Annotated in this window: 46 protein-coding genes; 26 read left to right on the top strand and 20 right to left on the bottom strand. The window is 69.9% G+C overall.

All coding sequences use genetic code 11. The features are described from left to right. Nucleotides 1–846: 846 nt before the first annotated feature. On the bottom strand, nucleotides 847–1,230 hold the full coding sequence (locus AB0B98_RS30685) for a WhiB family transcriptional regulator (protein WP_091406539.1): 384 nt from the start codon (nucleotides 1,228–1,230) through the stop codon (nucleotides 847–849). A gap of 253 nt (nucleotides 1,231–1,483) precedes the next feature. Between AB0B98_RS30685 and AB0B98_RS30690 the strand changes: the two genes are divergently transcribed. Beyond that, nucleotides 1,484–2,299: a response regulator transcription factor gene (locus AB0B98_RS30690; protein ID WP_357367119.1), complete on the top strand. Its 816-nt coding sequence runs from the start codon at nucleotides 1,484–1,486 to the stop codon at nucleotides 2,297–2,299. A 310-nt stretch (nucleotides 2,300–2,609) separates the two neighbouring features. Here AB0B98_RS30690 and AB0B98_RS30695 read toward each other — a convergent pair whose 3' ends face one another. Then, nucleotides 2,610–3,029, bottom strand: a complete 420-nt coding sequence (locus AB0B98_RS30695) for a DUF5319 domain-containing protein (RefSeq protein ID WP_238667602.1) — start codon at nucleotides 3,027–3,029, stop codon at nucleotides 2,610–2,612. Between the two features lie 186 nt (nucleotides 3,030–3,215). On the opposite strand from AB0B98_RS30695, the gene guaB reads away from it, so the two are divergent. Both guaB and AB0B98_RS30705 read left to right on the top strand, forming a co-directional pair. After that, nucleotides 3,216–4,778 carry an IMP dehydrogenase gene (gene guaB, locus AB0B98_RS30700; protein WP_238667604.1) on the top strand — a complete coding sequence of 521 codons (1,563 nt, stop codon included), beginning with the start codon at nucleotides 3,216–3,218 and terminating at the stop codon, nucleotides 4,776–4,778. Nucleotides 4,779–4,808: 30 nt separating this feature from the next. Continuing rightward, nucleotides 4,809–5,927, top strand: a complete 1,119-nt coding sequence (locus AB0B98_RS30705) for a GuaB3 family IMP dehydrogenase-related protein (RefSeq protein ID WP_238667606.1) — start codon at nucleotides 4,809–4,811, stop codon at nucleotides 5,925–5,927. A 70-nt stretch (nucleotides 5,928–5,997) separates the two neighbouring features. On the opposite strand, the gene AB0B98_RS30710 is transcribed toward AB0B98_RS30705, so the two are convergent. Further along, nucleotides 5,998–7,113 (bottom strand): sugar phosphate isomerase/epimerase, encoded by a 1,116-nt coding sequence (locus AB0B98_RS30710; RefSeq protein WP_357367122.1) that lies wholly within the window; start codon nucleotides 7,111–7,113, stop codon nucleotides 5,998–6,000. Between the two features lie 202 nt (nucleotides 7,114–7,315). On the opposite strand from AB0B98_RS30710, the gene AB0B98_RS30715 reads away from it, so the two are divergent. Continuing rightward, the gene (locus AB0B98_RS30715; protein WP_357367124.1) at nucleotides 7,316–8,719 is read left to right on the top strand and encodes a M1 family metallopeptidase; all 1,404 of its coding nucleotides are present in this window, start codon (nucleotides 7,316–7,318) and stop codon (nucleotides 8,717–8,719) included. Between the two features lie 109 nt (nucleotides 8,720–8,828). Next, entirely contained in the window at nucleotides 8,829–10,286 is a 1,458-nt protein-coding gene (locus AB0B98_RS30720; protein WP_357367126.1) for a M1 family metallopeptidase, read from the top strand. Between the two features lie 7 nt (nucleotides 10,287–10,293). Here AB0B98_RS30720 and AB0B98_RS30725 read toward each other — a convergent pair whose 3' ends face one another. Continuing rightward, nucleotides 10,294–11,412, bottom strand: a complete 1,119-nt coding sequence (locus tag AB0B98_RS30725) for an LCP family protein (protein ID WP_357367128.1) — start codon at nucleotides 11,410–11,412, stop codon at nucleotides 10,294–10,296. A gap of 145 nt (nucleotides 11,413–11,557) precedes the next feature. On the opposite strand from AB0B98_RS30725, the gene AB0B98_RS30730 reads away from it, so the two are divergent. Continuing rightward, nucleotides 11,558–13,252: a GMC family oxidoreductase gene (locus AB0B98_RS30730; RefSeq protein ID WP_357367130.1), complete on the top strand. Its 1,695-nt coding sequence runs from the start codon at nucleotides 11,558–11,560 to the stop codon at nucleotides 13,250–13,252. Nucleotides 13,253–13,262: 10 nt separating this feature from the next. Here the strand turns inward: AB0B98_RS30730 and AB0B98_RS30735 are convergent, their stop codons facing one another. Together AB0B98_RS30735 and AB0B98_RS30740 are read right to left on the bottom strand one after the other, a co-directional pair. Beyond that, nucleotides 13,263–17,846 (bottom strand): caspase family protein, encoded by a 4,584-nt coding sequence (locus AB0B98_RS30735; RefSeq protein WP_357367132.1) that lies wholly within the window; start codon nucleotides 17,844–17,846, stop codon nucleotides 13,263–13,265. 4 nt (nucleotides 17,847–17,850) lie between these two features. Then, entirely contained in the window at nucleotides 17,851–18,129 is a 279-nt protein-coding gene (locus AB0B98_RS30740) for a hypothetical protein (RefSeq protein ID WP_357367134.1), read from the bottom strand. A gap of 128 nt (nucleotides 18,130–18,257) precedes the next feature. Here AB0B98_RS30740 and guaA point away from each other — a divergent pair, with 128 nt between their 5' ends. Then, nucleotides 18,258–19,814, top strand: a complete 1,557-nt coding sequence (gene guaA, locus AB0B98_RS30745) for a glutamine-hydrolyzing GMP synthase (protein ID WP_238667613.1) — start codon at nucleotides 18,258–18,260, stop codon at nucleotides 19,812–19,814. 7 nt (nucleotides 19,815–19,821) lie between these two features. Here guaA and AB0B98_RS30750 read toward each other — a convergent pair whose 3' ends face one another. Continuing rightward, complete coding sequence (locus AB0B98_RS30750; protein ID WP_357367136.1) at nucleotides 19,822–20,190, bottom strand: PspC domain-containing protein; 369 nt, start codon at nucleotides 20,188–20,190, stop codon at nucleotides 19,822–19,824. A 143-nt stretch (nucleotides 20,191–20,333) separates the two neighbouring features. Between AB0B98_RS30750 and AB0B98_RS30755 the strand changes: the two genes are divergently transcribed. The 4 genes from AB0B98_RS30755 to AB0B98_RS30770 all read left to right on the top strand — a co-directional run bounded on the left by AB0B98_RS30755 (nucleotide 20,334) and on the right by AB0B98_RS30770 (nucleotide 24,487). Then, nucleotides 20,334–21,284, top strand: a complete 951-nt coding sequence (locus tag AB0B98_RS30755; RefSeq protein WP_210783350.1) for an NUDIX domain-containing protein — start codon at nucleotides 20,334–20,336, stop codon at nucleotides 21,282–21,284. A gap of 600 nt (nucleotides 21,285–21,884) precedes the next feature. Then, nucleotides 21,885–22,127, top strand: a complete 243-nt coding sequence (locus AB0B98_RS30760) for a hypothetical protein (protein WP_357367138.1) — start codon at nucleotides 21,885–21,887, stop codon at nucleotides 22,125–22,127. Nucleotides 22,128–22,150: 23 nt separating this feature from the next. Beyond that, on the top strand, nucleotides 22,151–23,191 hold the full coding sequence (locus AB0B98_RS30765; RefSeq protein ID WP_357367140.1) for an NUDIX domain-containing protein: 1,041 nt from the start codon (nucleotides 22,151–22,153) through the stop codon (nucleotides 23,189–23,191). Between the two features lie 345 nt (nucleotides 23,192–23,536). After that, the gene (locus AB0B98_RS30770) at nucleotides 23,537–24,487 is read left to right on the top strand and encodes a CDP-alcohol phosphatidyltransferase family protein (RefSeq protein WP_357367142.1); all 951 of its coding nucleotides are present in this window, start codon (nucleotides 23,537–23,539) and stop codon (nucleotides 24,485–24,487) included. A 59-nt stretch (nucleotides 24,488–24,546) separates the two neighbouring features. On the opposite strand, the gene AB0B98_RS30775 is transcribed toward AB0B98_RS30770, so the two are convergent. The 3 genes from AB0B98_RS30775 to AB0B98_RS30785 all read right to left on the bottom strand — a co-directional run bounded on the left by AB0B98_RS30775 (nucleotide 24,547) and on the right by AB0B98_RS30785 (nucleotide 28,428). Continuing rightward, a complete protein-coding gene (locus AB0B98_RS30775; RefSeq protein WP_357367144.1) occupies nucleotides 24,547–25,800 on the bottom strand; it encodes a phosphatidylserine decarboxylase in 1,254 nt (417 codons plus the stop codon). Between the two features lie 169 nt (nucleotides 25,801–25,969). Continuing rightward, a complete protein-coding gene (locus AB0B98_RS30780; RefSeq protein WP_357367164.1) occupies nucleotides 25,970–26,638 on the bottom strand; it encodes a hypothetical protein in 669 nt (222 codons plus the stop codon). Then, nucleotides 26,635–28,428, bottom strand: coding sequence for a PspC domain-containing protein (locus AB0B98_RS30785; protein WP_357367146.1), 1,794 nt, complete (start codon nucleotides 28,426–28,428; stop codon nucleotides 26,635–26,637). The genes AB0B98_RS30780 and AB0B98_RS30785 overlap by 4 nt, the downstream gene beginning before the upstream one ends. A 155-nt stretch (nucleotides 28,429–28,583) precedes the next feature. Here AB0B98_RS30785 and AB0B98_RS30790 point away from each other — a divergent pair, with 155 nt between their 5' ends. From AB0B98_RS30790 to AB0B98_RS30820, 7 genes are all read left to right on the top strand, one after another. After that, a complete protein-coding gene (locus AB0B98_RS30790; RefSeq protein ID WP_112622580.1) occupies nucleotides 28,584–29,849 on the top strand; it encodes an ATP-binding protein in 1,266 nt (421 codons plus the stop codon). A gap of 2 nt (nucleotides 29,850–29,851) precedes the next feature. After that, complete coding sequence (locus tag AB0B98_RS30795) at nucleotides 29,852–30,538, top strand: response regulator transcription factor (protein WP_238668355.1); 687 nt, start codon at nucleotides 29,852–29,854, stop codon at nucleotides 30,536–30,538. A gap of 579 nt (nucleotides 30,539–31,117) precedes the next feature. Next, the gene (locus AB0B98_RS30800) at nucleotides 31,118–32,758 is read left to right on the top strand and encodes an ABC transporter substrate-binding protein (RefSeq protein WP_238668339.1); all 1,641 of its coding nucleotides are present in this window, start codon (nucleotides 31,118–31,120) and stop codon (nucleotides 32,756–32,758) included. A 148-nt stretch (nucleotides 32,759–32,906) separates the two neighbouring features. Then, complete coding sequence (locus AB0B98_RS30805; protein WP_091406376.1) at nucleotides 32,907–33,833, top strand: ABC transporter permease; 927 nt, start codon at nucleotides 32,907–32,909, stop codon at nucleotides 33,831–33,833. Next, nucleotides 33,826–34,794, top strand: coding sequence for an ABC transporter permease (locus AB0B98_RS30810; protein ID WP_238668338.1), 969 nt, complete (start codon nucleotides 33,826–33,828; stop codon nucleotides 34,792–34,794). The genes AB0B98_RS30805 and AB0B98_RS30810 overlap by 8 nt, the downstream gene beginning before the upstream one ends. 26 nt (nucleotides 34,795–34,820) lie before the next feature. Further along, nucleotides 34,821–35,849, top strand: coding sequence for an ABC transporter ATP-binding protein (locus AB0B98_RS30815; RefSeq protein WP_091406372.1), 1,029 nt, complete (start codon nucleotides 34,821–34,823; stop codon nucleotides 35,847–35,849). Further along, nucleotides 35,842–36,855, top strand: a complete 1,014-nt coding sequence (locus AB0B98_RS30820) for a dipeptide ABC transporter ATP-binding protein (protein WP_357367149.1) — start codon at nucleotides 35,842–35,844, stop codon at nucleotides 36,853–36,855. The genes AB0B98_RS30815 and AB0B98_RS30820 overlap by 8 nt, the downstream gene beginning before the upstream one ends. Nucleotides 36,856–37,035: 180 nt before the next feature. On the opposite strand, the gene AB0B98_RS30825 is transcribed toward AB0B98_RS30820, so the two are convergent. Then, nucleotides 37,036–37,425 (bottom strand): chorismate mutase, encoded by a 390-nt coding sequence (locus AB0B98_RS30825; protein ID WP_238668337.1) that lies wholly within the window; start codon nucleotides 37,423–37,425, stop codon nucleotides 37,036–37,038. Between the two features lie 326 nt (nucleotides 37,426–37,751). On the opposite strand from AB0B98_RS30825, the gene pcrA reads away from it, so the two are divergent. Next, nucleotides 37,752–40,157 (top strand): DNA helicase PcrA, encoded by a 2,406-nt coding sequence (gene pcrA, locus AB0B98_RS30830; RefSeq protein WP_357367151.1) that lies wholly within the window; start codon nucleotides 37,752–37,754, stop codon nucleotides 40,155–40,157. 107 nt (nucleotides 40,158–40,264) lie between these two features. Here pcrA and AB0B98_RS30835 read toward each other — a convergent pair whose 3' ends face one another. Both AB0B98_RS30835 and AB0B98_RS30840 read right to left on the bottom strand, forming a co-directional pair. Continuing rightward, a complete protein-coding gene (locus AB0B98_RS30835; RefSeq protein WP_357367153.1) occupies nucleotides 40,265–41,032 on the bottom strand; it encodes a M23 family metallopeptidase in 768 nt (255 codons plus the stop codon). A 272-nt stretch (nucleotides 41,033–41,304) separates the two neighbouring features. Then, entirely contained in the window at nucleotides 41,305–42,012 is a 708-nt protein-coding gene (locus AB0B98_RS30840; RefSeq protein ID WP_238668334.1) for a M23 family metallopeptidase, read from the bottom strand. A gap of 485 nt (nucleotides 42,013–42,497) precedes the next feature. On the opposite strand from AB0B98_RS30840, the gene AB0B98_RS30845 reads away from it, so the two are divergent. From AB0B98_RS30845 to sucD, 3 genes are all read left to right on the top strand, one after another. Beyond that, nucleotides 42,498–42,902 (top strand): cobalamin B12-binding domain-containing protein, encoded by a 405-nt coding sequence (locus AB0B98_RS30845; RefSeq protein WP_030491849.1) that lies wholly within the window; start codon nucleotides 42,498–42,500, stop codon nucleotides 42,900–42,902. Nucleotides 42,903–43,333: 431 nt separating this feature from the next. Then, complete coding sequence (gene sucC / locus AB0B98_RS30850; protein WP_091406357.1) at nucleotides 43,334–44,512, top strand: ADP-forming succinate--CoA ligase subunit beta; 1,179 nt, start codon at nucleotides 43,334–43,336, stop codon at nucleotides 44,510–44,512. 2 nt (nucleotides 44,513–44,514) lie between these two features. Continuing rightward, on the top strand, nucleotides 44,515–45,402 hold the full coding sequence (gene sucD, locus AB0B98_RS30855) for a succinate--CoA ligase subunit alpha (protein ID WP_357367155.1): 888 nt from the start codon (nucleotides 44,515–44,517) through the stop codon (nucleotides 45,400–45,402). A 73-nt stretch (nucleotides 45,403–45,475) separates the two neighbouring features. Here the strand turns inward: sucD and AB0B98_RS30860 are convergent, their stop codons facing one another. Continuing rightward, a complete protein-coding gene (locus AB0B98_RS30860; protein ID WP_196919730.1) occupies nucleotides 45,476–45,742 on the bottom strand; it encodes a DUF4190 domain-containing protein in 267 nt (88 codons plus the stop codon). A gap of 200 nt (nucleotides 45,743–45,942) precedes the next feature. On the opposite strand from AB0B98_RS30860, the gene AB0B98_RS30865 reads away from it, so the two are divergent. Continuing rightward, nucleotides 45,943–47,232: a DUF6350 family protein gene (locus tag AB0B98_RS30865; RefSeq protein WP_357367157.1), complete on the top strand. Its 1,290-nt coding sequence runs from the start codon at nucleotides 45,943–45,945 to the stop codon at nucleotides 47,230–47,232. 96 nt (nucleotides 47,233–47,328) lie between these two features. Here the strand turns inward: AB0B98_RS30865 and AB0B98_RS30870 are convergent, their stop codons facing one another. Beyond that, entirely contained in the window at nucleotides 47,329–47,883 is a 555-nt protein-coding gene (locus AB0B98_RS30870) for a hypothetical protein (RefSeq protein ID WP_357367158.1), read from the bottom strand. Between the two features lie 290 nt (nucleotides 47,884–48,173). On the opposite strand from AB0B98_RS30870, the gene purN reads away from it, so the two are divergent. Then, entirely contained in the window at nucleotides 48,174–48,794 is a 621-nt protein-coding gene (gene purN, locus AB0B98_RS30875) for a phosphoribosylglycinamide formyltransferase (RefSeq protein ID WP_091406347.1), read from the top strand. Further along, nucleotides 48,791–50,362 carry a bifunctional phosphoribosylaminoimidazolecarboxamide formyltransferase/IMP cyclohydrolase gene (gene purH / locus AB0B98_RS30880; RefSeq protein WP_238668328.1) on the top strand — a complete coding sequence of 524 codons (1,572 nt, stop codon included), beginning with the start codon at nucleotides 48,791–48,793 and terminating at the stop codon, nucleotides 50,360–50,362. The genes purN and purH overlap by 4 nt, the downstream gene beginning before the upstream one ends. 130 nt (nucleotides 50,363–50,492) lie before the next feature. On the opposite strand, the gene AB0B98_RS30885 is transcribed toward purH, so the two are convergent. The 5 genes from AB0B98_RS30885 to AB0B98_RS30905 all read right to left on the bottom strand — a co-directional run bounded on the left by AB0B98_RS30885 (nucleotide 50,493) and on the right by AB0B98_RS30905 (nucleotide 56,316). After that, nucleotides 50,493–51,530 (bottom strand): dipeptide ABC transporter ATP-binding protein, encoded by a 1,038-nt coding sequence (locus AB0B98_RS30885; RefSeq protein ID WP_238668327.1) that lies wholly within the window; start codon nucleotides 51,528–51,530, stop codon nucleotides 50,493–50,495. Continuing rightward, nucleotides 51,511–52,542 carry an ABC transporter ATP-binding protein gene (locus AB0B98_RS30890; RefSeq protein WP_238668326.1) on the bottom strand — a complete coding sequence of 344 codons (1,032 nt, stop codon included), beginning with the start codon at nucleotides 52,540–52,542 and terminating at the stop codon, nucleotides 51,511–51,513. Before AB0B98_RS30890 ends, AB0B98_RS30885 begins: the two co-directional genes overlap by 20 nt. A gap of 7 nt (nucleotides 52,543–52,549) precedes the next feature. Beyond that, entirely contained in the window at nucleotides 52,550–53,506 is a 957-nt protein-coding gene (locus AB0B98_RS30895; protein WP_238668325.1) for an ABC transporter permease, read from the bottom strand. 72 nt (nucleotides 53,507–53,578) lie between these two features. Next, complete coding sequence (locus AB0B98_RS30900) at nucleotides 53,579–54,517, bottom strand: ABC transporter permease (protein WP_238658631.1); 939 nt, start codon at nucleotides 54,515–54,517, stop codon at nucleotides 53,579–53,581. Between the two features lie 197 nt (nucleotides 54,518–54,714). Continuing rightward, the gene (locus AB0B98_RS30905; protein WP_238668324.1) at nucleotides 54,715–56,316 is read right to left on the bottom strand and encodes an ABC transporter substrate-binding protein; all 1,602 of its coding nucleotides are present in this window, start codon (nucleotides 56,314–56,316) and stop codon (nucleotides 54,715–54,717) included. Between the two features lie 482 nt (nucleotides 56,317–56,798). On the opposite strand from AB0B98_RS30905, the gene AB0B98_RS30910 reads away from it, so the two are divergent. Continuing rightward, nucleotides 56,799–57,659, top strand: coding sequence for a bifunctional methylenetetrahydrofolate dehydrogenase/methenyltetrahydrofolate cyclohydrolase (locus AB0B98_RS30910; RefSeq protein ID WP_357367162.1), 861 nt, complete (start codon nucleotides 56,799–56,801; stop codon nucleotides 57,657–57,659). The last annotated feature ends 12 nt before the right edge of the window (nucleotides 57,660–57,671 follow it).

A 57,671-nucleotide genomic window follows, 5' to 3' on the forward strand; every position in this document is an offset into this window, starting at 1 on the left:
CCGGCGAAGACACCACCGGCGAACGCGAGACCGGCAACGGACAGCATGCTCTTACGGAAGATCGTGTTCATGAGGGGTAGCTCCTTCGGGGGTAGAACACCCCGACCGCCAGGGGGGCGGCGGCGGGGTGTGAGCACCTCGTCCGGCGCTGCACATACAAAGGGGAAAGTCTGGGGGTGACGCCCATCAGGGCGTCGGGTCGGCGACGTGCCGAGCCGGGGGGCTCGTGGCGCCGCGACCCTGTGTAACGACCGGGGGGCCGGGGTCATTCCGGGGGGTGGCCCACCCGTCGGCACCCTCATCGAGGCGGTGCCCGTCGGTCGGTCGTGGGGACTGTAACGACCGGGCGTTGGCCGGCATTCCAACCTGCGCGACCAGCCCTCAGGGTCGGGCGGCGGGTCGGTGGTACTGCGATCGTCAGGGTATGTAACGACCCTGGCCCCGCCACGATTCCAACCTACGAGTGCGTCCGGTCACCGGACGAAGGCCGCGTACCTCGCAGCAGCCTAAGCCCCGCACCTGGCTCGAATGCCCCATACCCGGCAAAACTCCGCAGCGCGATCTCTCTGCTCGCCCGGGAGACCGGACACTCGGCTTGATCCACTCGGGGTCATTGAAATCGGGGTGTACGGGCGGGCGGGATGCCCCGACATCAAGGAACCCGTGTTGATCAAAGCATTGTCGGTGGCCCTGGGAGACCGCCTGAGCGACACGAACCGCGCCGTCGGCGGTGGTGCGGGCCCTGGCCGTGGGGGAACCGCATGAACGACACGAAACCGCATGAACGACACGAAACCGCGCCCTCGCTGGGAGGGCGCGGTTCGCGGATGTTGGGGACGCGTCGGGTCAGGCGACGTTGCGTTGGGCCGGGACGGTCGACTTGTGCGGGCGGCCCAGACGGGCCTCCAGCCGCGCGACGTCGACCCGGGCGTGCCGACGGTCTGCCAGGTCCTCCCAGCCGACGGCGAGTAGTCGCAGGCGCTCCGACTCGCTGAAGCCGCCCCACACGCCGTAAGGCTCCCGTACCGACAGGGCGTGGGCGGCGCACTCGGCGCGAACCGGGCAGGCGCGGCAGACCGACTTGGCAGCGGACTCGCGACGCAACCGGGAGGAACCACGCTCACCGTCGGGGTGGAAGAACTGGGCGCTGTCGCGCCCCCGGCAGGCACCGAGTCGCTGCCAGTCCCAGAGATCGACGATGGGTCCGGGCAGTCTACGTACGTTCGACATCAGCACCCCTCCTCCCGCGCGGCTCCGCGAGAATCCTTATGGCCGGCATCCGGGCGGCGGGCCGCGCAGGCGCACCGTTCCCGGCCTGGATCTCCCGGTACCCGGGCTGTCGCCAACTCACACGTCTGTGATCGAAAACGTCCGAGAAATTGCGGCTTTTGCCCTATCTGTCGGAAAAGTTCGAAGGATTGCCGGGAACCCCCTCCCCAGCCGACCTCGTCATGGTCTGCTCGTTGGCGGAGAGGAGACCACAGTGCGTACCGTTCTTGTGTGCGTTCGGACACCACTCGCGGCCCAGCACCTTACTTCTGCTGCCGCGCGGCTGGGGTTGTCCGCGATCGTTCGTACCGCCGTCTCTGATCCAGAGGTGATGCTGCGTCTGGCCGAGCGACCGGCCGACGTGGTCCTGGCCGACACGGCCCTCACCCGGCCGGACAGCGCCGGTTTCGTCCGCCGGGTGTTGGCGCGTGCGCCCCAGGCGGCGGTGCTGCTGCTGGGCACCGAGGAGTCCGAGGCCGCGGCGGCCACCATCAGCGCCGGCGCGCGGGGGCTCATCCAGAATGTCGACCATGACCTGACCAGCGCAGTGGCAAAGGCGCTCCTGCTGCTCACCGCGCCTGGCCGAGCCTCCCGGCAGCGGATCACCGATCCGGCCCGCGACGCGGCGGCGGTGGGTGGCTCCGGCCGCTCCGGGCCGTCGCCGCGCGGCTCCGGTGAACCCGGCTGGGCGGCCACAGCAGCCGACGGGCCGGCCGGGGTGGCGTCGGTGCCGGTACAGCGGGGCGACGACGAGGCGGAGGCAGGGACCGGCGAGTCGCCGACCCAGACCGAACCGGGCCGTCCCGCAGCGAACGCCCGACCCAGTCGGGCGTCGATCGGCCTCACCGAGCGTGAGCTTCAGGTGCTGCTCGGCATGGCCGAGGGCAAGAGCAACGCGGAGATCGGCCGGGAGCTGTTCGTCTCGGAGGACACCGTCAAGACGCACGCCCGCCGGTTGTTCCGCAAGCTTGGCGCCCGCGACCGGGCCCACGCGGTGGCAGCGGGTTTCCGCGCCGGTCTGGTGGCCTGACCGACGCACGCCACGCGACGGCAGGGCAGCCCGGGCGCGCGGCAGCCCGGGTACGCCGCGCGACTGCAAGGCGGCCGGGGCGCGCGGCAGCCCGGGTACGCCGCGCGACTAAAGGGCAGGCCGCGCGACTGCAAGGCACCGCTGTGCGACTGCTGGGCCTCCGGGGCGCGCGGTAGCCCGGGTACGCCGAGCGACCGCTGGGCACCGGGGCGCGCGACTGCAAGGTACGCCGCGCGACTACAGGGCAGACAGCGCGGCAGCGGAGCACACGGGGCGCGGGGCAGCGGGGGTGCCCGCCGCCCGGCGGGCGTTACTTGGTGGCGGTCGGGGCGTCCGGCTCGTCCTCGGTGCCCTCGGACAGGGTGTCGTGCACCCCGTCCGCGTACCCCCGGGCGTAGTCCCAGGTCACGTAGTGGTCCGGGTCCGGGTCGTAGGCGGGTTCGTGCACCCGGGGCCGGCCCGAGTTGAGCAGGTGCCGCAGGTTGCCGCGGAGCAGGTCCCAGTCGAAGTAGTGCGGCTCGCGGCAGTCCTCGCATTCGATCACCAACCCGCGGACCCCGATCGGGGCCAGCAGAGCCTGGTAGATCTCCAGGTCAGCGAGGTCTTCCAGCACATCCTGCCGCTCGACGTCGGTCAGCGGATCCGGCGTCGCGTCATCGCCCGGGTCTTCCAGACCCGCTGTCGGATCGGCCGGGTCGCCATTGAACGGGTCGATGGGCTCGTCGTGCACCCCCTCACCGTAGACCCAACGCGGCGCGAACGTCCGCCCCCCGGCCTCCGCGCCGGCCCGGCCTGCCACGGACGGGTCGCCCAGCTCACTGGGTACGATGAGGCGACGTGCCGGCACCGTGGCGCGCTCCGGTGCCCGCCCGCGCCACCTCGCTGAAGCCCATCCGAGCAGCTCAGGGGAGCAATCGTGGAAAATTCGCCCAGCACCGATCTTCCGGCCGGCGTGGAGCACGCCGACCTGGGCGGCCACCTGCCCGAGCTGCCGGCCGGCTCCGCCCGGGTGGTTCCGCTCGGCCTCACCTTCGACGACGTGCTGCTCCAGCCGGGCGAGTCGGACGTGGTGCCCAGCCGGGTCAACACCCGGACCAAGCTCACCCGCAACATCGAGTTGTCCATTCCGCTGTTGTCCAGCGCGATGGACACGGTGACCGAGGCCCGGATGGCGATCGCCATGGCCCGCCAGGGGGGCATCGGCGTCCTGCACCGCAACCTCTCCCTGGAGGACCAGGCCCTCCAGGTCGATCTGGTGAAGCGCTCCGAGTCGGGCATGATCACCAACCCGGTGACCGCCAGCCCGGACGACACCCTGCGCGAGGTCGACGAGCTGTGCGGGCGTTACCGCATCTCCGGCGTTCCGGTGGTGGACGGCGACGGCCAGCTTGTCGGCATCGTCACCAACCGGGACATGCGTTTCGTCTCCGAGCCGGACACCCCGGTTCGGGAGATCATGACCCACACCCCGCTGGTCACCGCGCGGGTCGGGGTGAGCAAGGACGACGCCCTGGCGTTGCTGCGTCAGCACAAGGTCGAGAAGCTGCCGATCGTCGACGACTCGGGTCGGCTGCGTGGCCTGATCACCGTCAAGGACTTCACCAAGAGCGAGCAGTACCCGGATGCCAGCAAGGACGACGCCGGCCGGCTGCGGGTCGCCGCCGCCATCGGTGTGGGCGAGGACGCGTACAAGCGGGCCCGTGCCCTGGTCGACGCGGGCGTCGACGTGCTGATCGTGGACACCGCGCACGGTCACCAGCGGGCCGTGCTGGACATGGTCCGCAGGCTCAAGGCCGATGTGGCTGTCGACGTCATGGGCGGCAACGTGGCCACGTACGCCGGAGCGAAGGCGCTTGTCGACGCCGGTGCCGACGGCGTCAAGGTGGGCGTGGGGCCGGGCGCGATCTGCACCACCCGGATCGTCGCCGGGGTCGGTGTGCCGCAGGTGACCGCGATCATGGAGGCGGCCCGGGCCGCCCGTCCGGCCGGTGTGCCGGTGATCGGCGACGGCGGCATCCAATATTCTGGCGACATCGCCAAGGCCCTGGTGGCCGGCGCCGACACGGTGATGCTCGGCAGCCTGCTGGCCGGCTGCGAGGAGAGCCCCGGCGAGCTGATCTTCGTCAACGGCAAGCAGTTCAAGACGTACCGCGGGATGGGGTCGCTCGGCGCGATGCAGTCCCGGGGCCAGGCGAAGTCGTACAGCAAGGACCGTTACTTCCAGCAGGACGTGCTCAGCGACGACAAGCTGGTCCCCGAGGGCGTGGAGGGTCAGGTGCCCTACCGGGGGCCGCTGTCCCGGGTCGCCCACCAGCTGGTCGGCGGGCTGCGGCTGGCCATGGGGTACGCCGGTGCGGAGAACATCCCCGATCTGCACCGCCGGGGCCAGCTCATCCGGATCACCGCGGCTGGTCTGAAGGAGAGCCACCCGCACGACATCCAGATGACCGTCGAGGCGCCCAACTACCACACCCGCTGATCCAACACCCCCAACCACCTGGAGTCCCCCATGCGTGACGTGGTCGAGATCGGGCTGGGCAAGACCGCGCAGCGCGGCTACCACCTGGACGACATCGCCATCGTGCCGAGCCGCCGCACCCGCGACGTCGACGACGTCTCGACGTCGTGGCAGCTCGACGCGTACCCGTTCGGTATTCCGTGCGTCGGCCACCCCTCCGACGCCACAATGAGCCCGGCCTCGGCGGTGCGGCTCGGTCAGCTCGGCGGCCTTGGCGTGCTCAACGTCGAGGGGCTCTGGACCCGCTACGAGAACCCGACCAAGGTGCTGGACGAGCTGGCCGGCCTCGACGAGGAGGCCCGCGCCACCAAGCGGCTCCAGGAGGTGTACGCCGAGCCGATCCGCCCGGACCTGATCGCGGAGCGGGTGCGCGAGCTGCGCGCCGGTGGCAGCACTGTGGCGGTGCGGGTCTCTCCGCAGCACACCCTCGCGCTGGCGCCGGTGATCCTGGACGCCGGGGTGGACATCCTGGTCATCCAGGGCACCATCGTGTCGGCCGAGCACGTGTCGACCACCGATGAGCCGCTGAACCTCAAGGAGTTCATCGCCGACCTGGACCTGCCGGTGATCGTCGGTGGCTGCACTGACTACAAGACGGCGCTGCACCTGATGCGTACCGGCGCGGCCGGCGTGATCGTGGGTATCGGTGGCGACGAGTGGTCGACCACCGAGTCGGTGCTGGGCATCCGGGTGCCGATGGCCACCGCGATCGCCGACGCCGCGGCGGCCCGCCGTGACTACCTGGATGAGACCGGCGGCCGGTACGTGCACCTGATCGCCGACGGTGACATCCAGACCTCGGGCGACATCGCCAAGGCGCTCGGCTGCGGTGCGGACGCGGTGATGCTCGGTGAGCCGTTGTCGCTCTGCGACGAGGCCCCGGCCGGTGGTGCCTGGTGGCACTCGGCGGCGAGTCACCCGTCGCTGCCCCGGGGTGCGTTCGAGGTCGCCGGTGAGCCGCTCGGGTCGATGGAGCAGTTGCTCTTCGGGCCTGCGGACGAGGCCGACGGCCAGCTCAACCTGTTCGGTGGGCTGCGTCGGGCGATGGCCAAGTGCGGTTACCGCGACCTGAAGGAGTTCCAGAAGGTCGGCCTGGTCCTGGACCGCTGACCGATCGTGAGACGCCGGAAGGCCGGCCCCGCCTGGTGCGGGGCCGGCCTTCGTCGCGTTCAGCGGGGAGTCACTTCTCCATGTAGATGGTCAGGTCGGACATGTTGCGGTAGCTGGTCGCCGCGAAGTCGAGCGACTGGCCCTTGTTGTCCGCGCCGCCGGGGGCGGTGTCCATCTCCCAGTTGGCGTGGTGGAAGTTGCGCTCGCCGATGGTCTGGAAGAACTGCTGGAAGTTGAGGTCGCCGTCGCCGAGCGGGGTCATCTGGTACCCGTTGGGCACGCTGGTGTCCCGGTCGCCGTCCTTGGCGTGGAAGAGCGGGAACCGGGTGGTCCGGTCGGCCACTGTGAGGATCGGGTCGAACAGGTCGGTCACCTCCTGGCCGGCCGGGTTGACGTACTTCTGGTGCTTGTAACGGGCCACGTAGGCCCAGTAGATGTCCAGCTCGAAGAAGACGTACCGCGGGTCGGTGATCTCGAAGAAGTACTCGAGTCGGCGGATGCCGGAGGACCGGGTCTGCCGGCCCTGCGCGTCGCGCGGGCCCCGGTCGATCAGGAAGCTGTACGCGGCGTCGTGGTTGTGCGTGTAGAGCCGCATGCCCCGGGCCTTGGCCTGCCGGCCCAGCTCGTTCCAGATGTCCGCGGCGGCGTCCCACTCGGCCTTGTACGCGCTGCTGGTCGGGTCGCTGCCGGTGCCGATGTTCTTCATGCCGAGTTCCTCGGCGATGTCCAGTTGTTGCTGGAAGGTGGCTGGCTGGATCGTGGCGTGGGTGCCGTTGGCCACCAGACCGTTGTCGTCGAGGATCTTGCGGATCTCGGCGGGGGTGATCTGCCGGCCCAGGATCTCGGTGCTCTGGGTGTAGCCGGCGAACTCGATCTCCTTGTAGCCGATCTCGGCGAGTCGGGCGAGGACGCGCTCGAAGCCGTACGGCACTCCGCTGTCGTCGGGCGCGGCGGTGATCCGGTCGCGGACGCTGTAGAGGATGATGCCGCGGTTGCGGGCCGGGATCAGCGGCTCCACCCGCAGCTTGCTCGCGTTGCCGGGATTGGCGAGCGCGGGGGTGCCGGTGGCGAGGACGGGTAGGCCCGCCGCGCCGATCGCGGCGGCGGCGCCGGCGGAGGCGGCGAGCAGGGATCGGCGGCTGAGCCGGCCGGTGGGGGTGGCGTCGGGGGCGGTGTGGTCTGGCATGGTTCCACCTTTCGCGACGGTGGTCGGAGACCGACACTAACGTCGGTCTAAGTTGAAAGAAAGGTTCGATCGACGGCAGCTTTTGTTGGATTCGACGAAAGTAACTGATGATCGTCGATACCGGCCGCGCGGCCCGCGATCCTGACTACGCTCGTCCTCACCGGAACGCCGCAGGAGGCCGGATGCGGCAGGAGGGGTGGGCATGGTCCTGACCGGACGGAGACTGCGCGTCGCCGCGCTGACCTGCGCGATCGGGCTGGCCGCCACCGCTTGCACCGGCGACGACCACGACGGCTTCCGGCCCGGTGCCGCCGACGTCGGCGACCCGTACGTGCCGGGGCACGGCAACGGCGGTTACGACGTCGGGCACTACGGCCTCGACGTCCGCTACGACCCGTCAACCGACCGGCTGACCGGTCGAGCCGTCATCACGGCCACCGCCACGCAGGACCTGTCCCGGTTCAACCTGGACCTGGTCGGTCTAAAGGTCAGCGCGGTCAGCGTGGGTGACGCGGCGGCCGAGCACCGGCGCGGCGACGGCGAGTTGGTGGTGACCCCCCGCGACGGACTGCCGCGCGGCCGGCAGTTCACAGTGACCGTCGAGTACGCGGGCGTCCCCACTGCTGTCGACGACGGGGTGTTGGGCAGCGGTGGTTTCCTGCACACCGCCGACGGCGCGGTGGCGCTCGGCCAACCCGATTCGGCAGCCACCTGGTTCCCGGTCAACGACCACCCGTCGGACAAGGCCACCTACGACCTGGCGGTGACCGTCCCGGACGGCCTGGCCGCGTTGGGCAACGGCGTACCCGGGCCGAAGAGCAGCGCCGACGGCTGGACCACCTGGCGCTGGTCGGAGCGCGCCCCGATGGCCAGTTACCTGAGCACGCTCGTGATCGGTGACTACCGGGTGGTGACCGGCACGCACGCCGGTCGACCGATGGTCACGGCGGTGGCCGCGAGCCTTCCGGCGACCGGCGGCGCGGCCATCTCGCTGGCCCGCACCGGCGCGATCGTCGACTTCCTGGCCAGCCGCTTCGGCCCGTACCCGTTCGACTCGTACGGGGGGATCGTGATCGCCGACGAGCGGATCGGGTACGCGCTGGAGACCCAGTCCCGGCCGGTCTACGGGCCTGGCTTCTTCGCGGACGACCGGCCGAACCCGAGCGTCGTCGCCCACGAACTGGCGCACCAGTGGTTCGGCGACAGCGTGTCGCTGACCAGGTGGAGCGACATCTGGCTCAACGAGGGCTTCGCCAGCTACGCCGAGTGGTTGTGGGAAGAGCACGACGGCGGCCGGACCGCCCAGCGCAACTTCGAGATCCAGTACGCGGCGACCGACTGGACGCAGCCGTCGGTCGAGCCGGGCCGGGAGCAGATGTTCGGCAGTGCCGTCTACAAGCGCGGGGCGCTCGCCGTGCACGCGTTGCGCCGGACCGTCGGTGACGACCTCTTCTTCCGCATCCTGCGTACCTGGACCACCGAGCGGGCGGCGGGCAACGCGACCACCGCGGACCTCGTCGCGCTGGCCGAGCGGGTCGCCGGGCGGCAACTGCGTCCGCTCTTCGACGCCTGGTTGGTGGGTGGTTCGGCCCCCACACTGCCGTGACCCGGCCCCGCTGCCCGGTCGATATGCTGCCGCCTGCGAACGGCGGTAGGCGCCCGTTCGCGCGGGACGGCGGAGGCCGTGACCGGCCACCGTGCGGAAAGGGTGTGGGATGCGCGGGACGCGGCACAGACTGCGAGTGGCTGTCGGCCTGCTGGTGACCGGTGCGCTCGCACTGTCCGGATGTGACTCGGCGGGCCCGGAGACGGGCCCACCACCGAGCGCGTCCCCCACTCCGGCACGGACGTTCGCGGCGGGCGCCGACGGGGTCGGCGACGCCTACTTCCCGACCTACGGCAACGGCGGCTACGACGTCGGGCGGTACACGGTGAAGGTGCGCTACGACCCGGCCAAGGACCAGTTGACGGGTACGACGACGGTGCGGGCCACCGCGACCACTGACCTGTCGACGTTCAACCTCGACCTGGCCGGCCTGACCGTCAGCGCGGTCACAGTGGACGGCGCGCCGGCGACCCACAGCCGCAAGCGGAACGAGCTGGTGATCAAGCCGGCTTCCGGCCTCATCAACGGCAACGGGTTCGTCGCCGAGATCACCTACGCGGGCAAGCCGAAGCCGCTGAAGAACGAGACGCTCGGTGACGGTGGCTTCCTGCACACCGCCGACGGTGCCATCGCGCTGGGTCAACCCGAGTCGGCCAGCACCTGGTTCCCGGTCAACGACCACCCGTCGGACAAGGCTGCCTACGACTTCGAGGTCACCGTTCCGGACGGCCTGACCGCGATCAGCAACGGCGTTCCCGGCGGGAAGACCAGCACCGGCGGTTGGACCACCTGGAAGTGGTCGGAGAAGTCGCCGATGGCCAGCTACCTGAGCACGCTGGTGATCGGCAAGTTCCGGATCACCACCGCCGAACACAAGGGCCGCCCGGTCTACAACGCGGTCACCACCACGGTGGCCAAGGGGAACGCCGACGCGTCCATCGCGCAGACCGTCGCGGTGGCCGACTACCTGGAGAGTGTGTTCGGGCCGTACCCGTTCGACGCGTACGGCGGGGTGGTGATCTCCGACAGCCGGATCTCCTATGCCCTGGAGACGCAGAGCCGACCGGTCTACGCGGCGAGTTTCTTCCGGCAGGGCGAGAACACCGAGGTCGTCGCCCACGAGTTGGCCCACCAGTGGTTCGGCGACAGTGTCGCGTTGGCCAAGTGGGAGGACATCTGGCTCAACGAGGGCTTCGCGACGTACGCGGAGTGGCTCTGGGCCGAGCACACCGAGGCGTACACCGCCAAGGAGGCGTTCGACAGCCGCTACGCCGAGATGTCCGCGCAGGTGTGGAGGACACCGCCGGGCAAGCCGGGCGTGGACAAGCTGTTCAGCGAGTCGGTCTACCAGCGCGGTGGAATGACACTGCACGCCCTGCGGGTGTCCGTCGGCGACAAGGCGTTCTTCGACATCGTCAAGACGTGGGCGGCGGAGAAGCGCGACGGCACCGCCACCACCGCCGAGTTCGTGGCGCTGGCCGAGCGGATCTCCGGCAAGCAGCTCGACGTGATCTTCGACGCCTGGCTCTACGGCACCGAGAAGCCCGACCTGCCCAAGCGACTCTGATTGGCGGTCAATTCTTCACGACCAGTTTGGGGTGGGCGGTCAGGTACGCGTCGGCGCGGCCGGCGCGGAGTTCGGTGAGGAACTTCCGGCCCTCGCTGGTCAGCTGTTCACCCCGGTAGGCGCTGCCCTTGCCGACACCGGAACCGGGCAGCCCGACCAGCGTGAAACGGTTCTCCGGCAGGCCACCGAGGGCGTACGCGATGTCCACGATCCGGCGCCCACCCACGTAGACCAGCGTGTCGCCCAGCGCGGAAACCACCTGGTCGACGCGCTCCGGTTGGCGGGCCAGCCCCTCGTCCAGGATCTTGCGGGTCATCGCCCGGATCAGTTGCTGCTGGTGGCGCTGCCGGGCGTAGTCACCGCCGGTGATGTAGCGCTGCCGCGCATAGTCGAGCGCCTGCCAGCCGTTGAGGTGCCGGTCGCCCTTCTCGTAGACCTGCTGCGGCCCCTTGTAGCCGCCCGGCGCGCTCTCCCGGTACTTGCCGTCCGGTCGGCGGTGCAGCGACTCGACCCGCTGGTCGACGTAGATGTCCACCCCACCCAGGGCGTTGACCAGCCGATCGAACCCGGTGAAGGTGAGCACCGCCCCCGCGTCGATGCGCAGACCGGTGTAACCGCTGACGGTGCTGCGCAGCAGCTCGTACCCCTGGGCGGTGCTGGGTTGTTTGGGTTTGCCCGGCACCCGGCTGCCGAAGCTCATCGCGTGCGTGAGTTTGGTCTTGCCACCCTTGTAGCCGGCCTTCGGGAACGCCGGGATGTCCACCACCAGGTCGCGGGGGAGCGAGAAGAGGTACGCCCGATCCAACCCCTTGGGTACGTGCAGCACCAGCACGGCGTCCGAGTGCGGCTCCCACCCGGGCACGCTGACCCGGGTGTCCACGCCGACAAGCAGCAGGTTGAGCGGGCCGGTGATGTCCGCGCCCGGCGGTGGGCCGCTGGGGCTCGGCGTCGGCGTGCCGATCGGCGACGGGGTCGGTGAGCCGGCCACCGGAGCGCCGCCCGGCTTGTCGTCGCCGGTCAACCGGGTGATCACTACCGTGCCGGCCGCGATCAGCGCGACGACGGCGAGGGCCGCCAACCCCAGCAGCAGCCACCGTCGGCGCGGCGCCATCGACCCGAGAACCATGTTGGATTCCTTCCACCCGTCTGGTGAACAACGTTCCGACGGGTGCTCCGGGTTGCGGCCGGGAGGCGCCGGGTCGGTCGGCCGGAGCATGATCGCGCGAAAAGTGCCGCTGGCGCGAGCGCTACTCGCGAGTAATGATGCCTCCATGCGGTACGACGTGGCAGTCATCGGGTCCGGCTTCGGTGGCAGCGTCACCGCGCTCCGACTGGCCGAAAAGGGCTACTCGGTGGCGGTGCTGGAAGCCGGCCGCCGCTTCGCCGACGACGAGTTCCCGCAGACGTCCTGGCGGGTCCGCCGGTTCCTCTGGGCACCGAAGCTGGGCTGCTACGGCATCCAACGGCTCACCCTGCTCCGCCCGGCCGACAGACGATCCGGCGGCGGGGTGCTGGTGCTCTCCGGCGCCGGGGTGGGCGGCGGTTCGCTGGTCTACGCCAACACCCTCTACGAACCGCTGCCGGCGTTCTTCAGCGACCCACAGTGGCGCGACATCACCGACTGGCGCGACGAGTTGGCCCACCACTACGACCAGGCGAAACGGATGCTCGGCGTCACCACGTACCCGGTGCACACCGGCGCGGACCGCGCCATGCGCGCGGTGGCCGACCGGATGGGGGTGGGGCACACCTTCCACGCCACCCCGGTGGGCGTGCACATCGGCCGGCCCGGCCAGCGGATCGCCGACCCGTACTTCGGCGGCGCCGGCCCGGACCGCACCGGCTGCCTGCACTGCGGCTCGTGTATGACCGGCTGCCGGCACGGCGCGAAGAACACACTGGTGAAGAACTACCTCTGGCTCGCCGAACAGCTCGGGGTCACGGTCCGTCAGCTGACCACTGTGACCGCCGTCCGTCCCGCCGACGGCGGCGGGTACGAGGTGCACACCGAACGCACCGGCGCCTGGCTGCGCAAGGGACGGCAGGTCATCCACGCCGACCAGGTGGTCTTCGCCGCCGGGGCGCTCGGCACCCAGCGGCTGCTGCACGGAATGCGGGCCGACGGTGCGCTACCCGGGCTCTCGCCCCGCCTCGGCGAGCTGACCCGGACCAACTCGGAGGCGATCCTCGGCGCCTCGGTGCCCCGTCGACGGGCCCGGGCCGAGCGGTTGGACTACACCGAGGGGGTGGCCATCACCAGCTCGTTCCACCCGGACCCGCAGACCCACATCGAGCCGGTCCGCTACGGGCGGGGCTCCAACGTGATGGGGCTGCTCCAGTCGCTGCTTGTCGACGGCGGCCCACACCGGGTACGCCGCTGGCTGGGCAGCATCGTGCGGCAGCCCCGGTTGGCCGCGCGGATGCTGTCGGTACGCGGCTGGTCGGAACGGACGGTGATCGCCCTGGTCATGCAGTCCGTGGACAACTCGCTGACCACCCGGTGGCGGCGTGGCCCACTCGGCAGCAGGTTGGTCACCGGGCCGGGCCACGGCACGCCGAGCCCCACCTGGATCCCGGCCGGCAACACCGCCGCCCGAATGCTCGCCGACGAGATCGGTGGCACCCCCGGCGGTGCGCTCACCGAACCCTTCGACATCCCGATGACCGCGCACATCCTGGGCGGAGCGGTCATCGGGGCCACCCCGGCCGACGGGGTGATCGACCCCTGGCACCGGGTGTACGGGCACGTCGGGCTGCACGTGGTCGACGGCGCGGCAGTCTCGGCCAACCTGGGCGTGAACCCGTCCCTGACGATCACCGCACAGGCGGAACGGGCGATGTCCTTCTGGCCCAACCGGGGCGATGAGGACCCCCGCCCGGCGCTCGGCTCCCCGTACCGCCGCCTCCCACCCGTACCCCCACGCAACCCGGCGGTCCCGCCGGGCGCTCCCGGCGCGCTTCGTTAGTGACCTCAGACTATTCGGAATTGACGTCGAGGAGCCATTGCACAGTCGGCCAGTCGCGCTCGTCAACCTTGAGGCGGGGCGCGGCGAGCCAGGATGTCGCACGATCAGTCAGACCGTCCGGGTCGACGGCGAACGGCCGGCAGAGGGCGGCGATCTCCGCCGGATCGGTGGGCGGTGGATCCAGTTGCTGCGTGCCGAGCACGAGGAGGTCGTCGAAGACGATTGGTCGGTCGATGACCGACGTTAGTTGGTCGAGCGGTGCAACGTCCTCGCCACCCGAAACGAGCAACTGGCGGACCTCGGTTGCGACATCCCGCACCGACGTGCCGGTCAGGGCTGACATGCGCAGCGCCCGCAGCGCCCAGTTCGGGCCGCTGCGTGCAAATCCGTCCCAAGGAGACTTTGCGAAGAATTGCTGGACGAGCGTGCTTGGGGCTAGGTCGGCGAGTCCGGCTGGAAGGCGTGCGGGCAGGTCGAAGCGGCGGGTCAGACCGCGGTACCGCCCCAGATCAGTGAGCGCCTGCCCGAGCGTGCCGCCCTCCCGGGTGGCGAGTGCCACCACCGTGTCGATGGTGACGACGGCGTGGGAAAGTTGCCCGCCGAGAACCTCGACGTGCCGCCTGAGCTGGCCTCTCGACTCTGGTCGGAGGCGACGTGTCTCGGTCAGTCGTTTGCTCCCCATTCCCGCTTCTACGAAGAGGTCGATGGCGCGAGTCAGGTCATCCCATTCGAACTCGTCCAGGATGGCGATCAGCGTTTGCAGATCGTCGACCGTGTCGTCAAGTGGGCGTCCGTGGCTCTGGGCCAGTGCGGGGCAGGCTTCGACAGCCGCCATCACCGTGGACCAATTCTCGACGTGCGGCTCTGTCTGGAAGCCTGCGGCAGAAAGCTCATCCATGATCTCGTCGTAGCCTGGACCGTCCTCCCAAGATGCGTCATATGCGGCGAAGGCGACATTGAGTGCGGGAAGGGTAGTGCGATGAAACGGAGCGATGCTGTCATAGTCACGGGATACCGCTAGCACCGCAAAGCGACTTAATCGCGGAGTCACGTCGGTGTATTCGGGCTGGGTTATTAGCTTCGGATCCCCGTGGAGGATGCTATGCGCTTCGACCCTGAGGTCGCTAAGGGGTATGGGTCCACGTTGGCTGAGCCTCTTCATAGCGGTCTGCCGGTCGAGTGTCGGTACCGGAAGCCTCGCCGCTGCGGGGGCGATGCGACTGGCTGGCCACCCGGGCACTTCATCCTCCAGGGCTCGAGTGCTGACCACAGCGAGGGTCAGGTCGCGAAGGATGATCGGCAGGTTACGGAGTGGAGAGTCGGCCAATGACCGCCAAACTTCCGCGTTACGCCTAGCCGACAGGCCGGCTGCCGCAGTGGTGAGGCTGAGTGTCGCCGGCTGCTCGAGCAGCGCCAGCGCCCACGCGTAGACCGCGACCGCTCCCAGAGTGACCTGTAGATATTCTGCCAGCTTTAGCATTTCGCCAAGGACTCGCTCGCGCTCAAACGTCCCGCTGATGGCATCCTCGCTGCTGCCTCTCCGGCGGGACATGGGGCTGAAGTCGGCGGGAAGGTGGCGGTTTCTGTTGAGGATCGCAGCCAGCCGGTCGTCGAAAGGCGGTAGCCCTGGGGGAGGGCTAGCTCGTTCGGCATTTATGACCACGGCGACGCGGGCGGCATCGAGGACATGGCGTGTGCCTCCTCGGCGGTGCAGCAGATCCGGGTCGCGCAGATACAGTCCGTCTCGCTCGGGCACCAGTGACAATGGCTTGGTCCGGTAGGCCTCAGAATCAGGGATCTCTTCGTATGTGACCGCTGGGTGGACGATCAGCGGCCGGTCGCGCAGCGTCTGCCAGGCCAGACGCGCTGCGGGAATGTCTGTACTGAAGAGACTTAAGAGCCAGTTCCCCGACACGTCGACCCAGCCGCCCACCCTGGTGGCGGCCTGCTGAATCCGTTCGCTCACCGCCCGTTGGTCGTATCCCAGCAGCGTTCGACGGTCCACGCTGAGGTTCGGCTGAGCCCACCCGCCCAGTGAGACGGTGCAACCGTTCGATCGAGAGCGTTGGGAATCGGTGATCGGGATGCCGTTGACGAGGATCTCTCCCGGACCATCGTGGAAGAAGACTGCGAGATCCGGTGCCCTGAAACAGGGCGTGACCTCGCTGCCGTTCAGGTCGTACAGCCAGCCTGCGCGCCATATCCGACCCTCGAAGAGCACCGGGATGGTGGGCGCTCGGACGGTGTTGTTCAGCGCCTCCGCCAGATCGAACTCCTGGAACTCGGGATTGAGGAACAGGCGAACGATTGTTCCGCCCCCAGTGGGCTCGACCTGGCCGCCGTGGCTGATCTGGAACAGGTCCGACCCACCGCGGATTCGGACCCGGATCGGCGCCTGGAGACCCAGCCGGCGGTCGACACGAGTCGAACGCACCTCGAGCTCGTCGGCGATCATGAAGTAACTGAGCACTCCGATGCCGAACTGCGAGATCGGTTGGAACTCCGCTCCGCCGTCGGTGGCCCATTCGGCGGACTCCTGGATGAACTCAGGAAGGTCCCGAAACCTGCGACCCGCCTTCGCGAACGCCTCCCGGATCTCGTGGTGTGACATACCGATTCCGTTGTCCCGGCATTCGAGGAACCGGCGCCCACCCTCGACACCCATCCGAAACTTGATCGTTGGGCTCCAGTCGTACTCGTCGCCCTGGAGATGTTGGAGCCGGCGCTCCCGGTAACGGCAGGCATCGACGGCGTTCTGGTACAGCTCACGTACGGCGAGCGATGGGTCCTGATAGAGATTGGTGCCCATCAGGAGGTGCCGCGTCTCCGAGGTGGAGACCCGGAAGGTCACGTGCGGCAGGCGGAACGACGCTCGCTCGGGTTGCAGCCGGCTCGTGGCGATCAGGTGTGGCGTCTTGGTCTGGTGCAGTGGACCACCCGGCTGGCGGTGGGTCAGCAGGATCTCGTTGATTTCCACAACGAGCTGCCGGATCGCGAGGTCGATCGGCGCGCTCCGGGTCCAGAGGCTTAGATCCAGGAGGTTCTGCACCCGGTGCCAGCGGGCCTCCTGAAGCCCCGCCAATGCGTCGGCGAGGGGCAGGTCGTCGTGCGCCAGATGGATGCCGCTAGCGGGTTCGAAGAACCGGGTGTCAAGGCTCAGACGCCAGAGCAGTTGCAGTGCGGCGGCCAGCCGCCAACCATTGATGCTCGACCGCACAGGTTCTAGGTCGATTTCCAATTCGACTGGGTCGAAGTCCGTCAAGCTGCGGGACGGGTCGAAGGCGTACCGCACAGCCTCGATGAGGTAGTTCACGGTCCGACCGACACTGGCTGCCGGCAAGTCCGGCTCGATCCCCCGGACGATGTGCGCAATGCCCTGCCGGAGGTTGCCGGTGGTGTCGAGCGCACACTCCCGTACTGCGGCGAGGTGAGCGGCCCACTGTCGAAGTGGGGACGCGGGAACATCCCCCCAGTCAATGGCCCGACGCAACGCGGGCTCGGCGGAGACAACGCAGTCCAACGACCAGCATGAATCCTTTCGGGTCAGCAGGCTCACCTCGGCGTCGCGGAAAGCCGCGTCGACCACTGCGACCAACCCGACCAGCACCAGCCGTTCGAGCGGGGTGGCGAGGATGGCGGGTGCGAGTTCCTTCAGGGTGCGGGCAAGCCGATCAACGAGACCGGGTTGCAGCCATGGACTCCTCGGGCGGCCGGCCATGACTGACTCGGCCGACGCCTCTGCCTCCAGGTCATCCGCAATCTTCAGCAGACGCTCGACCTGTGCAGGCGGCAGTTCCGGGCGGCCGTGCGGCGTCTCGCCCAGGATGTCGGGAAGTTCGTTGCGAAGCAGTCGGCTCCACCGGTCCTCGGCGAGCATGGCAGGGCTGAACGCGAATAGGGGGAATGCGGCGGTGTCCGGGTTGACATTGCTGACCACGTCCAATTGTTGGGTGGGTAGGCCCTCTTGCCCGCAGATCAGCGTCATCCGGTCCTGTACCAGCGTGGCAGCCCGGGCGAGGCGCACCTCCGGTGGGAGGCTGGGTAGCAGTTCCGCGAGCGCCCGGGTGAACACGCTGCAAGCGTCGGCCCCTGCGACGCTGTGGGCCAAAGCCGAAGCCCGCGTCGCGAAAATGAATGTGGTCGCGGTGCTCGACGGCATTGGTGGAAGGTGCGTGCCATCGCCTGGCTCGCCGTCTCGGCAGGCGTCGATCAGGAAGGTGACTGAGCGGGCCGGGCTGACCTCGATCTCCGACTCGAAACGCACTGGCACCAAATAGCTGCGTTGATCCGGCAAGCGTGGGTTGACGGACGACGGCACTAGATAGCTGACTCCGTCAAAGTAGCGGCCGTGCCCGCTGAAGTAGACGATCAGGTCGTCGTCGACGTCGCAGTCGATCAAAAATTCGGCGATCGCCGATCGGATAGCATCCGACCCGACTTCGGCAGTGTCGGCCAGGATAGTCCTTGCGACGGTTACTCCGCTGTCGCCGAGGCCGCGTCTGAGCTTCTGAATGTCCGCCTTGACGGCTGGCCCGATGGCATCGCTGTAACCGCCGGTGTAGAGGGCTATGCCGATGAGGAGCGCCCGCCGCATTACGCTACTCGGCTCGCTTGAAAAGCACCCGGATACCGCCCGTAACACCAACGTTGGCGCTGCCCAGCAGCTTTACGCCGCCTTCGCCGGTCAGCTCCACCGTCAGTTCGACCTCGTCCATCCGCCACCGTCGCCGACTACCGTCGATGGGGTCCGGGTCGTCCGGCAGGAGTACCTGCAGTTCGTCGAGTGCCGCCCGGACGCGCTCTGCGTTCACGGTGATCGTCTTCAGTTGCCGGGCGACCAGGCCCTTGCTGTGTTCGTCCATTACCCAGGCATCCACGGTCGCGAGGGTAGAGGGCGGTTTCAACCCCTGGCAGTCTCCGGCTGTCTCATTGACCGAGCCGTACCTTTGCCGCCACGGCGAGCCGGTGCCGGCGGCGGCCGTGACTGTCGGTAGGCTTCGTGCACATGAGCCTGCCTCGCCCCGTCCTCGTGGTGGACTTCGGAGCCCAGTACGCCCAGCTCATCGCCCGCCGGGTCCGTGAGGCGAAGGTCTACTCCGAGATCGTGCCGCACTCGATGCCGATCGCCGAGATGCTGGCGAAGAACCCCGCCGCGATCATCCTGTCCGGCGGCCCGTCCAGCGTCTACGCCCCGGACGCGCCGCAGATCGACGCCGGCGTGTTCAGTGCCGACGTGCCGGTCTTCGGCATCTGCTACGGCTTCCAGGCGATGGCCCAGGCGCTCGGCGGCACTGTCACCAGGACCGGCAACCGCGAGTACGGCGGCACCCCGCTGCGCCCCCGCCTCCTCGACCCCGGTGTGCTGCTGCGTGACCTCCCGGCGGACCTGCCGGTCTGGATGAGCCACGGCGACTGCGTCACCGAGGCCCCCGAGGGCTTCACCGTGACCGCCGAGTCGGCGGGCGCGCCGGTCGCCGCATTCGAGGACCTGGCCGGTCGCCGGGCCGGCGTGCAGTTCCACCCGGAGGTCGGGCACACCGCGCACGGCCAGGAGATGCTTACCCGCTTCCTCTACGACATCGCCGGCATCGAGCCGACCTGGACTCCCGAGAACATCATCGACGAGCAGGTCGCCCGGATCCGCGCCCAGATCGGCGACAAGGAGGTCATCTGTGGCCTCTCCGGCGGGGTGGACTCGGCGGTCGCCGCGGCGCTCGTGCACAAGGCCGTCGGTGACCAGCTCACCTGCGTCTTCGTCGATCACGGCCTGCTGCGCGCCGGCGAGGCCGAGCAGGTGGAGAAGGACTACGTCAGCGCCACCGGCATCAAGCTGAAGGTGGTCGACGCCACCGACCGGTTCCTCGGCGCGCTCGCCGGGGTGATCGACCCGGAGCAGAAGCGCAAGATCATTGGTCGGGAGTTCATCAGGGTCTTCGAGGCCGCGGCCCGCGAGATCGCCGCACACGGCGACGTCGAGTTCCTCGTCCAGGGCACCCTCTACCCCGACGTGGTGGAGTCCGGCGGCGGCACCGGCACCGCCAACATCAAGAGCCACCACAACGTCGGCGGCCTCCCGGAAGACCTGAAGTTCGCGCTGGTCGAGCCGCTGCGCACCCTGTTCAAGGACGAGGTCCGGACGCTCGGCCTCCAACTGGGCCTGCCCGAGGCGATGGTCTGGCGGCACCCGTTCCCCGGTCCCGGTCTGGCCATTCGGATCATCGGCGCGGTCGACCAGGAGCGGCTCGACCTGCTCCGCCAGGCCGACCTGATCGCCCGCGAGGAGCTGACCGCCGCCGGCCTCGACAGGGGTGTCTGGCAGTTCCCGGTGGTGCTCCTCGCCGACGTGCGCAGCGTCGGTGTGCAGGGAGACGGGCGCAGCTACGGGCACCCCGTGGTGCTGCGCCCGGTCTCCAGCGAAGACGCGATGACCGCCGACTGGTCCCGGCTGCCCTACGACGTGGTGGCCCGGATCTCCACCCGGATCACCAACGAGGTCGCCGAGGTCAACCGGGTCGTCCTGGACGTCACCAGCAAGCCGCCGGGCACCATCGAGTGGGAGTGAGCGCCGCTCAGGCAGCCGGCGGCGGGCCGGACGGGGTCGTCGGCGGGTAGGGCGGCGTCGGGGCGTACCCCTGCGGTGCCCCGCCGGGCGCGGGCCCGGCGGTGGGCGGCGGGCCGTTCTGCGGCGCGACGCCCGCGGCGTGCGGCCAGGCCGGCGCGCCGCTGGGCTCCTCCGGCATCAGGAACCACATGATCGGGTACGCGAACAGCGCGAGCCCGCCGGTGAGCAGGCCGGTGACCGCGAAGATCACCCGGACCAGTGTGGGATCGACGGCGAAGTAGCGGCCGACGCCGCTGGCGACCCCGGCGACCATGCGGTCGGTGGTGGGTCGCCGAAGCTGCTTGTACGGGGCACGGGGAGCGGTGGTCGATGTCATACCCCCACGGTCCGCGCTGGCGACCGGCCCGCCCTCGGTGACCGCCCGGATCCTTACCCTGACCGATCCCTGACCGGGGCCAGATAGTCAGGAATCCGACTCTTTTCCGTTCCGGTAACCCGGCCCGGGGAGAATTTGCTTCCGTGACCACCTTGCTCAAGCCGCTCCGCAGGATCGCGGCATACGCAGTTTGTGCTGATTCAAGCGGCCGAGTCTTGCTGGTCCGCGCATCGGAGCGCTCCGGCACCCCCGGCGCGTGGTCGCTGCCCGGAGGGGCGGTCGACCACGGCGAGGACCCGAACCACACAGTCGTTCGTGAGACCGCCGCCGAAACCGGCCTCTCCGTCGCCGTCTCCGGCCTGGCCGACGTGCTCGCCGACATGCGGGCACTCCCGGACCGGGGCATCACCATCCACACCGACCGGCTCATCTACCGGGTGGCAGTGCGCGGTGGCACCCTCGCCGACCGGGTCGGCGAGCGCCCCACCGACCTCGCCCGGTGGTACACCCTCGACGAGGCGCGCGAACTGCCGCTGCGCTCGTTCACCGCACGCGCCCTCGGGCTGCCCGCCTCCTCAGCCGACGTGGTGCCCGACGAGGCACCCGAATTCCCCTCCTTCTACGCCGTGCCCGGCCCCGACGGGCTGCACCGGGCCCAACGCTTCGCCGCGTACGCGGTCTGCACCGACCCCGCCGGTCGAGTGCTACTCACCCGCATCTCCGACGGCTACCCCGGCGCCGGCTGCTGGCACCTACCCGGCGGCGGCACCGACTACGGCGAACAGCCCGGCGCGGCACTCATCCGAGAGCTGATCGAGGAAACCGGCCAGGCCGGCCGCCTCGTCGAACTGCTCGGCGTCGCCAGCCACCGCGACGCCGCCTCACTCGGCCCCGAGGGCTACCCGATCGACTGGCACGGCGTACGCGCCTTCTACCGGGTCGTCGTCGACCAGCCCAACCCACTGACCGTGGCCGACGTGGGCGGCTCCACCTGCGAGGCCCGCTGGTTCGGCCGCGAGGAGTTGGGCGCCCTCCCCACCGACCGCCTCACCGAGGTGACCGCCGAAGCAGTCCAAGCCGCCCAACTCACCTGACCCTGCGTCGCGCCGCCGGCCCATGCCGTCGGGTCTTGGGCGTCGGGTCTTGGCCTTGGGCGTCGGGTCTTGGGCCTCCGGCCCCGGGCCTCGGGTGTCGGGCCTCGGGCCTCGGGCCTCGGGTGTCGGGTACCGGGCCTCGGGCCCCGGGTGTTTGGCCCTCGGGCCTTGGGCGTCGGGCCAAGATCGTGCTCGAACCAGGATGTAGTGGCTTCACCGGCGCGCCGATGCCACTACATCCTGGATGTTACGCGATCTTGACTCCGGGACGCCTCTCTGAGGGGCGCCGCGCGGGCGTCGCGGGCAGGCAATCATCGGCGTGCCGCCACGCCCCTCGGTGATCCACTCGGATTCCTTGAAGGCGCGGTGTCCCAGGCGCTGGCATACCGCGCCTTCCGTGAACCCGAGTCGATCACCGTTCGTCTCGACTCCCGCGACGCGAATGGACGGCACAATGAGGGCTAATAGGGTGAAGCGGATCGGTCGCAAAGCAGGCTGAACGGGTCTTGGCCGGGCGAATTGGCCGTTGTCATGGGCTGTCGGGCTACGACCCGCGGAACGCGCCGGAGGCCCTCGGGCGCGATGGAGCCCTCGGGCGCGATGGAGCCCTCGGACGCGCTGGAGGCCTCGGACGCGCTGGAGCCCTCGGACGCGCTGGAGCCCTCGGACGCGATGGAGGCCCTGGACGCGCCGGAGGCCCTGGACGCGATGGAGGGCCCGGACGCGTGCGACGCCCCGGCTCGCCAAGCTCTGCGGGTTCCCGTGCACTGCCTCGCGTTGATCATGAAGTTATTGTCGGAACGCGAGATGGACCGCGATAACTTCAATGATCAACAGTTGTGAGTGCGAAGCGGGGGCGAGCAAAGGTGCAGTTTGCGAGGCGAGTCGGGGCCTACGGGCTGGTGCGGGACTCGGGCCGGGTCTTGATGGTTCGGGATGGGGCGGAGGGTGAGTTTCCCGGGTTCTGGCGGTTGCCGGGCGGTGCCGTAGGGCATGCCGAGGACCCGCAGCACGCCGTGGTCCGCCAGGTCGCCGAGCAGGCCGGGCTGACGATCGCTGTGACGCGACTACTCGCGGTGGTCGCCGATGTGGCCACCTTCACGGAGGAGAAGGCCGCGCTGCACACCGACCGGCTGTTGTTCGAGCTCAACATGCCCCAAGGCGCACTGTCCGACGGCGCGGGGCCTGAGGGCGCAGGGCCTGAACGCGCGGGGCTTGAGGGCGCGGGGCTTGAGGGCGCGGGGCCTGAGGGCGCGGGGCCTCAGGGCGCGGGGCCTGAGAACCCCCAGCCCTGGGGCGGGTTGCGGGTCGGCGGGGCTGCTCTGGTTGATCAAGTTGGCTGGCTTTCGCTGGCGGAGGTGGCGCAGTTGCCGCTGACCCCGTTCACCGCCGAGGCGCTCGGCCTGCCGGTCACGCCACTGCCGCCGGCAGCGCACCGTTCGCGGGACCTGTTGCCGCCGCAGCACCCCGACCGCCGGCTGCGCTTCGGGGCGTACGGGTTGGTCACCGATCCCGCCGGGCGGATCCTGCTCACCCAGATCGCGGAGGGCTACCCGGGGGCCGGTCTGTGGCATCTGCCCGGCGGTGGCACCGATCACGGCGAGCAGCCGGCCACCGGGTTGCTGCGGGAGCTGGTCGAGGAGGGTGGGCAGGTGGGCAGGGTCGTGGAGCTTCTGGGCGTCAACAATCTGCACAATCCTGCCGCGCTGGGCCCGGAGGGTCGACCTCTGGACTGGCATGGCGTACGGGTGATCTATCGGGTGCTGGTGGACGTACCCACCGACGCGGTGGTCACCGAGTCCGCCGGGGGGTCGACGGCGCGGGCGGGGTGGTTCACCCGCGACGAGGCGGCTGACCTGCCGTTGAGCGACATCGCTGCCGTGGCAATCGGACAGAGTGGCCGATAGCACCCCGCTCGGTGAGCCGACTTGGTGACCCTCCGGTACAGTCAAAGGCGGGAATGATGGAGGAAACGGGCGATGAAGCCCGGGATGGGAACAAGCGAGCGGTTCGAGCGGTTTAAGCCAGATATAAGTACCGCCGGCAGCTATCGCCAAGCCATGTTCCCCTATGCGATGGTGTACTCCGCAAAACGGCTGCCGGGCCATGCAAGGTCCGGCACGAGACAGCCGGACACCCGCCACTTGGCGGTCAGCAGATCCGGTGATGGAGGAAACGTGCCGAGAGCCCCATGGCGCCGGCGTCGTACTACTGACAGTCCGCGCCCCGCAGGGCGTCGCTGGGCGGGCCGGTTGCGCCGCAGCAGCACGTTCGCCCGCCAGGTGCTTTTGGTCCGGGTCGGCCGCCGCGACGGCGACCTGCACCCGACCGACCTGGCCCCGACCGAGCACCGGTACGCCGATCGGCAGCGCCGTCGCTACGGCCTGGACCGGCTCAGCCGGCCGACACTGGGCGTGGACCCGACACTGGGCCTGGACCGAGCCGACGTCGCCGCGGTCATGCCGGTCAGCCCGGCGATGCCGCCGATGACGCAGACCGACGAGGCCCACTCGATCCCACTGCTCCCCGGCGAGCGCACCATCGCGCGTCGGATGAAGTTCGGCCTGGTCAACGCCTGCACGCTGGCCAGCCTGATGCTCGGCATGCTGGCCATCTTCCTGGCCATGCAGGGCGAGGTGCGGATCGCGGCGCTCTGCCTGATCGCGTGCGTCGGCTTCGACGGTCTGGACGGCGCACTGGCCCGGCGGCTCGGGGTGGCAAGCCCGTTCGGCGCACAGATGGACTCACTGGCCGACATGTGCTCGTTCGGTCTCGCCGCGCCGGTGGTGGTCTACGCCTCGCTCGCCGGCTCCGTCTCCACGGCGGCGGCGGCGGTGGCGTGCGCCCTGGTCGCGGCGTGTGCCGCGATCCGACTGGCCCGCTTCAACGTCTCGCCCAAGGACGGCAGGTTCTTCTGCGGGGTGCCCACCACCATGGCGGCGGCAGTGCTCGCCGTGACGGTGGCGATCGGCCTGCCGGTGCCCGGTGCCGTGCTGGTCGCCGGGGTGGCGCTGCTGGCCTTCGCGATGGTGTCGAGCTTCCCGTACGCAAAGCTCGCCCGCCTGGTGAAGCTGCCGCCGTGGCTCTGGCTGGCGCCGGTGATCGGCGCGCTGGTCGACATCCGGCTCACGTTCGCCCTGATCGTGGTGGGCTACCTGGTCAGCGGGCCGGTTCTCTGGCTGCGGCAACGTCGTACCGCCTGATCTGAGCAGAAAGAACGGGGCGCCGCGGACAGCGGCGCCCCGTTCTTTGCGTTTGTGGGTCAGCGCCAGCGGGCGATGACGGTGGACCCACCGACCACCTTGTCGCCCGGCCCGACCAGCGGGTCCGCGGCATCGGCGGGCAGGTAGACGTCGGTCCGGGAGCCGAACCGGATCAGCCCGAAGCGCTCGCCCTTGGCCAGCAGCGCGCCGATCGGCGCGCGTTGCACGATCCGGCGGGCGATCAGCCCGGTCCGCTGCGCGACCACCACGGTGCCGCGAGCGGTGTCCAGCACGGTGTACGCGGCGACGTTGTGCTCGGCGTCCGGCTTCATCGCGTTGACGAAGCCGCCGTCGGCGACGAAGTAGTCCACCACCTTGCCGGCGACCGGGGTGCGGTTGACGTGCACGTCCAGCACCGACAGGAACACGGCGATCCGCAGCCACTCGCCGTCGCCGAAGCGCTCGTCGTGCAGCCGCTGCACCGACAGGACCTTCCCGTCCGCGCTGGCGACCACGGCGCTCGGGTCCTCCGGCACGTCCCGTTCGGGATCCCGGAAGAACGCGGCGACCGGCCCGGCGGCCAGGGCCGGCAGCAGCCACAGCTTGGACGACGGGCGTGCCACCCGGGCCAGTGCCGCGAGGCCCAGCGCGATGCCCGCCGCCGCCACGCCGTTGGAGTCGATGTGCATGCCCCGGGTCACCGGGACGCTCGACGGCCGGTAGGCGGGGGCCAGGCTGTCGGCCGTGGTCGGGCTGGCCGGGGTGAAGCGCAGTCGGTAGACCCGCACCGGTGGCGAGTTACGCAGCACCAGATCGGCGCCGACGCCGTAGAGGGCGTCCTGTCGGGCCAGCTCGGCGGCGGCACCCTCGGTCCGGCCGGGGGTGGCGACGGTCGCCACGCTCAGCACCGCCCCGTCGGTCAGGTACTTGGTCAACCCCTCGACGCCGCTGCGGGTGGCCTCGGCGGTGCCGGTGAACACCTCAGCGGCGATGACGACCGCGGCGGCTTCGGCTTCGGCCAGCGAGTCGACGACGCTCACCCGGTCGGCGACCCAGCGGCCCTGGGCTGTGACGTGCTCGCGCAGCGCCGCAGCGCCGAACGGCTCGGCGGGCACCACGGTGAGCCGGTCACCGGGGAGCAGCGCATCGACAGCCGCGGCCAGCACCGCGGAGTCCGGGGTCACCCCGACCAGCAGGGCGGCCTTGGGGTCGTTGATCCGGGCCAGCTCGGCGACGAGGGTACGGGCGGCTCGCTCGCCGATGCGGACCGGACCGGACCGGCCGGTGGTACGCACGGCGGGGGACTGGGTCATGTCGGGCGGGCTCCTGACGGGGGTAGAGACGGGAATCGCGGCGGGACCGCCATGGGCGGGACGGGCCGGCCGGCGGAGGCGAGATCTCCACCAGCCAGCATATGCGTCCGTCCGCGCCGGCCGCACCGCCGTGGGGATGCGGTGGACCGACGCGGGCGGGTGCCCGATGTCAGGCTTGCCCGCGCGGACTCTCGCGCTCGTCACCCGGCTGGTCGCCGGTGGCCTCGACCGGTTGGTCGGACCGGGTCGGCTCGTCCCCCTCTGCCGAGGCCGGGCGGGCGAGGTTCCCGACTGTCGGCTCGTCGTTGCCGATGCCGGGTTGGCCGGGAATGGGCTCGGTCGGCGGCTCCGACGGCGGATGTGCCAGCCAGGCCGGGTGGATCACGTCGGTGGCCGGCACGTCCTGCGCCCGTACCTCGGTGGTCGGCGTCTCCAACGTCCGGTCCGAGGCGAGCGTCGGGTCCGAGGAGGGAGTGTCCCAGGTGGACCGTTCGGCTTCCCAGACCGGCAGGGCCGCGCCGGACGTCGACGTGGCGGCGCCGGAGACGGGTACGCCGGAGACGGACGTGCCGGAGACGGGAGCGACAGCCTCGGCGGCACCGGCACCGGCACCGGCACCGGCACCGGCACCGGCAATCGGCTCCGGCTGGTTCGGTCGACCCGAGCGCAGCGCGCCGACCAGCCCGAAGACCCCGATCAGGATGAGTGCACCGGCCAGGAACCAGCCGACCGGCGGCAGCGCGAGCCCGAGCAGTTGGGCGAGCAGCCACCAGGCGGACAGCGCCAGGAACACGAGCCCGAAGGCGAACGACACCAGATCCGTGCGGTGAGCCTTCACCGGGTCACCTCCAGGTTGCCGGCATTGACATGGATGTAGAGGCGCAGGGTCCCGCCGCCGGGCCCGTCCGCGCCGACGTCCGTGGATTCCCGCAGGCGGCCGTCCAGCCCGCCGGAGCGGTTGCCGAAGATGGTGGCGTCACCCGCGTTGACGTCGGCCACCGTGGTGACGTCAACGTTCGGCGGCACGACCACCGTCGCCTGGCCGAAGTTGACTGCCACTGTCACCTGGCTGTCCCGTTTCGCGAAGTCGATCCCGCGCAGGTCGAGCACTGCGTCACCGAAGCTGTTCTCGTACCGGTCCGCCAGGTCGCGGTAGTCGGTGGGCGCCCAGGTCACCGCGCCGTCGACCCCCCGGATCCGGTCGTAGGACTCGGCGACTGTCGCAGTGCCCAGCGCCGCCGCGGTCACCAGACCGAGCGCGATGAGCCAGCGTGCCCGCCCGAACCACGTGCCGACCAGCAGGCCCAGCGCGATAGTGGCCAGAGCGGCAGCGAAGTACGCCGAGGCGCTGATGGCGAAGACGTCCAGCAGGTCGAGCAGGGCGACCAGACCGAGCACCAGGAAGATCAGCGAGAAGGTCACCGCGCCGAGCGGCGACCGCTCCTTGGGGCGCTTCGGCGGCTTCGGTGGCTTTGGCGGAGGAGGCGCGGCCGGTGTCGGCGAAGCGTACGGGCCGTGCGGCGCGAACGGTGGACGGTAACCGGAGGGTGGCGGGGCGGTCGGATAGCCGGTCGGGGCGGTGGGTGTGCTGCTCACCGGTGCCGACGGCCAGCCGGCGCTGGGCATGGCGGTGCTCGGCCAGCCGGGCTGGGCGGCCGTGGTGCCGGCCGGTTGCCCGGACACCGGGCCGACTGCCGACACAGGCTGCGTCGCGCTGGTCGGCGGCACGTCGTACGCCGGGATGGTGGCGGTGGGCGTCGCCCCCGTCGTCGCTGTGGCGTACCCCGGACCGGTGCTGAACATCGGCGGCGTCACCGCTGGGCCGGTCGACGGCGCCGCGCCGTACGACGGTGCGGGCCAGGCCACCGGTGGGACGACCGGACCGGCCGGGTTGCCGGCCGACGCGGCGGGCGGCGGACCACCCGGGGTGCCGGGCCGTGGATTGCGGCCGTCCCGGTTGAGCAGGAGCGCGCCGGCGACCAGGATGGCCGCGCCGAGCAGCACCGCGCGGAAGGCGTCGGTGACGATGTACGCGAAGCTGGCCGCGACCAGGATGCCCAGGACGATCACCGTCACCGGGGACATGCTGGAACGACCACGGCCGAGCATGGACTCGACGGGGGACGCGGTGTCGCCCTCGTTCGGGATGATCAGCCAGGCGGCGACGTACACCAGGATGCCGATGCCCCCGAAGAACCCGAGCACCGCGAGCAGCACCCGCCAGAGCACCGGATCGGTGTTTGTGGCGCGCCCGATCGCCGCGCAGACACCGGCCAGATACCGTCCCTCGCGCGGCCGGACCAGCCCGTACCGCGAGGTGAAGCCGGTGCCGCCCAGCGGTGGTGGCGGCGCGGACGGACCGGGACCACCCGGCCCGTGTGGCGTGCCGCCCGGGCCGTAGCCGGTGCCCGCCGCGAACCCCGGGCCTGGGCCGTAACCCGCCGTGGGTGGCGCGTAGCCGTCGGTCGGCCCGCCGGGCGCGGTGCCGGCGGTCGCGTCGGTGCCAGCGTGCGGACCGAACGTGCTGGGCTCGGTCCATTCGGTGGGCGTGGTGGTGGGCGGGGGCGGTGCTGAACCGCCCGGCTGTGCCGACCCCGGTCGGGGCGGCGGGGCAGCTTCCTCGGTCATGCTTCGATCCTGCTGCCCGGCCCACCCGAACGACCTCAGGACCCGACCCTGACCCCACCCTGAGATCCTGCGGCCGGAATGTCGGGGGCGTCCCCGTGGTCGCGGACGCCGCAGCGTGTGACGATCGAGTCACCGACCTCGACCTGTCCGCCACTGTGACCAGGGAGCCTCCGATCAGCACCGTGACCTCGCCCCCGCGCCTGTACCGCGCCCCGGAGCACCGGATGGCCGCCGGCGTCGCCGCCGGTATCGCCGACCATCTCGGCATCTCGGTGCTGCGGGTGCGCGTCGCGTTCATGGTGCTGCTCGGGCTCAGCGGGCTCGGCCTGCTGCTCTACGCCGCCTTCTGGGCGGTGGTGCCGCTGCGTCCCGGTGACACGGCGGTGCCGCCCCGGCGGGACGTCGCCCAACTCCTGCCGTTCGTGGGGATCGGGCTCGGTGTCCTGTTGATCCAGGTGATGGTCTTCGACTCGGTCGGCGCGGCGGGCACCGCCGGTTGGTTGGTGGCCATCATCGCTGTCGGCGCCGGGGTGATCTGGCATCAGTCCGCGCCCGAGCGGCGGCGACAGTGGGGCGACGCGATGCCGGTGCCCTGGCTCGGCGCGGTCGTCGAGGAGAGCGACCGGCGGGCCTTCGTGCTGCGGTTCATCGGCGGTGGAGTGCTGGTCGCGGTCGGCATCATCGGCGTCGCGGCCGTGTACTCGCCGGCACAGAACTTCGACGCGGTGATCAATGGCGTGATCTTCGCGTTGGTCGGGCTGGCGGGCGTCGGCGTGGTCGCCGCGCCGGTGCTCTGGCGGACGTACAGCCAGCTCCGCTCGGAGCGGGAGGGGCGCATCCGCGAGCAGGAGCGGGCCGAGCTGGCCGCCATGGTGCACGACCAGGTGCTGCACACGTTGGCCCTGATCCAGCGCAACGCCGGTGACGTCAAGACGGTGCAGCGGCTGGCCCGGGGGCAGGAGCGTTCGCTGCGCAACTGGCTCTACAAGCCGACCGCTTCGCCGAGTGAGCGCTTCGCCGCCGCGCTGGAGCAGGCCGCGGCTGAGGTCGAGGACACCTTCGCGATCAGCGTGGAGACGGTCGTGGTGGGGGACCGGGAGACCGACGAGAAGGTCGGGGCGCTGGTCGCGGCCGCCCGGGAGGCGTTGGTGAACGCGGCCCGGCACGCCGGTGTGCAGACCGTGTCGCTCTACGCCGAGGTGGAGCCGGATCAGGTCAGTGTCTTCGTCCGGGACCGGGGGAAGGGCTTCGATCCGGATACCGTGGAGGACCACCGGCACGGCGTACGCGGCTCGATCATCGGGCGGATGAAGCGGCACGGCGGACGGGCCGAAATACGGTCCGGCCCGGGGGAGGGGACCGAGGTCCGGTTGATCCTGCCGATCTCCCGGGACTCGTCCGCAGCGGAGAGGAACAGATGACCATGGCCGAGCAGCCGACCGAGCACCTCGACCCGGCGGAGGCCCGCCCCGAGCGGCTGCGGGTGTTCCTGGTGGATGACCACGCCATGTTCCGAGCCGGGGTGCGTGCGGAGTTGGGCGCCCACGTCGAGGTGGTGGGCGAGGCGAGCACGGTGGCCGAGGCGGTCACCCGGATCGCCGTCGTCGGCCCGGACGTGGTGCTGCTCGACGTGCACATGCCCGACGGCGGCGGTCGCGCGGTGCTGGAGGCGATGCGGCGTACGCACCCGCAGGTCAAGTTCCTCGCGTTGAGCGTCTCCGACGCGGCGGAGGACGTGATCGGGCTGATCCGTGCCGGTGCCCGCGGGTACGTCACCAAGACCATCTCCCCGGACGAGTTGGCTGCGGCGATCCGTCGCGTGGCCGACGGGGACGCGGTGTTCAGCCCACGGCTGGCCGGGTTCGTGCTGGACGCCTTCGCGGCCCGACCGGACGCGCCGGTGGCCGACCCGGAGCTGGATCAGCTCACCAACCGTGAGCGTGAGGTGCTGCGGCTGCTGGCCCGGGGGTACGCGTACAAGGAGATCGCCAAGGAGCTCTTCATCTCCATCAAGACTGTGGAGACGCACGTGTCGAACGTGCTGCGCAAGCTTCAGATGTCCAACCGCTACGAGCTCTCCCGTTGGGCGGCGGATCGCCGTCTCGTGTGACGGCTCGTCGCACCGGCGAGGATCAGAGAAACGTCCGGCGCGCCCTCGTACACCCAGCCGATGATCGTGTCCGGGTAGCCGTAGGGGCCCTCATCCGGACGGGTCGAAACGTGAGTGGAGACGGACGTCCCAGCGGGCTCGGGTGACCTCGGCGCTCGCGCAGGGGCCGAGGCCCACTGTTCGGGTGGCGCAACGTATTTCCTGCTCAGTGCCGCCCGCGTCGGGCGTTTTATGATCATTTTTCAAGTATCGGCAACGTGGCGGGCAACTAACGGCTTGATAACGGCACCTTCACGGAAGAGGCCAGTGGGTGTCACAGTGGCAGCACCTCACCATCGGTGTGTGGCACTCCGTACGCCCCACGACCACGATTTCGCCGATCTCGGCGGCCCGTGGCTGTGTCGGTTGCGTCGTGTCAGGCCTCGTTGGTGGGGGAGCCCGGCGGATCGGAACATCAGGGGTGTCCCCAACTTCCCTGTGGTCCCGGCGACCCGCGCCCCGGGGTGGTCGGGCGGTGTCACCCCCAAACGTGCGTGAAACCCACGACGGAACCTGGTTAGAAAGAGGAGGCCCCTCGGAATGAGAGTCTCGAAGCGGGCGACGAGCGCTATCGCGCTCAGCGCGGCTGCCGCGCTTGTCGCGAGCGGTTGCTCGAGCGGCGGCGACGGCGACACTGCCGCCAGCGCGGACGGCTCGATCGTTGTTCACGGCGTCCAGCCGGAGAACCCGCTGGTCCCGTCGAACACCACGGAGACCGGTGGCGGCAAGATCATCGACTGGATGTGGACCGGCCTGGTCGAGTACCCGAACGACGGTGGGGCCCCGCGTAACGCGCTGGCGGAGTCCATCAACACCACGGACTCCAAGGTCTTCACGATCAAGATCAAGGCCGGTACCAAGTTCCACGACGGTACCGAGGTCAAGGCGAAGAACTTCGTCGACGCCTGGAACTGGGCCGCCTACTCGCCGAACGGCGCGCAGAACGGCACCTTCTTCGCGGACATCGCGGGCTTCGACCAGACCTACACCACGGACCCGGATGGCGCGGACGGCCCGAAGAAGGCCCCGACGCCGACGACCGACAAGCTGTCCGGCCTGAAGGTCATCGACGACCAGACCTTCGAGGTCACCCTGTCGGCGCCGACCGCGGTCTTCCCGACCAAGCTCGGCTACAGCGCCTTCATGCCGCTGCCGGACGTCTTCTTCACCATGAAGCCGGAAGAGTTCGGCAAGACGAAGCCGATCGGCAACGGCCCGGTGAAGTTCGTGTCCTGGGAGGACAACTCCCTCATCAAGCTGACGCGCTTCGACGACTACAACCTTCGCGACAAGATGAAGGTCAAGGACGTCGACGTCAAGCTGTACCAGGACGACAACGCCGCCTACGCCGATCTGCTGGCCAACAACCTCGACTTCATGGAGGTTGTCCCCACCTCGGCGCTCGCCGGTGACAAGTGGAAGACCGACCTCGGTGACCGGGGCCGCTCGACCGTCACGCCGTCGACCGCGTTCATCGCGTTCCCGGTCTACGACAAGCGCTTCGCGAACCCGAAGCTGCGTCGTGCGGTGTCGCTGGCCGTCAACCGGCAGGAGATCTCGGACAAGATCTTCTTCGGTACCCGCAAGCCGGCCGACAGCTGGGCGAACCCGCTGACCCCGGGCGCCAAGCCGGGCAACTGCACCGCCTGCAAGTTCGACCCGGAGACGGCCAAGACGCTGCTCGCCGAGGCCGGTGGCTTCAGTGGTGAGATGGTCTTCTACTACAACGCGGACTCCGCCCACAAGGACTGGATGGACGCCGTCGCGCAGCAGGTCAAGACCAACCTCAACATCAATGCGCGCGCCGAGGGTGTGCCGACCTTCGCGGTGTTCCGCCAGAACATCAACGCCCACAAGATGACCGGCCCGTACCGTGCTGCCTGGCAGCAGGACTACCCGGACGTCGAGAACTGGGTCAACCCGCTCTTCGTCACCAACGGCTCCTCGAACGACGGCCTCTACAGCAACACCGAGGTCGACGCCCTTGCCAAGCAGGCCAGCGGCGCGCCGAGCCTGGAGGCCTCGCACGAGGCGTTCGCCAAGGCGGTCGAGAAGGTCGACCAGGACGTCCCGAGCATCCCGGTCTACTTCTACGGTCAGCAGTCCGGCCACTCGGAGAAGATCAAGAAGCTCGAGCTGAACAACGTCGGCGAGATCGACATCACCTCGGTCGAGCTCTGATCCGAACGGTCTGACCCCGGGTCGGGCTCGCCACATCCGGTGAGCCCGACCCGGGGCCGTTCCGCGATTGGGTGTTACAACACTCCACTCGCACGTTGTCACCACCGTGTCGGCCGTCCGACGCGCCCCCTGTCTGGAGGACCACCCCATGGGCCGTTATCTGTTGAGACGGCTGCTCCAACTCGTGCCGGTCTTCATCGGTACGACGTTCCTGATCTACTGGCTCGTCTGGGCCGTTCCGGGCGATCCGTTCGCCGGCAAGTGCGGTGAGCGTCGCTGCCCGGACCAGTACATCGCCTTCATGACCGAGAAGTACCACCTCGACCAGAACGTCTTCGTGCAGTACGCCAACTACATGAAGAACCTGCTCCAGGGCGACTTCGGTCAGACGTTCTCGCAGCGCGAGATCAGCGACATCATCCTGACTTCGTACCCGAACACCCTGAAGCTGGCCCTCGTGGCTCTCGCCATCGAGGCGATCATCGGCCTCGGCGCCGGCGTCCTCAGTGGTCTGCGGCGTAACGGCTTCCTGGACAACCTGGTCCTGGTCTCCACCCTGTTCCTGATCGCGCTGCCGGTCTTCGTGGTCGGCTTCGTGCTGCAGTGGCTGCTGGGTGTGCAGTGGGGCATCATCAAGCCGACCGTCTCCTCCGAGATGCGGTGGTCCGAGTTGATCGTTCCGGGCTTCGTGCTGGGCAGCGCGTCGGTGGCGTACATCGCCCGGGTGGCACGAACGAGCATCGCCGAGAACCGTCGCGCCGACTACGTGCGGACCGCCATCGCCAAGGGCCTGCCGATGCGCCGGGTGGTCGGCGTGCACCTGCTGCGCAACTCGCTCATCCCGGTGGTGACCCTGCTCGGCACCGACCTCGGTGCCCTGATGGGTGGCGCGATCGTCACCGAGGGAATCTTCGGCATCAACGGAATCGGCCGTCAGGTCTTCCGGGCGATCATCACCAAGGAAAGCGCCACGGTGGTAGGAATCGTGGTCGTCCTGGTGCTGGTCTATCTCGTGATGAACCTGCTGGTTGACCTGCTCTACGCCGCCCTGGACCCGAGGATCCGTTATGAGTGACCCGAGTACCGCATCGATCGTCAGCACCCCTGGCGCACACCCCACCGACTCCGCCGCTCCCGCCACCGCGGGCCAGCCGCAGAGCAACGAGAAGCCGCGCGGCCTGCTCGGCGACGCCTGGCGGGATCTGCGGCGCAAGCCGCTGTTCTGGATCTCGGCCACGCTGATCGTGATCTTCCTGTTGATGGCGGCCTTCCCGGCGCTGTTCGCCCCGGGCGACGCGGTCAACGGCTCGCTGTCCCGCAGCCTCGACAAGCCGTCCGCCAATGGCTGGTTCGGCTACGACGTGCAGGGCCGCGACGTCTACGCCCGGGTCATCTACGGCGCACGGGCCTCCATCGTGGTCGCCGTGCTCTCCGTGATGGGCACCCTGCTCATCGGCGGCACCATGGGCATCATCTCCGGTTACCGCGGTGGCTGGGTGGACGCGCTGCTCAGCCGGATCGCCGACGTCTTCTTCGGCCTGCCGTTCGTGCTCGGCGCGATCGTCATCCTGACCACCTTCAACGGGTCGGGCGCCGGCAACAGCAAGGCCCAGATCATGGGCCTGGTGATCGCGTCGCTGATCGTGCTGAGCTGGCCGGTCGTGATGCGGCTGATGCGCTCCTCGGTGCTCGCCACCAAGGAGGCCGACTACATCGTGGCGGCCCGCGCGCTGGGTGCCGGCACCGGCCGGATCATCCTCAAGCACCTGCTGCCGAACTGCCTGGCCCCGCTGCTGGTCTACGGCACGATCATGGTCGGCTCGTTCATCGGCGCCGAGGCCACCCTGTCGTTCCTGGGCGTCGGTCTGAAGTCGCCGGTGGTGTCCTGGGGCATCATGATCAGTGATGGGCAGCAGTTCGTCCGGGTCGCGCCGGGGCTGGTGTTCTTCCCCGCCGCGTTCCTCGTCACCGCAGTGCTGAGCTTCGTGATGCTCGGTGAGTCGGTCCGCGAGGCCCTCGATCCGAAACTCCGCTAGGGGAGATCCAGTTGTCCGACATTCTCGTGTCCGAGCAGTCAGCGCCGGGACCCGGCGGGTCCGGGCGTCCCTCCGGCCGCCTGCTCGAGGTCGACGACCTGCGGGTGGAGTTCCGCACCCGGGACGGCGTCGCAAAGGTCATCAACGGGGTCACGTACCACGTCGACGCGGGGGAGACCCTCGCCGTGCTCGGCGAGTCCGGCTCCGGTAAGAGCGTCACCGCGCAGACCATCATGGGCATCCTCGACACGCCGCCCGGCTTCGTCACCGGTGGGCAGGTCCGCTTCCACGGCAAGGACATGCTCCGCATGTCCGACGAGGAGCGGCGCCGCATCCGCGGCGAGGGCATCGCGATGATCTTCCAGGACGCGCTCTCCGCGCTGAACCCCGTCTTCACCGTCGGGTTCCAGATCGCCGAGCAGTTCCGGGTCCGGCGGGGCATGGGCCGCGCGGAGGCCAAGAAGCGCGCGATCGACATGCTCGACCAGGTCAAGATCCCGAACGCCAAGGGCCGGTTCAACAACTACCCGCACCAGTTCTCCGGCGGTATGCGGCAGCGCGCGATGATCGCGATGTCGCTGGCGCTCGACCCCGAGGTGCTGATCGCTGACGAGCCGACCACCGCGCTCGACGTGACTGTGCAGGCCCAGATCATGGATCTGCTGGCCGAGCTTCAGCGCGAGCGGCAGATGGGCATGATCCTGATCACCCACGACCTCGGCGTGGTCGCCGACGTCGCGGACCGGATCGCTGTCATGTACGCGGGCCGGATCGTCGAGGAAGCCGACGTGTACGAGCTGTACGCCAAGCCGGCGCACCCGTACACGCTGGGTCTGATCGACTCCATCCCGCGCCTCGACGAGAAGGGGCAGCAGCTCCGGACGATCAAGGGCCTCCCGCCGAACCTGATGAACATCCCGCCGGGCTGCCCGTTCAACCCGCGGTGCCCGATGGCTCAGCCGGTGTGCCGGGAGAAGGTCCCGCCGCTGCTGCAGGTCGGCCCCGCCCGGGCCAGCGCCTGCCACTTCGCCGAGGAGCTGGTGAACCGTGTCTGAGAACATCCTCGAGGTCAATGACCTGGTCAAGCACTACCCCGTCACGCAGGGTGTGGTGTTCAAGAAGACCGTCGGTCAGGTCAAGGCGGTCGACGGGGTCTCGTTCGGGCTGCGCGCCGGTGAGACGCTCGGTGTGGTCGGCGAGTCCGGCTGCGGCAAGTCGACGCTCGCCCGGGTGCTGATGAACCTGGAGAAGCCGACCGCCGGCAACGTGGTCTACAAGGGCCAGGACATCTCCAAGCTGTCCGGTGGGGCGCTGCGGCGTCTGCGCCGGCAGATCCAGCTGGTCATGCAGGACCCGTACACCTCGCTGAACCCGCGGATGACCGTCGGCGACCTGCTCGGTGAGCCGTTCGAGATCCACCCGGAGGTGGCGCCGAAGGGCAGCCGCCGGGCGAAGGTCCGCGAGCTGCTCGACCTGGTCGGGCTCAACCCGGAGCACATCAACAGGTACCCGCACCAGTTCTCCGGCGGTCAGCGTCAGCGCATCGGCATCGCCCGCGCGCTCGCGCTGCGGCCCGAGATCATCGTCTGCGACGAGCCGGTGTCGGCGCTGGACGTCTCCATCCAGGCCCAGGTCATGAACCTGCTGGAGCAGTTGCAGGGCGAGTTCGGCCTGTCGTACGTCTTCATCGCGCACGACCTGTCGGTGGTCCGCCACCTCTCGGACCGGGTCGCGGTGATGTACCTCGGCAAGATCGTCGAGATCGGCACCGAGGACGAGATCTACGAGCGGCCGACCCACCCGTACACCCAGGCGCTGCTCTCCGCAGTGCCGGTGCCGGACCCGACCCAGCGGAACAACAAGACGATCATCCGGCTCACGGGGGACGTGCCGTCGCCGGTCAGCCCGCCCTCGGGCTGCCGGTTCCGGACCCGCTGCTGGAAGGCGCAGGACGTCTGCGCCGAGCAGGTCCCGCTGCTGGAGATCCGACGGGGCTCGGACCACCCGAGCGCCTGCCACTTCGCGGAGAAGCGCGAGATCGTCGCCAGCCACGAGGTGTGAGTCACCGAAACCGCCTGCCGCCGTCACCACGACGACGGCAGGCGGTTTCGTCTGTCAGCGACCCGGATCGGCCGCGCGACCGCCTGGTAGCCCACGCGGCGTCAGCGGGCCGTGCGCGGCCAACTCGGGCGGTGTGGGCCACCCCAGTCGGCTCACCGGGGCCCGGACGGCCCCGGCGGCTCACAGCGGCCCGCGGCCCGCACGGAGCAGTAGCAGGGCAAGTTGGGTGCCGTCGGCGCCGAGCGCGACCCGGAAACGCTCCAGGATCTCCCGTTCCCGGGAGAGCACCAGGCGAGTCCCACCGGACGCCATCCGGGTCACCCCGACCTCCTGGGACAACGCGGCCCGCTCCTGCCAGAGCGTGATCAACGCGTGGTCGATCTCGTCGATCCGTTCCCTGATCTGCACGATCCGCGCCGAGGCGGACGGCTCCTGGGTGCCGGTCTGCTGCTCGGCCGGCTCGGCATCCGCGCCGGTCGGTGGCGTGGCCACCGCCGGCTCAGCCCCCTGCGCGGCGGGCTGCCCCGGTCGGATCGGGCTGCCGCTCTGCTCCATCACGTCTGTCATCATCGGGTACCTCTCGCACTGTGGTGCCCGGTGCCCGGAACCTGGGACGGAAAAAGCCCCGGACTCCAGGAGCCCGGGGCTTTAGCAGGTCTGAATCGATCAGGCGCGACCTACGGCTGCCGGACTCCCGGTGCCATAGTAAAAGTAGAAGCGCGCAGCGATCACGTGGTCGAGTATGCCCACGTCGTTGCCGGGTGCGCAAGCATTCCGCGTCGCGAAGGGCACCTTTCCCGCCTGTGGGCGTGCCGGGTGGTGGTGCGCGCCGTCGGGCACGAGCTGCTGAGCGCCAGCGGCGCAGTGTCGGGCCGGCGGCATAGACTTGTCGGGCGATGCATCCTCTCTTCGACATCCCCGCGTCCCCGCCTGCGCCGGAGTCCGCGCCGGCCCGCCCGCACCGACCCGGGGCGTCCGCCGCGCGTCTCGATCCGCAGCAGCTGCTCGCCGGGCTGAACGGGCCGCAGCGCGACGCCGTCAGCCATGCCGGCTCGCCGCTGCTGATCGTGGCCGGCGCCGGGTCCGGCAAGACCCGGGTGCTCACGCACCGGATCGCCTACCTGCTCGCCGCTCGGGACGTGCACCCCGGCGAGATCATCGCGATCACCTTCACCAACAAGGCCGCCGGCGAGATGAAGGAGCGGGTCGCCGCGCTGGTGGGCCCCCGGGCCCGCCTGATGTGGGTGTCGACGTTCCACTCGGCCTGCGTGCGGATCCTGCGTGCCGAGCACGAGCACGCCGGCCTCAAGTCGACGTTCTCGATCTACGACGCGGACGACTCCCGCCGGCTGATGCAGTTGGTCACCCGCGAGCTGGATCTCGACCCGAAGCGCTACCCGGCGCGTGGGCTGGCCGCCCAGGTCTCCAACCTCAAGAACGAGCTGGTCGACCCGGAGCAGTTCGCGGCGCGGGCCACCGGGCCCAACGAGAGGGCCCTCGCGGAGGCGTACACGCTCTACCAGCGTCGGCTGCGTGAGGCTCACGCCCTGGACTTCGACGACCTGATCATGACCACGGTGCACCTGCTCCAGTCCCACCCGCACGTCGCGGAGAGCTACCGCCGGCGGTTCCGGCACGTGCTGGTGGACGAATACCAGGACACCAACCACGCCCAGTACGTCCTGATCAAGGAGCTGGTCTCCGGCACCGACGGGCTGGAGCCCGCCGAGCTGTGCGTGGTCGGCGACGCCGACCAGTCGATCTACGCGTTCCGGGGTGCGACGATCCGCAACATCCTGGAGTTCGAACGGGACTTCACCGACGCGCGGACGATCCTGCTGGAGCAGAACTACCGCTCCACCCAGACCATCCTCAACGCGGCCAACGCGGTGATCGACCGGAACACCTCCCGCAAGCCGAAGCGACTGTGGAGCGAGGCCGGCGCCGGCGAGCAGATCGTCGGCTACGTGGCCGACACCGAGCACGCCGAGGCCGACTGGGTGGCTCGGGAGATCGACCGGCTGGTCGACGCCGACGAGACCCGCCCCGGCGACGTCGCCGTCTTCTACCGCACCAACGCCCAGTCCCGCGTCTTCGAGGAGGTGTTCATCCGGGTCGGCCTGCCCTACAAGGTGGTCGGCGGGGTGCGCTTCTACGAGCGCAAGGAGGTCCGCGACGCCCTGGCGTACCTGCGTTCGGTGGTAAACGACGACGACACGGTGAGCCTGCGGCGAGTGCTCAACACCCCGCGCCGGGGCATCGGCGACCGCGCCGAGGCGTGTGTCGAGGCGCTCTCCAGCCGCGACCGGATCTCCTTCGGCGCGGCGCTGCGCCGGGCCCGGGAGGCGCCGGGCATCTCCAGTCGGGCGGCCAACGGCATCGCGGACTTCGTGGCGTTGCTCGACGGCGCCCGCGAGCTGGCCGAGACCGGCACCCCGGAGGAGGTGCTGGAGGCGCTGCTGACCCGCTCCGGCTACCTCACCGAGCTGGAGGAGAGCCTGGACCCGCAGGACGCCGGCCGGGTGGACAACCTCCAGGAGCTGGTCAGCGTCGCCCGCGAGTACACCGAGCGGATCGAGGCGCTGGGCGAGGAGGGGGAGCGGGCCACCCTGGCCGGCTTCCTGGAGCAGGTGGCGCTGGTCGCCGACGCCGACCAGATCCCCTCCGACGACCCCGACCACCAGGGTGTGGTCACCCTGATGACGCTGCACACCGCCAAGGGGCTGGAATTCCCGGTGGTCTTCCTGACCGGGCTGGAGGACGGCGTCTTCCCGCACCTGCGCTCGCTGGGCGACACCCGCGAGTTGGAGGAGGAGCGCCGACTGGCGTACGTCGGCATCACCCGTGCCCGACAACGGCTCAACCTGTCCCGGGCGGTGACCCGCTCGGCCTGGGGGCAGCCGTCCTACAACCCGCCGTCGCGCTTCCTGGAGGAGTTGCCGACCGAGTTGGTGCACTGGGAGCGGACCGAGGGGTCGTACACCTCGTGGGCTGGCGGGGGCGGCGGCGTCGGTGGCCGCGCGGACCGCGCGCCCGGCGCGCGTGGCAACTTCACCGGGGGTACGCCGAAGGCGGCGCAGTTGGCCCAGCGGCTCGGCGTGGACGCCAGCCGGCTGACCACGGCCAGCGAGCTGCCGCAGGGGCCGAAGGTGTCAGCGGGCGACCGGGTCAACCATCAGCGGTACGGGTTGGGGCGGGTGCTCGCCGTCGAGGGGCACGGCCCGGGTGCCCGCGCGCAGATCGACTTCGGCGACCAGACCATGTGGCTGGTGCTCCGGCACGCCCCGGTCGACAAACTCTGACCCCGGCATCCCCAAGATCGCACCAAATCAAGGAAAGAGTGGCCTCGCGTACCGCTGAGGCCACTCTTTCCTTGTTGTTGCGCCCGGACCGCGCGGGGAATGCGGCCTCAGCAGCCCAGGTCGACGCCGCGGGCCCGCATGAACGGGGCCGGGTCGATCTGGTTCCACATGCCCTGGTGCACCTCGAAGTGCAGGTGCGGGCCGGTGGCATCGCCGGTGGCGCCCTCGTAGCCGATGACCTGGCCGGCCTTCACCTTCTGGCCGACGGTGACCGCGATGCGGCTCTGGTGGGCGTAGTGGGTCAGGTAGCCGTTGCCGTGGTCGATGAAGACGGAGTTGCCGTACCCGTCGGAGGCGTCGCCGGCCTGGGTCACGGTGCCGGCGGCCGCCGCGTGGATCGGCGTACCGGAGGGCAGCGCCAGGTCGATACCGGCGTGCAGGGTGCCCCAGCGCTGTCCGTAGCAGGACGTGACGGCTGCGCCCGGCATCGGGTCGACCCAGGCGGGTGTGGGCCTGGTGGTCTTCTTCGGCTTCGGCTTGGCCTTCGCGGCGGCCGTCTTCGTGGGGGCCGGGCTGGCGCTGACCGCCGACGGGCTGGGCGTCGGGCTGAGCGAGGGGACGACCGGGGTGCTCGACTCACGGACCGAACGGTCGGCCCGGCTCGCGGCCTCGGCCCGGGCCTGGGCGTCGAGGGAGACGGCGGCGGGTGCCGGGTGGTCGGTGCCGCTGGTGGCGACGGCGACACCGCCGAGGCCGAGGGCTACCAGGGCGGCGGCCCCGAGCACGATGAGGCGGTTCCGTCGGCCGGTGCGCTGCGGCGCGGTCTGGCTGGTGTCGGGGGTGTTCTCGTTCTGGACGGGGCTGTCTTCCTGCACGGCGGACCTTCACAGTCGAGGGGCACTTGACCTCGAAATACTGCTGTCGGGCCGAGGTGGGGCGGGCGCGGGGACCGAACCCTCGAAGGGAGGGCCGACGGTCGGTGCCCGGATATGACCCGCTGTGCGGCGCTACATCCGGAAAAGTGATCATGTTGGCGGGTGCCGTCGGTCACATTCGACCCTGTGACCCGGGATACATCCGCCAGGACCGCACAACGCAAAACCGCCCGGATTGACAGATCCGGGCGGTCAGCGGTCGTTACGCATCGTCAGCGGTCGGCTACCTCGCTGTAGATTGCCTCGACTTGCAGCTTGATGTCCACTCCGCGCTCCTGGAGGAACGGCACCGGGTCGGTCGGCTGCCCCTTGACATGGATCTCCAGGTGCAGGTGGGTGCCGTACGCGTGGCCGGTCTGACCCACGAGGCCGAGCTGGTCGCCCGCCTTGATCTGCTGGCCCTCCTTGACGCTCACGGCGGAGGAGTGGCCGTAGATGGCCTCGCTGCCGTCGGCGTGTTGGACGATCACCGCGTTGCCGTACCCGCCGAACCAGCCGGCCTTGGTGACCAACCCGTCGTGGATCGCCACGTAGGGCGTGCCCTCGCCGGCGACCAGGTCCACGCCGGTGTGCATCTTGCCCCAGCGGACGCCGTAGGGGGAGTTGAAGTCGTAGCCCTGCAGCGGCAGCAGCCAGACCTCGGGCTCGGCGCTGTCAGTGCTGCGGCTGTCCCGGGAGGCGCGGTCGGCGTTGTCGGCACGGGCCGCGGCGTCCTGGCTGGTGACCGACGCCTGCTTGAGCTCGTCGAGAACCGTCGGGCTGACGTCCTTGGCGTCCGGCAGGGCGCTCGCGCCGAGGGCCACGATGCCGGCACCGACGAACGCGGTGGTGACGACAGCGGCGTAACGGCTGCGGGGTGGGGTGGGTACGCGGCGGCGACCGCGATATCGATCGGGCTCAGACGACAGGCGCTGGCGCACGCACACCCTCCGTTGTCGGGGTTCCGAAGCGGCCGGTGGCGTCCCCTGAAGCTTCAGTGGAACGTCCGCTGACCGCGTCGTCACCCGTCCATGGACCTGATGACAACCGTGGACACGTTAGCCAACCGCCAGGCGAGTCACAAGCTAGACCGAAAAATTGGCGTGTCGATCTGTCCGTTTGCGTCCGTGATTGTCATGCATCGCGACGCCGAACGGTGCCCCCGTCGCTGCCCGTTCGTCGCCGAGCGTGACCGTTCCGGCGGAGTCGTCCGACTTGACTCCGAACCGCGCCGGGATGACGTCCCCGGCCCTGCCAGCGACGCGACCGTGGCGAAGCCGGCACGGCACCGGGCCGGACCTCTCCGGGTTGCGCGGTGGGCACGCCGGGTAACGGCCGGTGACGGAGCCCGGATTTCCCGGGCCGCGCCCGCCGGGTTACCGTTCGTTAAGGTGATGGCGGTCAAGCCGGTGAAAGGTGTGCGCTGATGAGCTCTCGGATTCGGGTCGTCGTCGCGAAGCCTGGCCTGGACGGCCACGACCGGGGCGCGAAGGTCGTCGCGCGCGCCCTGCGGGATGCCGGGATGGAGGTCGTCTACACCGGCCTGCACCAGACTCCTGAGCAGATCGTGGAGACCGCCATCCAGGAGGACGCCGACGCTGTCGGCCTGTCGGTTCTCTCCGGCGCGCACATGACGCTGTTCCGGCGGGTGCTGGAGCTGCTCGGTGAGCGGGACGCCCGCGACATCGTCGTGTTCGGCGGCGGCATCATTCCGAACGGCGACATTCCCGAGTTGGAGAAGCTGGGCGTCGCGAAGATCTTCACGCCGGGCGCCACCACCCAGGCGATTGTCGAGTGGGTCCGACAGAACGTGGCCCAGCCGGTTTCCTGAGGCGCGCCGATCTGCTGCGCCACCGAATTTGGGCACGGGGGAGGGGCCGGACGCACCCCTCACACGTCCGGCCCCTCTATGCACGATGCCCCGCCGCCACCCCTCGACCGACAGGGCATCGGCCGTATCCCGTCTTTGCGCTGTTCAGCGCTCCGACATCTGACTCAACGACGCCCCCACGGCGGGGTTACGCAAGCCGGACAACATCGCCCGGACGGTGGATGCCAACCGAGTCGTGGCCGGAAACCGGCCACACCTGATGTCCGGTTGTGCATTACCGCACACCGCGCACCCGCTCGGTTGCCGGCGGTGTCGACCTCGCTAGGCTGCGGCCAATGGCCTGTTTCAACTGATGACAGGCGTCAAACTGTTTTGTGAACGCTGGTGGCGGCGCGACGGCGCGCCGCGGAGACGGGACGGGACGCGCAATCGTGGACCTGTACGAGTACCAGGGGCGGGACCTGTTCGAGCGGCACGGCTTGCCCGTGCTAGCTGGCGGCGTCGCCACTACCCCGGAAGAGGCCCGCGCGATCGCCGAACGTCTTGGCGGCCGTGTGGTCGTCAAGGCGCAGGTAAAGGTCGGCGGCCGAGGTAAGGCCGGCGGCGTCAAGCTGGCCGAGGGCCCGGATGAGGCGGTGGCCCGCGCCACCGACATCCTCGGCATGGACATCAAGGGTCACACCGTCCACAAGGTCATGATCACGGTGACCGCGGACGTGGCCGAGGAGTACTACTTCTCGTACCTGCTCGACCGGGCGAACCGCACCTTCCTCTGCATTGCCAGCGTCGCCGGCGGCATGGACATCGAGCAGGTCGCCGCCGAGACCCCCGACAAGGTCGTGAAGGCCCCGATCGACGCCGTGAAGGGCGTGGACGAGGCCAAGGCCCGCGAGATCGTGACCGCTGCCGGCTTCCCGGCCGAGGTCGCCGACCAGGTGGTCGAGATCGCCGTCGGTCTGTGGCAGGCGTTCGTCGCCGAGGACGCCACCCTGGTCGAGGTCAACCCGCTCGCCAAGAACGGCGACGGCCGCATGCTGCTGCTCGACGCCAAGATCAGCCTGGACGAGAATGCCGCGTTCCGGCACCCGGACCACGAGGCGCTTGTCGACCAGGCAGCCGTGGACCCGCTGGAGCAGGCCGCCAAGGCCAAGGACCTCAACTACGTCAAGCTCGACGGCGAGGTCGGCATCATCGGCAACGGCGCGGGTCTGGTCATGTCGACTCTCGACGTGGTCGCGTACGCCGGTGAGCGGCACGGCAACGTCAAGCCGGCCAACTTCCTCGACATCGGCGGTGGCGCGAGCGCCGCGGTGATGGCGAACGGGCTGGAGATCGTGCTCTCCGACCCGGCCGTGAAGAGCGTCTTCGTCAACGTCTTCGGCGGCATCACCGCCTGCGACGAGGTCGCCAACGGCATCATCCAGGCGCTGGCGCTGCTGGAGCAGCGCGGCGAGCAGGTCACGAAGCCGCTCGTCGTCCGTCTCGACGGCAACAACGCCGAGGCTGGCCGGGCGATCCTGGACAGCGCTAACAACCCGCTCGTGCAGCGGGTGGACACCATGGACGGTGCGGCCGAGCGGGCCGCCGAGCTGGCAGCTGCGGGGGTCTGATCATGGCTATCTGGCTGACCAAGGACTCGAAGGTCATCGTCCAGGGGATGACCGGTTCCGAGGGTTCCAAGCACACCCGGCGGATGCTGGCCGCCGGCACCAACGTGGTGGGCGGCGTCAACCCGCGCAAGGCGGGTCAGACCGTCGAATTCGACGGCACCGAGCTGCCGGTCTTCGCGTCCGTAGCGGACGCGATGGCCGAGACCGGGGCCGACGTCACAGTCATCTTCGTGCCGCCGCAGTTCACCAAGGCCGCCGTGGTCGAGGCGATCGACGCCGCGATCGGCCTGGCCGTGGTGATCACCGAGGGCGTCCCGGTGCACGACACCGCGTCGTTCTGGGCGTACAACGTGGCGCAGGGCGAGCGGACCCGGATCATCGGGCCGAACTGCCCGGGCATCGCCTCGCCGGGCGCGTCCAACGCCGGCATCATCCCGGCCGACATCACCGGCTCCGGCCGGATCGGCCTGGTCAGCAAGAGCGGCACGCTGACCTACCAGATGATGTACGAGCTGCGCGACATCGGGTTCTCCACCTGCGTCGGCATCGGCGGTGACCCGATCATCGGGACCACCCACATCGACGCCCTCGCGGCGTTCGAGGCCGACCCGGAGACCGACGCCATCGTCATGATCGGTGAGATCGGTGGCGACGCCGAGGAGCGGGCCGCCGAGTTCATCAAGACCAACGTCACCAAGCCGGTGGTCGGCTACATCGCCGGCTTCACCGCTCCGCCCGGCAAGACCATGGGTCACGCCGGCGCGATCATCTCCGGCTCGGCCGGCACCGCCGAGGCGAAGCAGGCGGCGCTGGAGGCCGTCGGCGTCAAGGTCGGCAAGACGCCGACCGAGACCGCGAAGCTGATGCGGGAGATCATGTCCGGCAGCTGAGCCGGTGAGGCAGTACGAAGGGGGTCGACCGGTCACGGTCGACCCCCTTCGGCGTACGCGCGCACTGCGCTGGTCAGTCGTTGTTCCAGAACGGGTAGTTGCCGGTCGAGCGCAGGATCGCCCCGCCGATGATGTTGATCACGCCGAACGCGATGGCGAGGTAACCGAGCAGCGGCGACTGCCCGTACCGCCGGGCGTCGCGGATGGACAGGTAGCCGAAGACGATGCCGAAGATGCCGCAGCAGATCAGTCCCAGCACGATGCCCAGCACGCCCCAGAGGGTGGTGCGGTCGCGTCCCCGGGCCGGTGGGGGTGGGGGAGGCGGGTATGGCGTCGTCACAGCGTCCTCCGAGCGGTAATGGGCGACGTGCCGGCCCGGACCGCGACCGGCGGGCCCGTCCCGGGTGGCGGCGACTCGCGCCCCCTCAGGGCCGAGGCTAGACCGGCCCGGGTGGGCAGGACGTCGGTTCGGTGAACTCGCCGACCTTAGGAGGGGTTAACGGACTGCCACCGCCCGCGCGACGTGCCAGAGTAGAGCGGATGTCCCCCGTCACCCCTGACCGTCCCAGCCGTCCCGGCGGTGTGAGCGCCGACGACCGGCCGGTCGACCGTGCCGCACCGGCCCGGCGGGTGCCCGCGCCTCGCGCGGGCGGGTCGCCGCGCGGGCGGGCGCCGTTGCCAGTCGCCGCCGGGGTGGCCGCCTGCTGGGCCGCCCTCACCTCCTACCTGCCGGTCGCCATCGTGCTCGGCCTGGTGCAGCTCGGCGCGGACGGCACCACAGTGACCGGCACCCTGCGCACCGCGCTGGCCGGCTGGCTGCTCGGGCACGGCGTGCCGCTGCACACCGAGACCGGGCCGCTCGGGCTCGCCCCGCTGGCGCTGACAGTGCTCGCGCTCTGGCGGCTGACCCGCGCCGGCGTGCACGTCAGCCGCGCGATGGGTGCCCGCGACACCCGCTCACCGCGCCGGGCACTGCTCGCCGCGGTCGCGGTCGGTGTGGCGTACGCGCTGCTCGGCGCGCTCGCGGCGGTGCTGGTCGGCACGGGTGGGCCGAATGTGTCGCTGATCCGGGCGGGCGCCACGTTCGCGGCGGTCGGCACGCTCGCCGCGCTGGTCGGCGCGGTCCGGATCACCGCCGTGACCCGGCTGCTCGTCACCCGGCTTCCGGGCCCGGTGCGCGACGGCGTTCGCACCGGCCTGGTGGCCGGGCTGCTGCTGCTCGGTGCGGGCGCGGGCGCGGCCGGCCTGGCGGTGGCCACCGGCGGCGGCGACGCGGCCGACATGATCGGGGCGTACCGGACCGGGGTCGCCGGGCAGGCCGGCATCACGCTGGTCAGCGTGGCGTACGCGCCCAACGCGGCGGTCTGGTCGACCAGTTACCTGCTCGGGCCGGGGTTCGCGGTGGGGACGGACACGGCGGTCCGTACCAGCGAGGTGTCGGTCGGCGCGCTGCCGGCCGTGCCGCTGCTCGCTGGCCTGCCGCGCGGCCCGGTGGACGGCTTCGGCGCCCTGCTGCTCGCGGTGCCGGTGCTGGCCGGGATGGTCGCCGGTTGGCTGCTCGCCCGGCGGGTGGCTCGACTCGCAGGTCCGGAGCGGGCCGCGCAGCGTTGGGCCGAGCTGCTGGCGCCGGCGGTGCTGGCCGGGCCGGTGGCCGGGGTGGTGCTCGGCGCGGCCGCGGCGGTCTCCGGCGGGCCGCTCGGCGCCGGTCGGCTGTCCCAGGTCGGGCCGGTGGGTTGGCAGGTCGGGGCGGTCGCGGCCGGTGTCATAGCTGTCGGCGCGCTGCTCGGCGCCGCCGCCACCCGGGCGCTGACCCGCGGTCCCGCGCAGTAGAGTCGCGGCCACTTGGGCACTGGCCCGCGGTCCAGCGGGTAGACGAGCGCGGGGCGCCCCGGGTGAACCCGGAGCGCCCCGTCGAATCCGAGCCCGTCAGGGCTGGGCGGGCAGGTTGACGTTCAGCACCACGCTCAGGATGATCGAGATGATGCCGAGCGCGACGCCGACCGCACCACAGATCAGACCGGCCTTGGCCTGGCCGGCGTTGCTGGCCTGCCCCTGGTCAGCCTTCTGCTTGCCCAGGTAGCCGGTCACCAGGGCCCCGATGCCGACCGGGATGCCCAGGATGGCGCAGCAGGCCAGAGGGATCGACGCGATACCGAGGATCAGCGCCACCAGGCCGAGGGTGTTGTTCTGCCCCCGTGCCTGCGGGTACCCGGCGTTCGGGTAGGTCGGGCTGGCGCCGTACGGGGGCTGCTGCTGCGCGTACGGGTCCTGGTGCGGCGGCTGCTGACCGTACGGCTGCCCCGGGGTGGGCTGCTGGCCGTACGGGGCCTGCGGCGCGGCGTACGGGTCCTGCGGCTGCTGACCGTACGGCTGGCCGGAGGTGGGCTGCTGGCCGTACGGGGCGGCCGGCGGCTGGGGAGCGGTCGGGTCCTGGTTGGGCTGCTGGCCGTACGGGTCCTGACCGGGGTTACCGGGCTGCATTCGAGAAGCTCCTTGGACTGGTTCCGTCAGTTGGTGCTCTTTGTTTCCATCCATGATCGCGGTCAGTCCTCCCAAAGCCCAGTACAGCAACAGGAAGACATGTCTCCCAAAGCAGGCAAAAGGGTCCTTGTCGACCGCTTCGTGTGCCGGATCAGTGGCGGTGTGTGGGCCGGCGCGGCGTTCGGCCCGAGCGAGCGGCAGCGTACCGGGTCGACGCACGTCGGCACCGTCGAAGATCGGCGCACCGCCCGGTCGAAGGGGGTCCCTGACCTGCCCGATAGGGTGGCCCGGTGACCGAGCCCGCGCCCGTCGCCCGCATCGTCGTCCTCATCTCCGGCTCCGGGAGCAACCTTCAGTCGCTGCTGGATGCCGCCGCCGACCCCGCGTACGGCGCACAGGTGGTCGCGGTCGGCGCGGACCGCGACGGCATCGCGGGCCTGGACCGGGCCGACGCGGCGGGGGTGCCGACCTTCGTCGAACGGGTCCGCGACCACGACACCCGGGAGGACTGGGACCGCGCGCTCACCGCGCACGTCGCGAAGCACCAGCCCGACCTGGTCATCTCCGCCGGTTTCCTCAAGCTTGTCGGCCCGCACTTCCTCGCCGCCTTCGGTGACCGCTACCTGAACACCCACAACACGCTGCTGCCGGCGTTTCCCGGCATCCACGGCCCGCGTGACGCCCTCGCCTACGGCGTGAAGCTCACCGGAGCCACCCTCTTCTTCGTCGACGCCGGCATGGACACCGGGCCGATCGTCGCGCAGGTAGCGGTGCCGGTGCTGGACGACGACGACGTCGACACGCTCACCGAGCGCATCAAGGAAGCCGAGCGACGCCAGCTCGTCGAGCAGGTCGGTCGGCTGGTCCGCGAAGGCTGGACCATCACCGGAAGGAAGGTCACGGTTCCGTGAGTCCCACTCAGGACGGGCGCCGCCCGATCAGGCGGGCGCTGGTCAGCGTCTACGACAAGACCGGGCTGGTCGAGCTGGCTCAGGCCCTGCACGCGGCCGGTGTGGAGATCGTGTCCACCGGCAGCACGGCGGGCACCATCGCCGCCGCCGGGGTGCCGGTGACGCCGGTGGAGACGGTGACCGGGTTCCCCGAGGTGCTCGACGGCCGGGTGAAGACCCTGCACCCGAAGGTGCACGCGGGTCTCCTGGCGGATCTGCGCAAGGACTCCCATGTCACGCAGCTCGACGAGCTGGGTGTGGCGGCGTTCGACCTGCTGGTCTCCAACCTCTACCCCTTCCAGGCGACGGTCGCCTCGGGCGCCGACGTCGAGGAGTGCGTGGAGCAGATCGACATCGGTGGCCCGGCCATGGTGCGGGCCGCCGCCAAGAACCACGCCTCGGTCGCCGTGCTCACCGACCCGGCCGGTTACCCGGCGCTGATCGGCGCGCTCAGCGAGGGTGGCTTCACGCTGGCCCAGCGTCGCGCGCTGGCCGCCCGGGCGTTCGCCGACATCGCCGAGTACGACGTCGCGGTGGCCCAGTGGTGCGCCAAGGAGCTGGCACCCGCCGACGACTCGTGGCCGCAGTTCGCGGGGCTGGCGCTGCGCAAGTCGACAGCGCTGCGCTACGGCGAGAACCCGCACCAGGCCGCCGCGCTCTACACCGACCCGGACGCCCCGGCCGGGCTGGCCCAGGCCGAGCAGTTGCACGGCAAGGAAATGTCGTACAACAACTACGTCGACGCCGACGCCGCCTGGCGGGCCGCGAACGACTTCGCCGACCAGCCGGCGGTGGCGATCATCAAGCACGCCAACCCGTGCGGCATCGCCGTCGGCGCGGACGTCGCCGAGGCGCACCGCCTGGCGCACGCCTGCGACCCGGTGTCGGCGTACGGCGGCGTCATCGCTGTCAACCGGCCGGTCTCGGTCGAGTTGGCCCGGCAGGTCGCCGAGATCTTCACCGAGGTGTTGGTCGCCCCCGGCTTCGACGAGGGCGCTGTCGACGTGTTGCAGGGTAAGAAAAACATCCGGCTGCTGCGGGCACCGGCGTGGACGCCGGCGCTGGTGGAGGTGCGGCAGGTGACCGGTGGCGTGCTGGCCCAGGTCGCCGACCGGGTGAACGCCCCCGGCGACGACCCGGCCAACTGGCAGTTGGCGACCGGCGAGGCCGCCGACGAGGAACTGCTGCGGGACCTCGCGTTCGCCTGGCGGGCGGTCCGCGCGGTGAAGAGCAACGCGATCCTGCTCGCCAAGGACGGCGCCACCGTCGGGGTCGGCATGGGTCAGGTCAACCGGGTCGACTCGGCGCAGCTCGCGGTCGCCCGCGCCGGCGCCGATCGTGCGCGCGGCTCGGTCGCCGCCTCGGACGCGTTCTTCCCGTTCGCCGACGGCCCGCAGATCCTCATCGACGCCGGCGTCCGCGCGATCGTGCAGCCCGGCGGCTCCATCCGCGACGAGGAAGTCATCGAAGCGGCCAAGAAGGCCAACGTAACCATGTACCTAACCGGCACCCGCCACTTCTTCCACTAACCCCAGGCCCCCCCGGCCCCCCGGCCCCCAACCCCCCAACCCCCCGGCTCGACCCCGTCGATCATGAAGTTATTGCCCTGCACGTCGGCGTGTCAGGGCAATAACTTCATGATCAATCGCGGGGGGGGCGTTAGGCCGGGGTGGCCGGGCGGAGTTCGGCGAAGTGGCAGGCGGAGGGGTGGGGGTCCGCTGCCCTCGGGACCGTCTTGGGGTCCTCGGTGGCGCAGATGTCCTGGGCCTTCCAGCAGCGGGTCCGGAAATGGCACCCGCTCGGCGGGTCGGCCGGGCTGGGCACGTCGCCAACCAGCCGGATCATGTTGCGCTGGTCGCGGGCCTCCGGGTCCGGCACCGGCACCGCAGAAAGCAGAGCCTGGGTGTACGGGTGGGTGGCCCGCTCGTAGATCTCGTCCTCGGTGCCGATCTCGACGATCCGACCGAGGTACATCACCGCGACGCGGTCGGCGATGTGCCGCACCACCGACAGGTCGTGCGCGATGAAGATGTACGAGAGCCCCAGCTCGCCCTGTAGCTGCTTGAGCAGGTTGATCACCTGGGCCTGGATGGAGACGTCGAGCGCCGACACCGGTTCGTCGCAGACGATCACCTCGGGCTTCAGCGCGAGGGCGCGGGCGATGCCGATGCGCTGACGCTGACCGCCGGAGAACTGGTGCGGGTACCTGTTGATGTGCTCCGGGTTGAGCCCGACCAGGTCCAACAGCTCCTGGACCCGCTTGGCCTTGCTGCCCTTCGGCGCGGCATCCGGGTGGATCTCGAACGGTTCGCCGATGATGTCGCCGACCGTCATCCGCGGGTTCAACGAGGTGTACGGGTCCTGCATCACCATCTGCATGTTGCGGCGCAGCCGGCGCAGCTCACCCCCGGAAGCCTTGAACAGGTCCTTGCCCTCCAGGGTTGCGCGTCCGGAGGTGGGCGTCTCCAACCGCATCAGCAGCCGGGCGAGGGTGGACTTGCCGCAGCCCGACTCGCCGACCACGCCGAGCGTCTCGCCCCGACGCAGCTCGAAGCTCACCCCGTCGACGGCCTTCACCGCCCCGATCTGTCGCTGGAACAGCACGCCCTGAGTGATCGGGAAGTGCTTCACCAGGTTGTCGACGGAGAGGATGGTCTCGCCGCGGACCTTGGTGGGGTTAGCTGGCGACGCTGTCATCACGGACCTCCTGCGCGAAGTGGCAAGCGCTGGTCCGGCCGTCGCCGAGGACCAGGTCGTGCGGCACCTCGTCCACGCAGACCTGCTGGACGTACGGGCACCGGGGGTGGAACGGGCAGCCGGACGGGATGCGCATCAGGTTCGGCGGCAACCCCTTGATCGTCGACAGTTCCTGACCGCGAACGTCCAGGCGCGGGATCGACTCCAACAACCCCTTGGTGTACGGGTGGGCGGGCGCCTTGTAGAGCGAGCGGACGTCGGCGTGTTCGACGATCCGGCCGGCGTACATGACAGCGATCCGGTCCGCGACACCGGCGACCACACCCAGGTCGTGGGTGATCAGGATCATCGCCATGTTGAGTTCCCGGCGCAGGTCCGCCAGCAGGTCCATGATCTGGGCCTGCACTGTCACGTCGAGGGCCGTGGTGGGCTCGTCGGCGATCAGCACCTTCGGGTCCAGCGCCAACGCCATGGCGATCATGACGCGCTGCCGCATGCCGCCGGAGAACTGGTGCGGGTAGTCGCCAATCCGCTTGGCGGCACCCGGGATCTTGACCAGATCCATCAGTTCGACGGCACGACGTCGAGCGTCGGCTCGGGACATGCCGGCGCGCTGGCGCAGCGTCTCACCGATCTGCCAGCCGACCGGGAACACCGGGTTGAGGGCGGAGAGCGCGTCCTGGAAGATCATCGCGATCTCCTTGCCACGTACCTGCCGCCGCTGCTCCTCGGAGCGGGTCAGCAGGTCCTCACCCTGGTAGAGGATCTGGCCGGAGCGGACGAACGCGGGCGGAGTGTCCAGGATGCCCATGATCGCCTGGGCGGTGACCGACTTACCCGAGCCGGATTCGCCGAGCACGGCAAGGGTCTCGCCGGCGTCCAGGTGGTACGACACGCCGTTGATCACCCGGGCGACACCCTCGTTGGTGCGGAACTCGACGTGCAGGTCCCGCAACTCCAGCAGGTGACCGCCCTCTGGTGTGGCAGAGGCGGGAGTTGGATTGACGGTCATGAGGTTCTCACCGCAGCTTCGGGTCGAAGGCGTCACGGATCGCGTCGCCGAGCATGATGAACGCCAGCACGGTCAGCGCCAGGAAGGCCGACGGGACGATCAACGGGGTGGCCGCCTCCCGCATGTGGATCCGGCCGGTGTCGATGTCCTGGCCCCAGGAGATGGTGGGCGCCTTCAGGCCGATGCCCAGGAAGGAGAGCGTGGCCTCGGCCGCGATGAACGAGCCGAGCGCGATGGTCAGCACGACGATCGCCGGGGCCAGCGAGTTCGGCAGGATGTGCCGCCACATGATCCGGCTGTTGCCGGCGCCGAGCATCCGGGCCGCCGCGACGTAGTCCTGCTCCTTCGCGGTGATCACCGAGGACCGGACCACGCGGGCGGCGGTGGTCCAGCCAAGGAGAGCCAACACGAAGACGACAGCGCCGATCCGAGCCCACTGGCTGTCACTGGACACCCGCTTGAGCAGCACGATCGCGGCCAGCAGCAGCGGAATGCCGAGCACCACGTCGATCACCCGGGAGAGCACCGCGTCGACCCAGCGGCCGAAGTAACCGGCCAACATGCCGATCACCAGCGCGATGATGCCGGTGCCGAGCGCGGCGAGCGCGCCGACCAGCAGCGACGCGCGCGTGCCGTAGACCGCTCGGGAGTACGTGTCGCAGCCCTGGAAGTCGTACCCGAAGATGGCCCCGCCGGACGGCCCGGCGTGCTGCCGGGAGAGCAGGCAGTCGCTCGGGCTGTTGGCGGTGAAGACCCCCGGGAACAGCGCCATCAGGCTGAAGATGACGACCAGCGCCAGCGAGATCCAAAAGATCGGGTTGCGGCGCAGGTCACGCCAGGCGTCCCCGGCCAGGCTGCGGGGCTTCTGCGCGGCGCCGATCTGGTTGGGCGTGCCCGGCTCCCCGGAGGGGCCACGTCGCGCGGCCTGGTTCTCGGTGGCCGCCACGGTCTCAAAGTCACTCATGCCTGCACCTCGCTGCGCTCGGCGCCGGCATGAGAGCCCAAGCACGCTGCGCTGATGATTCGTTCGCTGCGCTCACTCATAGCGGATCCTCGGGTCGAGTACGGCGTACAGGACGTCCACCACCAGGTTCGAGACCAGGTAGACCACGACGAGCACGCTGACGATGCCCACCACCAGGGGGCCGTCCTCGGTGCGGATGCCGCGGAAGAGGTTGAAGCCCACGCCGGGGATGTTGAAGACGCCCTCGGTGATGATCGCGCCGCTCATCAGGTTGCCCAGTTCCACACCGAGGAAGGTGACCACCGGGATCAGCGAGTTGCGCAGCACGTGGACGACGACGATGCGCCGCTTGACCAGGCCCTTTGACCGGGCGGTCCGGACGTAGTCGGCGCGCAGGTTCTCCGCCACCGAGGCCCGGGTGAGTCGTAGGGCGGTGGCCAGCGACAGCGAGCCGAGCACGATGCCCGGCAGCAGGAGCGCGTAGAACGTCGGATCCGAGCCGGCGGTGGGCGGGAAGAGCTGCCACTTGACGCCGAGGAAGTACTGCGCCAACGGCGCCAGCACGATGGTCGGGATGCCCAGCACCAGCAGGGTGAGCACCAGCGTCGAGTTGTCGAAGATGCTGGCCCGGCGGATGCCCGCGAGCACCCCGGCGGTGACGCCGAAGATGATCGCCACAGCGAGCGCGATGAGCGCGAGCCGCACGGTGACCGGCCAGGCCTGCTGAAGGATGTCTCCGATGTTCCGACCGGTGAGTGACTCGCCCAGGTTGCCCTGGAGCAGGTTCTTCACGTAGTCGAAGTAGCGGTAGAAGAAGCCGCCGACGCCAGTGGCATCCAGGTGGTACTTCTCGGTCAGGTAGGCCCGCTGCGCTGGCGTCACCGGCCGTTCGCCGGCGAGCGCCTGGATCGGGTCGCCCTGCCCGGCGAATGTCAGCGCGTAGACGATCAGGGTGGTCCCGAAGAACGCCAGGACCATCTGCAGTAGGCGCCGCAGGATGTAGCGGAACATGCTTAGCAGTCTCTCCGGAAATGTGCGAAAGGGTCGCAGGACGGCATCTCTGGTCGTACCCGAAATATCCGAGACGTTCCGTCCGGCCCGGGGGAGCCGGCACCACCGACGCCGGGTCCGCTGCTGCGGCCCGGCCCCGGTGGTGCGGTCCGGGCCACCCGGGCTTCGTCGCCCGGGTGGCCCGCACCATGGTCAGCTCAGCTGGCTGCTTCGATCTTGACGAGGTTGACCCGCTGGAACAGGTCCATCTCCACGTTCTTGACCTTGGACGAGTGGCCGAACACGTTCTCGCCGAAGCGGAGCGGGATCACCGGCATCTCCTTGGCCAGGATGTCCTCCGCCTGCTGGTACTTGGCGATCGCCTCGTCCTGCGTCTTGGCGGCGGAACCCTCCTTGACCAGCTTGTCGAACTCCGGGTTGCTGTAGCCGTAGTAGTTCGACGAGCCGTTCGTGCTGTACAGCGGGCCGAGGTAGTCCTCCATGGTCGGGTAGTCCATGACCCAACCCATCCGGAACGCACCCACCGGCGTCTTCTTCTCGACCTTGGTCAGCAGGTCGGCGAACTTCGGCTCGACCGAGCCGACCGCGTCCACGCCCAGGTTGGCCTTGAGCTGGTTGACGGTGGCGTCGACCCAGTCCTTGTGCCCGCCGTCGCCGTTGTACGAGATGACGATTTTCGCCGGACCGCCGGCGGCCTGGTAGAGCTTCTTGGCCTCGGTCGGGTTGAACTCGGCGGCCTTGCCAGCGGTGTCCTCCCGGTAGCCCGGCAGGACCGGAGCGACGAAGGAGCGCGCCGACGTCTGCGAACCCTTGAAGACCGACTTGGTGATCTCGTCACGGTCGATCGCCATCGAGATGGCCTTGCGCACGTCCGGGTTGCTGTAGTCCTTGTCGAACGTCGGGAACGCGAGGAACTGGAACGACGACATCGGGCTGGTCTTGTACCGGTCACCCAGGTCGCTCGGCGCGGTGCTCAGGCTCTCGGTCGGGATCGTGGGCAGCACGTCCAGGTTGTCCGCCAGGACGTCCGCGTAGGCCGCGGTGAGCTGCTGGTAGATCCGGAACTCGATGTTCTTGACCTTCGGCTTCTCGCCCGGGTACGCGTCGTAGCGCTCGACGTCGATCTTGCTGTCGTGCTGCCAGGTGCCCTTCATCTTGAAGGGGCCCTGCCCGATCGGCGCCTGCTCGTAGGAGTCCTTGAGCACGCCCGGCGCCGAGAACGCGGCGTCCGGCATCGGGAAGAACGCGTTGTAGCCCAGCGTCGTCTTGAAGTCGATGTACGGCTCCGAGAGCGTCACTGTGAAGGTGAGGTCGTCGACCTTCTTCAGACCGGACATCTCCTTGGCCTTCGGCGCCTTGTCCTGCAGGTCGGCGTAACCAGCGATCTTCTCGAAGAAGGGGTTGGTGTCCTGACCGTTCGGGGCGTACGCGCCGTAGTTCCAGGCGTTGATGTAGTTCTGGGACGTGACCTTCTCACCGTTGTGGAAGGTGAAGCCGTCCTTGATCTTGATCGTCCAGACCTTGTTGTCGGACGAGGTGATCGACTGCGCGGCGACCTCGTACGGCTTGTTCTGGGCGTCGTAGTCGACGAGCGGGCTGAACAGGCCGGCGATCACCTGCGATCCGGACGTCTCGGTGGTGTTTGTGGGAACCAGGTGCTTCGGCTCGGCGATCTGGATGCTGACCACCGAACTGTCGCTGCCACCGGATCCACCGTCTCCGCCGCTGCCGCAGGCCGCGAGGCCCAGCGTCACCGCGAGCGGGAGGGCGGTCCAGGCGGCGAGTCTACGAACTCGCATTGAGCCTCCTCATCTCCTCACGCTGCGCAGTCAGGCCCGACGCTGGGTTACGCTGCGCAACAAGCGGTAACGGTAGGTCGGCGACGGGGCTTCGACAACGACGCGGTTGCGGGTGGGTAACAGTCCGGGGTTACCTCAGTTGTCGGGAGCGAGTGAACCTGCTACCCCAAACCGGGCGTATTGGCGTTGAGCTGCGAAAATCCGCGCGAATGACAGTGCGTTCGGCCTTGTCTGGCCGCCTCGACACCGCCTGGGGTGGCCGTCCCATCTCCGCAGTTCCGCCCCGCCCTGTCTGGTTCGACCGTGATCGAATCCACAAATTGTCACCGAAAGTGACTAGCGACACCTCACACACGGTTACTCCAGCGACAGCCACCCCACCATGGCCCGGGCCGCCCGACGGCAACCCGGCAGCACTGGGCGGCGGACGGCCCGAGCGAGGTCGTCTGATCCGCGGGCGGTGGTCGTGAGACGATTCGGTCGTGACGGCGACGCTTCTGGACGGCAAGGCAACCGCAGCGGAGATCAAGGACGAGCTGCGCATCCGGGTGAAGGCACTCGCGGAACGCGGCATCATCCCCGGGCTCGGCACGGTCCTGGTCGGGGCGGACCCGGGCAGCCAGGCGTACGTCAACGGCAAGCACCGCGACTGCGCCGAGGTGGGCATCGCCTCGATCCGCCGCGAACTGCCGCCCGACGCCACCCAACAGCAGGTCGACGACGTACTGGCCGAGCTGAACGCCGACCCGGCGTGCCACGGCTACATCGTCCAACTGCCGCTGCCGGGCCACCTCGACACCCAGCGGGTGCTGGAGTTGATCGACCCGGACAAGGACGCCGACGGCCTGCACCCGGTCAACCTGGGTCGGCTCGTGCTCGGCTACGACGGTCCGCTGCCGTGCACGCCGCGCGGCATCGTCGAGCTGCTCCGCCGGCACGACGTGGCGCTGCGCGGGGCCACCGTCGCTGTGGTCGGTCGCGGCAACACTGTTGGCCGACCGCTCGGCCTGCTGCTCACCAGGCGCAGCGAGAACGCCACTGTCACCCTCTGCCACACCGGCACCCTCGATTTGGCCTCGCACACCCGGGCCGCCGACATCGTCATCGTCGCGGCCGGCGTACCGGGTCTGCTCACCGCCGACATGATCAACCCCGGTGCGGTGGTGGTGGACGTCGGCATCACCCGCGTGATCGGCGCGGACGGCAAGGGCCGCTACACCGGCGACGTGGACCCGGAAGTGGCCGAGACGGCTGGCGCGCTGGTCCCCATGCCCGGCGGCGTGGGCCCGATGACCCGGGCCATGCTGCTCACCAACGTCGTCGAGCGCGCCGAGCGCGGCTGACCCGCGCCTCGG

It is taken from the genome of Micromonospora sp. NPDC048947 (genome assembly GCF_040649495.1).
Classification (GTDB): Bacteria; Actinomycetota; Actinomycetes; order Mycobacteriales; family Micromonosporaceae; genus Micromonospora; species Micromonospora alfalfae.

Bases quoted from the DNA above. Each gene is read 5' to 3' on its own strand.
- AB0B98_RS30685 (WP_091406539.1), bottom strand. From the start codon at position 1,230: ATGTCGAACGTACGTAGACTGCCCGGACCCATCGTCGATCTCTGGGAC.
- AB0B98_RS30705 (WP_238667606.1), top strand. From the start codon at position 4,809: ATGCGTGACGTGGTCGAGATCGGGCTGGGCAAGACCGCGCAGCGCGGC.
- AB0B98_RS30710 (WP_357367122.1), bottom strand. From the start codon at position 7,113: ATGCCAGACCACACCGCCCCCGACGCCACCCCCACCGGCCGGCTCAGC.
- AB0B98_RS30715 (WP_357367124.1), top strand. From the start codon at position 7,316: ATGGTCCTGACCGGACGGAGACTGCGCGTCGCCGCGCTGACCTGCGCG.
- AB0B98_RS30720 (WP_357367126.1), top strand. From the start codon at position 8,829: ATGCGCGGGACGCGGCACAGACTGCGAGTGGCTGTCGGCCTGCTGGTG.
- AB0B98_RS30725 (WP_357367128.1), bottom strand. From the start codon at position 11,412: ATGGTTCTCGGGTCGATGGCGCCGCGCCGACGGTGGCTGCTGCTGGGG.
- AB0B98_RS30730 (WP_357367130.1), top strand. From the start codon at position 11,558: ATGCGGTACGACGTGGCAGTCATCGGGTCCGGCTTCGGTGGCAGCGTC.
- AB0B98_RS30735 (WP_357367132.1), bottom strand. From the start codon at position 17,846: ATGCGGCGGGCGCTCCTCATCGGCATAGCCCTCTACACCGGCGGTTAC.
- guaA (WP_238667613.1), top strand. From the start codon at position 18,258: ATGAGCCTGCCTCGCCCCGTCCTCGTGGTGGACTTCGGAGCCCAGTAC.
- AB0B98_RS30750 (WP_357367136.1), bottom strand. From the start codon at position 20,190: ATGACATCGACCACCGCTCCCCGTGCCCCGTACAAGCAGCTTCGGCGA.
- AB0B98_RS30760 (WP_357367138.1), top strand. From the start codon at position 21,885: ATGGAGCCCTCGGACGCGCTGGAGGCCTCGGACGCGCTGGAGCCCTCG.
- AB0B98_RS30775 (WP_357367144.1), bottom strand. From the start codon at position 25,800: ATGACCCAGTCCCCCGCCGTGCGTACCACCGGCCGGTCCGGTCCGGTC.
- AB0B98_RS30785 (WP_357367146.1), bottom strand. From the start codon at position 28,428: ATGACCGAGGAAGCTGCCCCGCCGCCCCGACCGGGGTCGGCACAGCCG.
- AB0B98_RS30795 (WP_238668355.1), top strand. From the start codon at position 29,852: ATGGCCGAGCAGCCGACCGAGCACCTCGACCCGGCGGAGGCCCGCCCC.
- AB0B98_RS30800 (WP_238668339.1), top strand. From the start codon at position 31,118: ATGAGAGTCTCGAAGCGGGCGACGAGCGCTATCGCGCTCAGCGCGGCT.
- AB0B98_RS30805 (WP_091406376.1), top strand. From the start codon at position 32,907: ATGGGCCGTTATCTGTTGAGACGGCTGCTCCAACTCGTGCCGGTCTTC.
- AB0B98_RS30810 (WP_238668338.1), top strand. From the start codon at position 33,826: ATGAGTGACCCGAGTACCGCATCGATCGTCAGCACCCCTGGCGCACAC.
- AB0B98_RS30825 (WP_238668337.1), bottom strand. From the start codon at position 37,425: ATGATGACAGACGTGATGGAGCAGAGCGGCAGCCCGATCCGACCGGGG.
- pcrA (WP_357367151.1), top strand. From the start codon at position 37,752: ATGCATCCTCTCTTCGACATCCCCGCGTCCCCGCCTGCGCCGGAGTCC.
- AB0B98_RS30845 (WP_030491849.1), top strand. From the start codon at position 42,498: ATGAGCTCTCGGATTCGGGTCGTCGTCGCGAAGCCTGGCCTGGACGGC.
- sucD (WP_357367155.1), top strand. From the start codon at position 44,515: ATGGCTATCTGGCTGACCAAGGACTCGAAGGTCATCGTCCAGGGGATG.
- AB0B98_RS30865 (WP_357367157.1), top strand. From the start codon at position 45,943: ATGTCCCCCGTCACCCCTGACCGTCCCAGCCGTCCCGGCGGTGTGAGC.
- AB0B98_RS30870 (WP_357367158.1), bottom strand. From the start codon at position 47,883: ATGCAGCCCGGTAACCCCGGTCAGGACCCGTACGGCCAGCAGCCCAAC.
- AB0B98_RS30885 (WP_238668327.1), bottom strand. From the start codon at position 51,530: ATGACAGCGTCGCCAGCTAACCCCACCAAGGTCCGCGGCGAGACCATC.
- AB0B98_RS30890 (WP_238668326.1), bottom strand. From the start codon at position 52,542: ATGACCGTCAATCCAACTCCCGCCTCTGCCACACCAGAGGGCGGTCAC.
- AB0B98_RS30895 (WP_238668325.1), bottom strand. From the start codon at position 53,506: ATGAGTGACTTTGAGACCGTGGCGGCCACCGAGAACCAGGCCGCGCGA.
- AB0B98_RS30900 (WP_238658631.1), bottom strand. From the start codon at position 54,517: ATGTTCCGCTACATCCTGCGGCGCCTACTGCAGATGGTCCTGGCGTTC.
- AB0B98_RS30905 (WP_238668324.1), bottom strand. From the start codon at position 56,316: ATGCGAGTTCGTAGACTCGCCGCCTGGACCGCCCTCCCGCTCGCGGTG.